Genomic DNA, 56,374 nt, shown 5'->3' with positions numbered 1-56,374 from the left:
TTTCAGTCCGGTCCGCAGCAAGCCTGTTCCGGTTCCCAGAATGGCTGTTTGTAGTTCGCGATACGTCCAGTCGATGGCGCCGTCCGTACCAAGTACCGACAACGCGGTCTTGGCTGCGCTCCGGTCTGCCCGTCGCAAGACATGTGCGGCCAGATTAAAGGGCGAAGGGCAGGGCGGCGGCGGTCCTTGATCGAAGATCGACAACATGACGACTGGCTATCGCGGTGCATGGCGCGTTGCAAGCACGGTTGGCTGGCCCTATAGAAAGGCATATGAGTACCCAAGATCCCAAATCCCTTATCCGTATTGCCCGTGACGCAGGCGATCATTCGGAACTCGAACCGCTGGACCTTGGCGCAAGAGTGCGAGAGCTGCGCAAAGCGCGGAAATGGACGTTGGAACAGGCGGCCAGTCAAGCAGGGCTTGCGCGGTCAACGCTCAGCAAGATCGAGAATGGGCAAATGTCGCCTACTTATGATGCGCTCAAAAAGCTGGCGATCGGGCTCGAGATTTCGGTGCCGCAGCTTTTCACGCCGCCTCAGCGGGATCAGGTGATCGGGCGTATGGCCGTTACCCGAATGGGCGAAGGCGCTGCCCATGCCACTGCGACATACGAGCATGAATTGCTGGCTGAAACTCTGACAAAAAAGCAGATGCTGCCATATCGGGCCCGAGTTCGTTCACGATCAATGGACGAATTCGAAGGCTGGGTACGCCATGACGGCGAAGAGTTCATGTATGTGTTGACCGGCGTTGTTCGCCTGTACACAGAATTCTATGAACCGGTAGAAATGCGCCGCGGGGACAGTGCCTACTACGATGGCAGTATGGGGCATAACGTGATTTCGGTCAGCGATGAGGATGCGACCATCCTTTGGGTGACATCACTGTCCTAAGATGCGTGCACCAGAAGTTCCCGGTTCAGGCGTTCAGTAAACAGAAAATCCTCGACCTCTTCGTGGGCCTCGTTGACCGTCAGATGGTGGCGTTCGGCAAGATAGGCTTCGAACCGTTTACGATCCTTGCAAACACGCATCATGTCCTGGTCGCGCAGGTTCGGAAAACGGCGTTTCGCGCGCTCATAGGTCGCGCCCCAGTCTTTTGTGATATCTGTCCAGTTCAGCATCGCGAGCTTTCAGTTGTTCGGGTTCAGAACTGCTCTCCCCGACTACAGGGTACGAACGGGTTTACGTCACGTGAGACATGACAAAATGTCGCAGGGCACGAGAGGTTCATGTTTGGAACCTTCGAACTGCGGCGCGTCGCGTTTAGGACGAGTGAACTTTATGTCCGACGGGTGATCGCTAGATTTATTCTGTTCCGGACGGCTTGGATGGATCAGGCTTATGTGTCAGAAACATATAGATATTTAGACCGTGATTGAAGCCATGTTCTTCGCGCGCTGCAATAGCTTGAAGCGCTTTGCATTGCGCATGTGTGTGTTTCTTTCCAACACACTAGATGCAGTCTCGATAGCTTTATGCAGTGGTCTCGTGAGGTGCTTTTCCACATCTCGTGTCGTCGAATGATGTGCCAGATTTTGCCGAAAAATAACCGATGGCAACTCGGTTGACTGATCAAAAGCCTATTAACGACAAAACTGCCCGGTTTTCATCCTCGAGTTCAATGAATCGGCACATTACCTTGCGAGCGTCACCCGAGTTCGTAAGCCTTGCTTAAACAATCTGGTTGGGGGCCGGGGGTGGCCGCACTACTCCTCGTACCACCACACTTCGGGCATGTATTGCGGTCCGTCGCCGTATATCGGCAGCGTGTCCGGGAATTTCAAAGTGCTGACATGGGCGATGCGCCCGATATCAAAGCTCCAGATTGGGATCACGTAGCGGCCCGCTGTCAGAACGCGGTCCAACGCCCGTGTGGCGGCCACGAAGTCCTCTCGTGACTCCGAGGCGAGCATGGCATCAATCATTCCGTCCACGGCCGGTGATGCGACGCCCATCAGGTTGCGTGTTCCTGGGGCGTCCGCATTCTCGCTACCCCAATACAGGCGCTGCTCGTTTCCTGGTGACAGGGACATTGCGCGTCGGAATGGCGTGATATCAAAGTCCAGCTCGGCGGTGCGGCCGGTGTATTGCGCGTTGTCGACCTGTTCCGTCAGAACCTGAATGCCCAAGCGTTCAAGTGCGCGGGCATAGATTTCGACCGCAGTCGCCATATCGGTGTCGCCTTGTTGCAGCAACACTGTCATCTTGAATGCTTCACCGTTCTGGTTGCGTAGAACACCGTCCTGTATGGTCCAACCAGCCTCGGCCAACAGCTTTGTGGCTTTGCGTATATTGGTCCGGTTTCGCGCCGATCCGTCCCCCGTAGGTGGGCCGTAGCCTTCCAACGTGCCTGGCAGCAGATCATCCGCGAAAGGCTGCAACAATTCTTCGACCCTGCCGGTTGCGGGACCGGGTTGCATGGCCAAGTCCGAGCCGGAAAAGTAAGATGTGATGCGCGGCTGCGCGCTGCCGGTAATCGTGTCGTTGATGAACTCAAAATTGAAGGCCAGAGTCAGGGCTTCGCGCACACGCCAGTCATCAAACGGTGCTTCGCGGGTGTTCATGACAAACCCGGTCATACCCGATGGTTTGCCATGGGGAATTTCCGTCTTGATCACATCCCCGCGTTGAATGGCCGGAAATCCGTATTGGTTGTCCCATTTATCTGCGTTGAATTCGCGTACTGCGGACAGTTCACCGGCTTTGAACGCTTCGAACAGAACGGTTGCGTCGCCATAGAATTCGATCCGCATTTCATCCAGATTCATGGTGCCGCGCCGGAATGGAATATCGGCCCCCCAATAGTCGGGGTTCCTGCGTAGGTTCACATAGCGACCGGCCTCGTAGCCATCGACAACATAGGGGCCGCTGCCGACCGGCACGTCTTGCAACTGACCGTCAGCGAAGTCTTTTCCGTCCCATTGCGCCTTTTGCAGTATTGGGCGCAGACCTGCGATCAGCGCAAGTTCCCGATCAGGTTCGTTGAACGTGATACGAACCGAATGCGGGCCGGTTTGTTCGATGCTGTCGATCTTGCCCCACAACCCGCGATATCGCAGGTGACCTTCGGTGCCCAAGGTTTCATAAGACCAGATGACATCGTCGACCGTGACTGGGCTGCCGTCGGAGAACCGGGCCTCTTCCCGGAGGGTGAATTCAACCCAGGATCGGTCTGGCGCCGTCTCAACTGATTCGGCTAACAGACCGTAAAGAGTGAAAGGTTCGTCCCAGGATCGGCCCATCAGGCTTTCATGGGTCCAAAATCGCAATTGCCACGGCGAGGTGCCTTTTTGCAAAAACGGGTTCAAACTGTTAAAGCCGCCGGTGTTTCCGAAAACTACCTTTCCACCTTTGGGCGCATCTGGATTCGCGTAAGGCAGGGACACAAAATCCGGTGGTAGGGCCGGGTCACCATACATAGCTATGCCATGAGACGAATCTGCAAGGGCGAAAGACGACGCGAAAATGCAGGCGATTCCCGCTGCGACGGGGCGAAGAGGGCGTAGAAAATCCGGGCTCATTTTGGAAACAATCCTGCTCTGGCCTTATTTTGTTGGGATTAACCGTACCGATGATTTTTCTTATTATCAAACTTTTAGCTTGGACGAAGGCGCAGAATTGCTTATAAAGGTCGCACTGCTCGATAGGTTTCTTGCCTGTATGAAACCTGCCTCAATAACTTAACGCCCGCTTCGTGCGGGCGTTTTTTTTGGCGCTAAGGATTTTGCAGTCGCGGCGTTGATCCCGGATGTTTCCCCGTTTTCTTTGCAGGTGCAGCATGGCATTGTGCGCATAGTCAAATGCTGTGGGAGAACGCTCATGACCCTGTCGGGCAAAACTGCAATCGTGACCGGATCGAATTCGGGGATCGGGCTTGGCGTCGCGCGCGAACTGGCCAAGGCCGGGGCGGATGTTGTCCTGAACTCGTTCACGGATCGCGATGAAGACCATGCGCTGGCCGCCGAGATCGCGGCGGAAACCAGCACCAATACGCGTTACATCAAAGCCGACATGTCCAAGGGCGACGAATGCCGGGCCCTGATTGAGACGGCCGGAGCTTGCGATATTCTGGTGAACAATGCGGGTATTCAGCATGTCTCGCCGATTGATCAGTTCCCGGTCGACAAATGGGACGCGATTATTGCGATCAACATGAGTTCGACCTTTCACACGACTGCTGCTGCATTGCCGATGATGCGCAGCGCAGGTTGGGGCCGGATTGTGAATATTGCCTCGGCGCACGGGCTGACAGCGTCCCCGTTTAAGTCAGCTTATGTGGCGGCCAAACACGGGGTGGTCGGGATGACCAAATCCGTGGCGCTGGAAACCGCTCGGGAACCGATCACATGCAACGCAATCTGCCCCGGCTATGTTCTGACGCCTTTGGTCGAGGCCCAGATTCCGGACACGATGAAAGAATACGACATGAGCCGCGAAGACGTGATCAAGAACGTCATGCTCGAGCGTCAGCCTTCAAAAGAGTTTGCGACCGTTGAGCAACTCGGTGGGACAGCCATTTTCCTGTGCTCAGATGCGGCGGCGCAGATCACGGGTACTACCATTTCTGTGGATGGTGGCTGGACGGCGCTTTAGGGTTTGTTTGGGCGTTGGGGTTTTCATGAAAGGGAAAACAACTGGATGAGAAAAACTGGATTTCGCTACTTCAAGTTGGTTGATGAGAATGCAGTTACTACACCATATTTGCAGTACTTCAGGATTTCTCATGAAGGTGCGATGTTAGAAGCCATTAATCACTATCCGTCTGCCTCACCGAAGAGAAGCTCCGGCCCTGAGGTCTTAAGTGTTGGCGAGGATAATCTTATAGGATCGTTGTCGATTGATCCCGAGCCTCCAGATGAGTTCGAAGAGGAATGGGATGGTGGATACTCGATAGAGATTTCACGAGATGAGTTTGATAAAGCTCTGGAAGCTGCTCTCGGTAATGAGTGACGGAGGCCGCAATTGAAAAAGATCAATCTGGCATTGCAGGGCGGCGGAGCACATGGGGCGTTCACTTGGGGTGTCCTGGATCGCCTTCTGGACGAAGAAGACATCGAGGTTGCGGCCATCACCGGAACCTCTGCCGGGGCGCTGAACGGCGCGGCGTTTAAGGCCGGTATGGTGCATGCGGGCCGTGACGGCGCCCGCGAGCAACTAGATGGGCTGTGGAAGCGCATGGGCGCGATTGGCGACATGCGCATGGCCAATTGGTTCCGCGGAATAGAGCCTGCGCAAATTGCACAAGCAATGGAATATTCAGTGCCGTATTCCATTGGGGATGCGTTGTCGCGCATGGTGTCGCCCTACGCCTACGGCCCGTTTTACAGCAATCCTTTGGAATCGGTAGTGGATCGGTTCAACTTCAACGAAGTTTGCGCGGATCAGGGGCCAAGCCTGTTTGTATGTGCCACATGCGTGCGCAGCGGCAAGATCCGGATATTCACCGGGGACGAGATTTCAACGGATGCCATTCTGGCCTCAGCCTGTTTGCCCAGCCTGTTCAAAGCCGTTGAGATTTATGATCCCGCAACCGACCGGGCCGAGGCCTATTGGGACGGCGGGTATACTGGCAATCCGGCGCTGTACCCGTTGTTCAACAAAGCGTTTCCCGAAGATGTGGTGATCGTCAACATCAACCCGCTTGAGCGGGACGAGATACCGGTTACCCCGCAGCAGATCCAGAACAGGATCAATGAGATCAGCTTTAACTCTTCACTGTTTCGCGAATTGCGGGCGATCAACTTTGTTCAGCGACTGCTCGAGGATGGCAAGCTGAAACCGGGTGAGATGAGCCGTGTTCTGGTTCACATGATCGCTGACAACGAGCTGATGAACAGCTTGTCCGTGGCGACGAAAACAGTTCCAAATCCGGTGATCCTGCACAAGTTGAAAAAAGCCGGGCGCGAGGCTGCAGATGGGTTTCTGTCTCGCCACAAGGACGATCTTGGTCAGACCAGCACGGTGGATTTACCCGCGATGTTCGGGTGATTCTTCCGGCGGTTGCGTCGGATCCGCGCCGTTGGGATAGACCAGCCCAGCCGAAATCACCAATTTGGCGGCGTCTTCGATCGACATATCCAGCAAAATCACGTCTTCGGCAGGAAAGAAGAGCAGGAATCCTGATGTTGGGTTGGGTGTTGTCGGCACAAAGACACTCAGCAAATCGCCACCGGTTTCCGTCTTCTGACTAACTTCACCTTTGGCTGTTGTCGAGACAAACCCAATCGCCCAAATCCCGCGCCGTGGGTACTGAATAAGGCAGGCCTTCTCGAATGACCGCTCGGTTTGGGCAAATACCGTTTCCGAGATCTGTTTGATGCCTGAATAGATGGATCGAACCACCGGCATCCGATTTACAACACGTTCACCAAAATGAATCAGTGACCGCCCCAGAATGCCCTTGGCCACCCAACCAACAAGCACTGTGAAGATCAGAAAGAAAACGACGCCAACGCCGCGCAGGTTGATGCCGACATATTGCTCGGGTCGGAACTGGTGTGGGATCAGCGGCAACACAGCGCTGTCGATCCAGCCGACGACAGACCAGATCAGCCAGATCGTCAGCCACACCGGCGCAATGACGACGATGCCCGTTAGAAAAGACGCACGGAACCGTGAGAATAGGCCAGGGCGGCGTTGGGGTTCTTCGTCGAAAGGTGTGTTCATTGCGGTTCCGAGTGGTTTGCAGATTTAGGTAGGCAATCCGCAGCCTTAGTGCAATAGGTCAGACTTACACGCCCTTCGTCAAAGCCTTGGCGATAGCGGCCGCCAGCCGGGCATTGTTGCGCACCAAAGCGATGTTAGCGGTCAATGAACGGCCTTCGGTTTTCTCGTAGATTCGCTGCAACAGGTAGGGCGTGACGGCCTTTCCGGTAATCCTGTGTGCGTCCGCATCAGCCTGAGCGGATGCAATGATCGGGGCTAATTCCTCGGCCGGAATTTGATCTGCGACCGGGATCGGGTTGGCCACCAACTGCCCGCCGGGCAGCCCAAGGGCGCGACGGGTGGCATGCGCCCGTGCAATGTCTTCTGCATTGTCCATGCGTAACGGGGCGCTATACGGTGATTTAGCGGACCAAAAGGCGGGAAACGCGTCTTGACCATGGGCAATAACTGGCACGCCCAATGTCTCCAGAACCTCTAGCGTTTTGGCAAGGTCAAGGATGGCTTTGGCGCCAGCAGCCACCACCGTGACCGGGGTTTGTCCCAATTCGTGCAGGTCAGCGGAAATATCAAATGACGTCTCCGCGCCCTGATGCACCCCACCGATGCCGCCAGTGGCAAATACCTCGATGCCTGCATAGTTGGCGGCAATCATAGTCGCCGCCACCGTGGTTGCGCCGGTGCCACCTGTAGACATGCAGGCCGCCATATCCGCGCGCGAAATTTTTGCCACGCCTTGCGCCTGTCCAAGGGCCTTCAGTTCGTCTGCCTCAAGCCCCACATGCAGTTTGCCTTCGATCACCGCCATTGTGGCCGGAACAGCACCTGCATCACGGATGTCCTGTTCAACCTGTGCCGCGACTTCGATGTTCTGCGGGTAGGGCATGCCATGGGTTATGATGGTGCTTTCAAGCGCGACGATGGGCTGGCCTGCCTCTTTGGCGTTGCGGACCTCGGCGGAGTATTGAATGTCGATCACAGTGGGGTTTCTCCAGAAACATAAGTTGCGGCTGCATGCAGAGCGCGTTTGAGAGCCGTGTCGTTGTCTGCGCCACTGGCTTCGGCAGCGATGTGGGCTGCCATGAAAGTATCGCCAGCACCTGTCACACGCGTGACAAGGACGGATGGCGGGGTTTGTGTCAGAACGCCCGCGGCGGTTCCCACAGAGGCTGAACAGCCGCCGTCAGTGACCAGCACACGCAGCGCGCCACGGTCCAGCAAACCTTTGGCAGCACTTTCGGAATCCTCGAATTCGCGCTGACACAACAGGCCGGCCTCTTCCAGGTTCACGTAGAGCGTGGCGCGGGCGTGTTTGAGGAACGGTTGCAGACGCTCGGCCTTGCCGGGTGAAGCAGGCGCAACACGCAGATCGGCGCGGGCAAAGGCCGGGCTTTGCGCAATCTCTTCCAGCAAGTCCAGTGTCAGGTTGCCGTCCAGTGCGATTGGGCCCTGGAAAGGCGTGTTCTCGTACCCCAAGGGCCCGTGCATCAATGGACGCAGGATCTTGGCGCCAGCAGCTTCCAATGAATGCGCGTCGGCAATTGCGGCGATCAGACCATTGGCGCCTTCGACGGCCATATAGCGGTCGGTAGGAAGGTCTTGGGATCGATAGATTTGGTTCGTGACCATGCCAAGTCGAGCGCACGAACGAACTAACTCGTCGCCTTCCGGGTCCCGGCCAATGGCGGTCAACAATGTCGGGGTCATGCCAAACCGGACCAATGTCATGGCGATGTTCATGGCCACGCCGCCGGGCAGGCGGGTAATCCGCCCAGGTACGTCTGATCCTTGCCGCATGGCGCTGGCAGATCGGCCGATTACGTCCCACAGGACCGAGCCGATACACAGGATTTCGCTGTTCTGAGTCATCATGCTGTCATGCCGCAGCCCTGATGCCCGTGCAAGTGCGAACGTCGCCGCCCTTCGAGAATCCCGGTGGAGACCCGCCTGCGCGGCGCTTTGGGCTTGCGATCACTTTGTTTCGGAAAGACACTCGGGCTAAATGTTTGATGATTTGATTTGTAGCCCGGAGCGTTTCTTATGAGAGATGGTTTGATACCTGCCATCCTCTGCCGTCTAAAAGTTCTGTCGTTTAGTTGTATGGCGGCGCTGACCCTGGCTCCAAGTTTTGTTTTCGCGCAATCTCCGGCACCGACTATTGTCGAGTTCTGGACCAAGTCAGACACCTTGTTTCTGGATATCAGCCTGAATGCCGAAGCGTTTCTGGCCGGAGTTGATCCGCAAAGCGCGACCGGTTTTGACGACAACCGTCACTACAAGGATTTGCGCCAATTGGTGTCGTCCGAATTGGAGCCAAAGGTGAAAGCCTTTGCCAAACCGTGGATGCAGACCTTGCAGGTTGATATCGCAGGCCCGGTTGTTTTGTCTTACGAAGGCGTGAGTATCCCGGTTGTAGGGGATCCCCAAACGGTGCGGACTTCAAAGCTGTTGCTGACGGCGCCTCTGCCAGACGGCGCATCCGGTTTTCGACTGACTTGGCCTGATGGTAGCGGGTCAGCGGTTATCAAGCAGCAGCGTGTCTCGGCGCCGTATACCGGGTACCTGACAGGCGGCCAAATGACACCAATGATTCCACTTCAGGGTGGCGCGGCCCTGACCACCGAACAAACCCTGCAGACATTCCTTCCGAAGGGTCTCTCTCAGGTTCTAACCAGCGGCCCCAAACCGATTTTGCTTGTGCTTACGCTGGTGTTTCTGTCGCTGAACTTGCGCCCGTTTTTGATGCAACTGCTGTTCTTCTCACTGGGTATCTTGCTTGGATTGAGTGCCGGAGCTTTCGACGCCGTGAGTATTCCTTCGACAGCTGCATCGCAATCATTGGCATTTGCAATCGTTGGTCTGGCGGTATGGAACCTGATCTCTCGGCGGCTGCAGATCCTGCGTGTGTTTGCCGTTTTTGCGGCCGGATTGCTTCAGGGTCTGGCGTGGACCTTTGCCCTGACCGAGATTGGCGTGCCACCCAACCATCTACCCCCGGCGATATTGGGGTTTGCGGGCGGGATCGTTTTGGCGCTGTGCGCTGTTGCCTTTGCCGCCTTTGCGGCGTCTGTGGTGATCACCGGTGGATTGCACAGGCTCCAGGGCCGGGTTTCGATCCTGGCCTCGATGGTAATTGCAGGTGCTGGCGTGTTTTTGACAGTCGAACCCTGGCTGTTTGGCTAGGGCATGTTTGCCAGCAAGGTGTTCAAAGCCCCCGAGGGATCATCGCTGGACCAGATCTCATCCCCGATGCCAAAGAAATCGGTGCACGGGCTAAGATCGCGGATCAATTCGGGGGTCAACCCGCCCTCGGCCACAACCGGAACTTCGATCATCTCGGACCACCACTGAAACAGGTCCTTTTCGGCCAGCGTACCATCACCCAGCGAAGACTTTCCCACCGGACCAAAAGCCACATGATCCACACCGGCTTCTCCTGCCGTCATGCCGTCATGGCTGGAGGTGCCACAAAAGCTGCCAACGATGGCATCTGGACCCAATTCCTTACGGGCAGCGCGGACAGATCGCGCCGCATCGTCCAAATGCACCCCATCCAGGCCAAGCTTTTGCGCCAGTAAGACATGGTTCGAGATCACCAATGCCACGTCGCGCGCATGGGCGACCTCACGACAGGCGTCGGCAGAACGGGAAATGGTGTCTTCGTCGTTGCCCGCCAAAGCCAACCGGATGCAGGCGATGTCAGCGCCATCCAGAACGCGCGCCAACTGGTCCGGAAACGTGCTGAGCGCAACGGTTGGCGGTGTAATCAGGTAAATCTGCGGCTGCTCGGGGGTGTCCATTGGCGCGTCCTTGGCTGTCAGTCTTTGGCGCGGTTTAGCGGATTGCGACGGGGAAGCAAACTTTTATGCCTGCGGCCGCGGGATTTGGCGGTCAGGATGGCTTGCCCTGTGGTGTTGACGGGATTAGAGCAGGCGGAACTTTTGGAGTGAACGATGCCCAGCGACAGATCCCAGCCAGCATTCGTGCTTGTACGCCCACAAATGGGCGAAAACATCGGCGCCGCGGCGCGGGCGATGTGGAACTTTGGTCTGGATCGGATGCGCATCGTGGCCCCGCGGGATGGATGGCCGAACCCCAAGGCGGTGGCCATGTCCAGCGGTGCGGGCCGTCTATTGGACGAAGCGCAGCTGTTTGATGATCTGTCTGGGGCACTGGGCGATCGCACTTATGTTTTCGCTACAACTGCCCGCCAGCGGGGGTTGACCAAACCGGTTTTCAGCCCGGAACGCGCCATGCAAATCGCCGCTGAAAAAGTTTCGGCGGGCGAGAAAGTGGCGGTCTTGTTTGGCCCCGAACGGGCCGGGTTGGAAAACGAGGATATCGCCAAGGCCAACGCCATCATCTCGGTTCCTGTGAATCCAGAATATGCCTCGCTGAACCTGGGGCAATGTGTGTTGCTGACCGCCTATGAATGGATGCGGCAGTCCGGCGATGTGGTGCACGAGGCCACTGATCTGGGCAAGGGCGACTGGGCCACCGGGATCGAGGTTGAAAAACTGCTCGAGCATTACGAGGATCGTTTGAACGAGGCCGGGTTCTTCTATCCCCCCGAAAAAGCCGAAGGCATGAAGGTCAACCTGCGCAATCTGTGGTCACGGATGCGGATGACTCGAGCCGATGTACAGATGCTGCACGGCGTGATGCGGCAGATGGTCCGCTGGAAGGACAGGGGCTGAGGCTGGACCTTGGTGCTCCATGGCCCTAGCTTGCGACAAAATCCAAGGCACATGAGAACGGCATGAGCAGTAAGCGCAGCATCTTCGAAGACGTCTCAGATACAGAAAAACAGCGGGCGGTTCAGCCTGGCATGATCGACAAAGGGCGCGGCGGTGCGCGTGGGGCCATTCGGACCTGGCTGATGATCCTGTTTGCCTTGGTTGTTGTGATGATCGCCGTGGGTGGCCTGACCCGTCTGACGGACAGCGGTCTGTCGATCACCGAATGGCGTCCAATCACCGGCGCCATCCCTCCGATGTCCGAGGCCACTTGGCAGTCTGAATTCGACAAATACAAAGAAATCGACCAGTGGCGCATTCAGAACCAGTGGATGGAGCTGGCAGATTTTAAAACCATCTATTGGTGGGAATGGGGTCATCGCCAATTGGGCCGTGTGATCGGTCTGGTTTGGGTTATCGGCTTCCTCGGCTTTCTGATCGCACGGAAAATTCCAACTGGATGGACCGGCAAACTGCTGATCCCCGGAGCTCTGGGTGGTGTGCAGGGTGCCGTCGGTTGGTGGATGGTCGCCTCGGGCGTGACGCAGGGCGAAGGGATGACGGCTGTGGCCAGCTATCGTCTGGCCACGCATCTGGGTCTGGCCTTTGTCATTCTTGGTTTTCTGGCATGGTATATCTTTGAGCTGGGTCGCGAAGAACGCGACCTGATGCAGGCCCGCCGCGCGAAAGAGGCCAAACTCTTCTCTCTGTCCACCGGTCTGATGCATTTCGCCTTTTTACAAATACTCATTGGCGCGCTCGTTGCCGGGATCGACGCCGGACGGTCTTACACCGATTGGCCGTTGATCGGGGGGCAAATCCTGCCACCCGATGCGACGATGCTGGAACCGATGTGGCGTAACTTTTTCGAAAGCCCTGGTCTGGTGCAGTTTATCCACCGTTGTGCCGGCTATTTGCTGTTTGCCTTTGGTGTTGTGGTCTGGCGGCGCGGTAGTTCAAGCGCCCATCCGCAGACACGTTTTGCCTTCAACGCGGCCTTTGCGGCCCTGTCGCTGCAAGTCGTGGTCGGGATTCTGACCGTTGTGTATGGCGCACCTTGGCAGATTGCCATTTTCCACCAATTCCTTGCGGTTGTCGTCTGGACGCTGATCCTGCGCGCACGTTTCCTGACCGCTTATCCCATCGCAACTTCGCTTCGTGGAGCATAACTTGATGACTGCATTTGATGACCTGATGGCGTATCAACGCGAAACCTCGGCGCTTGGGCAGATTGCCGGGCGGCTGGGCTGGGATCAGGAAACTGTGATGCCGCGCGGCGCAGCCCCTCAGCGCGCAGAAGAGATGGCCGCGATCGAGGCCGTGCTGCACGCGCGACGGTCCGACCCGCGCGTGGCAGAGTGGCTGGAACAGGCCGAACCGACATGCGAAGCCGGTCACGCGCAATTGCACGAAATCCGACGGTCCTATGAGCGTACGGTCAAAGTGCCCGCCGATCTGGCCAAGGCCATTGCGCGGGTCACATCGGCCGCGCAAGGCAAATGGGCGCAGGCGCGCTCAGACGAAGATGTCGCCGCTTTCTTGCCGGTGTTGGAAGAGGTTGTTGCACTCAAACGTGAAGAAGGCGCAGCGCTGGCGCAGGGCGGCAATATCTACGACGCAATGGTCGAGGATTATGAACCCTATACGACCGGCGGACAGATCGCGGATATCTTTGATCAGATGCGCCCTCGGCTGGTTGCGTTGCGGGCCGCTGTTCTGGACAAGCCAGCGCCCCAAGCGCTGCAAGGGTCGTTTGATGAACTGGATCAGATGCGTCTGTCTCAAAAGCTGGCAGTTGCCTTTGGCTATGATTTGGATCGGGGCCGGGTGGACAAGGCCGTGCACCCGTTCAGCTCGGGCAGTGGGTCCGATGTGCGGATCACCACAAGAACCAGTGCGACAGATCCATTCAACTGTTTCTATTCCACCATCCACGAGGTCGGCCACGCGGCCTATGAACAGGGTATCGACCCGACCTATGCGCTGACGCCGTTGGGCAGCGGCGTGTCGATGGGCGTCCATGAAAGCCAAAGCCGGATCTACGAAAATCAACTTGGCCGCTCGCGCGCCTTTACCGGCTGGCTATACGGACAAATGAATGAGGCATTCGGTGATTTCGGCATCGCCGACGCAGATGCCTTCTATGCAACCGTGAACCGGGTCCATAACGGCTATATCCGGACCGAGGCGGATGAGGTGCAATACAACCTGCACATCATGCTGCGCTTTGATCTGGAACGCGCCCTGATGGCGGGCGATCTGTCGGTCAGCGATCTGGAAACCGCCTGGAATGATCGGTTCGAGACTGATTTTGGCTATGCTGTCGACAAACCGTCGAACGGGTGCTTGCAGGATGTGCATTGGTCGGTCGGCTTGTTCGGCTATTTTCCAACCTATTCGCTGGGCAATGTCTACGCCGGGTGCTTATATCAGACCTTGTCTGATGCACTGCCACAGTTGAATGAACAGCTTGCCGCAGGCGACACCACGGGCGCAACAAGCTGGCTGCGTGAAAACGTACAGCGCTTTGGCGGGTTATACGCGCCGCGCGACGTCATCCAGCGCGCCAGTGGGGTTGAACCGGGACCAGAACCGTTGCTTGCCTACCTGGAACAGAAATTTGGGGGGCTTTACGGGCTGTAATGCTCGTCTCGTTGCGTCACATCCACGTGTTTTCAGCTTGGGTTCCAACTGAATGCGAATAGGGTGATCCCAAACGGAGGGATCACCTTGTCCTTTGATACACATGTGAAATCTCGGCTGGCTGTGGCGCTGACAAGTCGACAACTTCTGCGCATCCGAAGGATTTTCCATGAGGGAAGGCGGCAAGTTCTGCGCCAACCCCATGTAGTGCACTACTTTCACGATGCGGCAGACCCCTGTTGTCATTTGACCGCGCAGGTATTGCAGCGATTTCAGGACAGGTATCGGGTTTTTGTGCGCCCTTACTTGATCTCTGGACCGCCCGAAGATGCCGTGCCAGACCCTGTGGCACATCATAGAAATGCGCTGAACGATTCGAGGAACCTGGCCCGGAAACTCGGCCTGGCGGAACCTTCGGCGACCGGACCAGACCGTCATGCGGTGTCTCAGGCGGAACAAGCTCTGGCAGCAAAGCTTGAGGACGGAGAGTTCCTGCTCGGCGTTTCTGACATCAGCCGCAAGCTTTGGACAGGTGGAGAGTTTTCCAAAGGGAAAGGAACCGACCCGTCATCCGCCAAGGCAAGGGGGGATCATCAATTATCCTCGTTCGGGCACTATATAGGCGGCACGTTTTACTATGGTGGTGAATGGTACTGGGGGGGTGATCGACTCCACTATCTTGAAGACCGTTTGCAGAACGCCGGGCTTGGGGCTGACCTGCCGCCACTGATTCCGGTGCCAGACCTGCAGGATAACCATGCTGAAGGGCAGGCGATCGAATTCTTCTTTTCGTTTCGCAGCCCATATTCATATCTCGCATTTGATCGTGTTCGGGATCTGGCCCGGCGCAGTGGCGCGGATTTGGTTCTGCGCCCGGTTCTGCCAATGCTGATGCGTGGGTTGCCTGTTCCCAAGGCCAAGTCTTCCTACATTCTGCTTGATTGCGCTCGCGAAGCCGGACGATTGGGGGTGCCGTTTGGCCGTATTTGCGACCCGCTTGGGGTAGGGGTTGAGCGTGGGTATGCGCTGCTGGATCATGCCCATGCGCAAGGGCGAATGGCCGAATACTGCTCGGCGTTTTTGCGCGGGGTCTGGTCGCAGGGGTTGGATGCCTCGACGAACAATGGTTTGGCACAAATTGTTGGGCAGGCTGGACTAGATTGGAACATCGCCCGGCAAGAGTTAACCACACAGAACTGGCGCGCGCGTGTTGAGCAGAACCAGGACAGGTTGCAGGAGATCGGGTTGTGGGGCGTTCCCAGCTTTCACGTATCCGGACAAAGCATCTGGGGCCAAGACCGTCTTTGGGCCGTTGAGGATGCGCTTGTGAGTTGACCGGCAAAAGGCGCCGCATATGGGAACGCGACGCCATTGTTTCATGATTGCAAAGCTATTTAGACTTCAGGTTCGTCATCCTCACTCTGATCGGCGATCCAGGCTACGCTGACGACTTCTTCGCCCTTGCCGGTGTTGAAGACCTTTACGCCCCCCGCAGACCGAGACCGGAACGAGATTCCGTCGACCGGAACGCGGATCGATTGGCCTTTGGAGGTCGCCAACATGATCTGATCATCGATCTCAACCGGGAAGGAAGCAACCAGTTCGCCACCACGCATAGCTTTGTCCATCGCGGTGACACCCATGCCACCGCGACCGCGGACGGGGTAATCGTGGCTGGAACTCAGCTTGCCCGCACCGCCGGACGTAATGGTCAGGATCAAGTTTTCTACTGCTGACATTTCGGCGTATTTTTCCTGGCTGAAGTCGCTGCTTGCGGCGGCGTCTTCGTCCTCACCTGAGTCTTCGTCCGTCAATCCGGCAACGGCGCGACGCATCTTCAGATAGGCGGCTCGATCCTCGGGCGTGGCTTCGAAATGACGGATCACCGACATTGATACGACGCGATCGCCATTGGACAGCTTGATGCCACGAACGCCGGTGGATTCGCGCGAATTGAAGACCCGCACATCCGTGGTGCGGAAGCGGATCGCACGACCCGAATTTGTCACCAGCATCACATCTTCATCTTCCGAGCAGATGCGGGCGTTTACCAGCTCTACATCCTCGGGCAGTTTCATCGCGATTTTGCCGTTGCGGCGGACATTCGTGAAGTCTGACAGACGGTTGCGGCGGACATCGCCGGCGCTGGTGGCAAAGACGATCTGCAGGTTCTCCCATTCTTCATCCGGCACATCCACCGGCATGATTGCAGCGATGGAAACACCGGTTGGGATCGGCAGGATGTTGACGATCGCCTTGCCCTTGCCCGTCCGGCCGGACTGCGGCAAGCGCCACGTCTTAAGCTTGTAGACCATCCCATCCGTGGTGAAGAACAACAGCTGCGTATGGGTGTTGGCCACGAAGAGGTTCGTGACGACGTCCTCTTCTTTGGTCTGCATCCCGGACAAACCCTTGCCGCCCCGCTTTTGCGCGCGGAAATCGGCCAGTGGGGTACGTTTGATGTAGCCGCCTGAGGTGATGGTGACGACCATGTCTTCACGCTCGATCAGGTCCTCGTCGTCCATGTCGCCGGACCAATCGACGATTTCGGTGCGACGGGGCACGGCAAACTGTTCGCGAACCTCACGCAGTTCGTCCCCGATGATCGACATGATGCGTTCGCGAGATCCCAGAATTTCAAGGTATTCCTTGATTTTGCCCGCCAGTTCTTCCAACTCGTCGGTGACTTCCTTGACACCAATCTGAGTCAGGCGTTGCAGGCGCAGTTCCAGAATGGCGCGGGCCTGGGTTTCAGACAAGTTATAGGTACCGTCGTCATTCGCCGTATGGGTCGGATCATCAATCAGGGCGATGTATTCCAGGATCGGCTGGGCAGGCCAACGGCGCGTCATCAGTTTTTCGCGAGCTTCAGACGCGTCAGCCGATTGGCGGATTGTGGTAACGATTTCATCGATATTGGTGACGGCAACGGCCAGTCCACACAGAATATGGCTGCGTTCACGCGCCTTGCGCAGTAGATGCGCGGTACGACGGGCCACAACGTCTTCGCGAAAGTCGATAAACGAGGTCAGGAACCGGCGCAGAGTCAGTTGTTCCGGACGGCCACCATTCAGGGCAAGCATGTTGCAGCCGAAATAGGTTTGCATTGGTGAAAAGCGGAACAGCTGGTTCAGAACTACTTCGGGCGTCGCATCACGCTTTAGTTCCACAACGACGCGCACGCCGTTACGGTCAGATTCGTCCTGAACATGGGCCACGCCTTCGATCCGCTTTTCACGTACCGCTTCGGCGATTTTTTCGATCATCGCAGCTTTGTTGACCTGATACGGGATCTCATCGACAACAATCGCGTACCGATCCTTGCGGATCTCTTCGACGCGCGTTTTTGAACGGATGATGACGCTGCCGCGGCCTTCCAGATAAGCCTTCCGCGCGCCCGAGCGGCCGAGCATCACACCACCGGTTGGGAAGTCGGGGCCGGGGACGTAGTCGATGAGCTGTTCGGATGTCAGATCCGGATCGTCGATCAAGGCCAGTGTTGCATCAACCACTTCGCCCAGATTGTGCGGCGGGATGTTCGTCGCCATACCGACGGCGATACCACCGGCGCCATTGACCAGCATGTTCGGGAAGCGCGCGGGCAGGACCGTCGGCTCTTTGTCCTTGCCGTCATAATTGTCCTGAAAATCGACCGTCTCTTTTTCGATATCGGCCAACAGAGCGGCTGCCGGTTTGTCCATGCGCACTTCGGTATAGCGCATCGCCGCCGGATTATCGCCGTCCATCGAGCCAAAGTTGCCCTGACCATCCAAGAGCGGCAGCGACATCGAGAAATCCTGCGCCATCCGCACCAGCGCGTCATAGATCGCGCCATCACCATGTGGATGATATTTACCCATCACATCGCCAACCGGCCGGGCCGATTTGCGGTACGACTTGTCATGCGTATTCCCCGTCTCATGCATCGCGTAAAGAATACGGCGATGCACTGGCTTCAAACCGTCCCGCAAGTCGGGAATCGCACGCGACACGATGACTGACATCGCGTAGTCCAGATACGACGTGCGCATTTCGGATTCGATTGAAACCGTCGGGCCATCGTATACGGGGCGCTCGGGTGGGGTTTCGTCCATGTTTTCAGGGATTTCTGGCGTATCGCTCACGTAAACTGCCCGCTTATTGTTCTGGGACTATATCTTGTGGATGCACCTTATCAGACCCGGCACATAAGGTGCAAGCAAGCAACCGGTTTGAACCGATATTGCGCACCTCACGCGTAAGTAACATATTGTTATTATACGAATTAGAAAGAATTCGTGGTACGCTGAAGAGACCTTGCAAGAAATGAGAGGTCTGAATGGAGCAAAGCGAAACAGAATTGATGCTAAAGGGATATGGGCTGACGACAGCGGAATTCTTCTACCATATGCCCGACTACATCCACGTCTTGAACACGTTCATCTGGCAGGATTATGATCTTGCCCCGGACCATCCCAAGCTTTTTGAATTCATCGAATACTGGCAGCGCGAAATCGATGGGCCGCTGCATTCGGTGAAGTTTTCGCATCGAAAGATGATTGCGCCGGGTGAATGGCGCAATGTGGTGGGCGAATTCAGAGTTAACTGACGGTCAGCCCGAACAACTGGCCCCGCCCAAAACACAGAACTTGGCGCAATGCGGATGGTTCAGGTGCACATCCGCCTCGGCTTCGGCCAGGGTGGTGCCCAGTTCGAATTCCGGTGAGTACGGCAACAAAGTGCAGGCAAGAACTGCGGGGCGGTCTGCGCCTTTGCGTTTAGCGACCATTCTGGCGCTTGCGCACATGATGGAGGTCGGAGATTTGTTGAGAATGCCCCAGCAGGCAGTTGTAATCTCAGGTACTTCGACCGTCTCATCCATTTCCGGGAACAAAACCGTCTGACCCGGGTTGTGCGCGTCGATGTCGAAGCCATTTTCGGCAAAGAAAGCAGCGTAGCCTTTGCGGCTTTCAATGTCCGTATCACCCCATACTGTCCGTCCGGCCACAGCCATTTTGAACCCGTTGTCGCGCAGCCATTCCATACCGGTCAGCGTCTTTGAAAAACTGCCTTTTCCGCGTTCTTCGTCATGCAGTTCGGGGCGGTAATGATCGACGGAAATGCGCAGTGTTAACTTGTCGTTATAGTCCTTTTGCAGGTCCAATAATCCATCGCGCATCTTTCGGCGCATCATGGGCAGCATTGCGTTTGTCAGAATCAGAACCTCGTGCCCGCGTTCCAGCGCGGCGCGTGTGATTTCGATCATCTCGGGGTTCATGAAGGGCTCGCCACCTGTAAACCCGATTTCGCGGATCGGCCAGTTCCGGTCTTCGATTTGATCGAGGTAGTCGGCGACTTCCTGCGTGGTGATGTAAACCAAAGCATCGTTGGTCGGGCTGCTTTCGATATAGCAGTTTACACATTCAATGTTGCACAGGGTGCCGGTGTTGAACCAAAGCGTCTCGGGGTTTGTCAGTGCAACCGATGCTCGGGTCTGACCATCCGCCGTCACCAATTTGTTCTGAAACTTGCCGATATTCGCAAGTTGAGGTGCGTTGTCTTTCATTCCCGGATCCGGTTCTTGTAAGTGGTTGAACAGACTTAGCTGTTTGTTTCGGATTAAGTAAGGGCAGCGTACCGGTTCTGACAGAGTTTTGATGAGCAAAAGAAATACATAGATGGTGGCGCTAACATTGGACATGCGGATAGGGGCAAGGTAAGGACAACACATGGTTTCTCGCGTCATACCTGTTGACCCATTTGATCTGGTCATTTTCGGCGGCACCGGTGATCTGGCGCAACGCAAAATTCTGCCTGCGTTGTTTCGCAGGTACTGTGCAGGCCAATGGCCCGCCGATGTGCAAATCATTGGGGCCGCACGAGGCGATCACAGCTCGGATAAGTTCCGCGAGATCGTCGCGAAGTCGTTGCACCAACATGTGCCAAACCGATCGAAAGACACTGAGACACTCAGTGAGTTTCTGAAGCGCATCGATTACGTTCCGCTGGATGCAAAGTCGGATAATGGATGGACGAGCCTGGCAGGGCGTTTGAAAGACAACCGCATCCGGGCCTTCTATTTCTCGGTTGGTCCCAGTTTGTTTGGCCCTTTGGCAGAACGGATCAGAACGCATGACATGGTCACAAGACACACCAGAATTGTAGTCGAAAAACCATTTGGGCATGACCTGGACAGCGCACGCGCCCTGAATGCGACTTTGGCTGCTCATTTCGAAGAAGGGCAGATCTATCGCATTGATCACTACCTTGGGAAAGAAACCGTCCAGAACCTGATGGCCGTGCGATTTGGCAACATGCTGTTCGAGCCACTGTGGAACAGCCAATACGTTGACCACATCCAGATTACGGTAGCAGAAACCGTCGGAATCGATGGGCGCGAAGAGTACTATGAACGTTCGGGCGCGATGCGGGACATGGTGCAGAACCACCTGATGCAATTGCTGTGTCTGATCGCGATGGAGCCGCCAGCGAAATTCGATCCCGATGCAGTTCGGGACGAAAAATTGAAAGTGATCCGTGCGCTCGACCCGGTTGAGCCGCATCACATTGTGCGTGGACAATTTGCCGCCGGGCTGGATGGGCTTGGCTATCGTGAGGTTGTCGGCAATCCGCGCTCAACCACCGAAAGCTATGTGGCGCTAAAAACCCATATCAGCAATTGGCGGTGGGCCGGTACACCGTTTTACTTGCGCACGGGCAAGCGGTTGGTGGCCCGATCTTCGGTCATAAACGTGATGTTCAAGGACGCGCCGCACTCGATCTTTGGGGAAGAGGCGGGCCGCCACGCCAATGCGTTGTCCATCCGCTTGCAGCCAAATGAGGGGATCACCCTCAAAGTGACGATCAAAGAGCCGGGGCCGGGCGGCATGCGCCTGATCGACGTACCGCTGGACATGAGCTTTGCCGAAGCTTTGGGCCCCGAAAACCAGGACCCACCAGACGCGTATGAACGCCTTGTCATGGATGTGATCCGCGGCAACCAAACCTTATTCATGCGCGGTGATGAGGTCGAGGCCGCCTGGGCCTGGACCGATCCTGTCATTGCTGGCTGGCAAGCGCGTGGTGATGTGCCCAAACCTTATGAAAGCGGCAGCACAGGCCCCGGCGACGCCGAGCTGCTGATGAAACGTGACGGTCGCCTCTGGCAAGGAATAAAGCCATGAAAATCAAAGATTATGCTGACCGGGACATGCTTGCCATCAATGTGGCAAACCAACTGGCAGGAGAGCTTGAGGCCGCGCTGCTGCATGATGAAACGGTTGCGTTGGCGGTTCCGGGCGGGACGACGCCAGGCCCCGTGTTTGACGTTTTGTGTGCGGCGGATCTGGAGTGGGACCGGGTGCGTGTTTTACCTACAGACGAGCGTTGTGTTCCAGCCAATCATGAGCGGTCGAACGAGCGATTGATCCGCGATCGTCTGCTGACAAACCGTGCCTCGGTCGCGCAATATGTGCCGCTTTATGTACCCGGTACCAATCCCGATGCGGCCTTGCCCGAAATCGAATCCCTGATTGCCCCGATCCTGCCGCTCTCGGTGCTGGTGCTGGGTATGGGAGAGGACATGCATACGGCGTCTCTGTTCCCGGGAATGGACGGGCTGGAAGCCGCGTTGGACAGCCACGCGCCGACCCTGGCCGTAGCCCGGACCGAGGTGCAGCCCGAACCCCGCATTACGCTGTCCGCGCCTGTGTTGGACGGGGCGCTATCCAAGCATCTGATCATCTTTGGGGCTGCAAAGCGCGAGTCACTGGAACGGGCGATGTCTCTGCCACCTGAAGAGGCGCCGATCGCTGCGGTGACAAGCGGTCTGACAGTGCACTGGGCGGAGTGAGAATATGGAATTGAACACGTTGAAATCGCTGGCTTCGTCACAGAAAGACCGCCGCATTCTGGATCTGTTCGGTGCCGATCCGGACCGCGCTCAAGGTTTCTCGGCCTCCACGGGCGATCTGTTGTTCGACTATTCGAAAACCCAGATTGATCAGGATGTCCGTTCGGGCCTTGTGCAGTTGTGCGACGAAGCCGATCTGGCGGGTCGACGTGCCGCGATGTTTGCCGGTGAAAAGATCAACGAAACCGAAGGTCGTGCGGTATTGCATACCGCGCTGCGCAATCTCGACGGAGGGTCGGTCACAGCTGATGGGCAAGATGTCATGCCCGACGTCCTCGAGACACTTCAGCGCATGCGCGTGTTTGCCGAACAAGTGCGCGGCGGAACACTAGCCGGGGCAGGGGGCAGCTTTACCGACGTTGTGAACATTGGCATCGGCGGCTCTGATCTTGGGCCGGTCATGGCGACCCACGCGCTAGCGCCATATCACGATGGCCCGCGGCTGCACTATGTCTCTAACGTTGATGGGGCACATATTGCGGACACGTTGCGCCAGTTGGACCCGACACGCACGCTGGTGATTGTGGCGTCCAAAACCTTCACAACCATTGAAACCATGACCAATGCGCGCACGGCCCGCGCCTGGATGACCGATGGCGGAGGGGATTCGGCCAAGCAGTTCGCAGCCGTTTCCAGCTCATTGGATAAAACGCAGGCCTTTGGCATCCCGGAAGACCGCGTCTTTGGTTTTGCCGACTGGGTCGGCGGGCGGTATTCGGTTTGGGGCCCTGTGGGTCTGCCGGTGATGATAGCCATTGGGTCCAACGCGTTCGATGCCTTTTTGCGCGGCGGACAGGCGATGGATTTGCATTTTCGATCTGCCGAGTGGGCGGAGAACCTGCCAGTAATGCTCGCACTGGTCGGCATCTGGCACCGTCAGGTTCTGGGCCACGCCAGCCGAGCAGTTTTGCCATATGATCAGCGTTTGCTGCGGCTGCCGGCCTATTTTCAACAGCTGGAAATGGAATCAAATGGCAAATCCGTTGCCATGGACGGTAGTTCTTTGACCGTTCCGTCCGGCCCGGTTGTTTGGGGAGAGCCCGGTACGAACGGGCAACACGCTTTCTATCAGCTGATCCATCAAGGAACCGATGTGATTCCCTGTGAATTCATGGTCGCTGCGGAAGGTCACGAGCCAGAGCTGACCCATCACCACCGACTTTTGCTGGCCAATTGCCTGGCACAATCTGAGGCCCTGATGCGGGGCCGTTCGCTGGACGAAGCTCGCGCGCGTATGGCCAAGACTGGCCTGGAAGGCGATGAATTGGAAAGACAATCCCGCCATCGCGTCTTCCCCGGAAACCGTCCCTCGACCACATTGATCTATCCGAAACTTACTCCTTTTGTTCTTGGTCAGATCATCGCGCTGTATGAACACCGGGTATTCGTCGAAGGTGTTTTGTTGGGGATCAACTCGTTTGACCAATGGGGCGTCGAGCTGGGCAAGGAATTGGCAACCTCACTTGGTCCGATTGTTGAGGGGGACGAGGGCCCCAACGGCAAAGACGGGTCCACCGCTGCTTTGGTCGGCTATGCCCTGAAACACCGTGATTAGTAGCCAAAATCGCAACCTATCGTGACAGCAAGCTGCATTCTTTTATTGTCAGACAATTAAATGATTGGCAGGGTTCTTCCCGAGGAAACGTGTTGATTGACGCGTAGGACAACGCCCCTACGTGTCGATGACAGACATAAAAGGTCGCGGCCACAAAAGGTCGCCCCGACAAAATGGGGAGGATGTCCATGCTGGGACAGATGATGACGCAGCCCTTGCTGATCTCGTCGCTAATCGATCATGCCGAACGCTACCATCGCGAGGCCGAAATCATTTCGGTTGAAACAGACGGCACGGTTACGCAAACCAATTGGTCCGAGATTGCAAAAAACGCGCGGCGATTGGCATCTGCACTGACCAACCTCGGTTTGGAGCCGCAGGACAGAATCGGCACCTTAGCCTGGAACAACAGGCGCCATCTTGAGATCTACTATGCCACGTCGGGTGCAGGATATGTGTGCCACACGGTCAACCCGCGTCTTTTCCCCGAGCAACTGACCTACATCATCAATCACGCGCAGGACCGTGTGCTATTTTTTGATGCAACGTTTATCCCGCTGGTCGCTGCGCTGCATGAGAAACTGACCGAAGTTCGACATTTTGTGCTGATGGGTCCTCGGAACGAGGATGTTGCGGCGCAAATCCCCGGCGTTAAATTCTATGATGAACTTATCGAAGCCGGCGATGCGGGGTTTGAATGGCCCAGCTTTGATGAAAACACTGCGTCCAGCCTATGTTACACGTCGGGCACAACGGGCAATCCTAAGGGCGTGTTGTATTCTCACCGATCGACTGTTTTGCACAGCTTCGGGTCGAACACACGCGATGTCATAGGGTATTCGGCAATGGACGTGGTCATGCCGGTTGTGCCGATGTTCCATGTGAATGCGTGGGGCTCTCCCTACGCCTGTGCGATGTCGGGCTCTCGGATGGTGTTGCCGGGGCCGGACCTGCATGGCGAAGCGTTGGTCAATCTGATCGACACCTACGGTGTTACGTTGGCCATGGGCGTGCCAACGATCTGGCAGGGCCTGCTGGCGCATGCGGCGAAATCAGGCAGCACTCTGACCAGCCTTGAACGCACGGTGATCGGAGGTGCGGCCTGTCCGCCGTCAATGATCGAGACTTTCCGTGAAACCTATGGGGTCGACACGGTTCATGCCTGGGGCATGAGTGAGATGAGCCCCTTGGGCACCACCAACAACCCGTTGGCCAAGCACCGGAATCTGTCGGTTGAGGCTCAGCACAAACAGCGAGAAAATCAGGGACGTCCACCATATGGGGTCGAGCTGAAGATCGTTGATGACGATGGAAACGACCTGCCTCATGACGGTGAAACACAGGGAGATCTGATGGTGCGCGGCCATTGGGTGCTGGACAGCTATTTCCAGCTTCAGGATCAGGGACTGCTGCAGGATGGCTGGTTCGCCACGGGGGATGTGGCCACATTGGATCCGGACGGCTACATGACGATCCGCGATCGCTCCAAGGACATCATCAAATCGGGGGGTGAGTGGATCAGTTCGGTCGAGCTGGAAAACATCGCCGTCGCGAATCCCAAACTGGCGACAGCAGCCGTTGTTGGTGTGCCGCATCCAAAATGGGATGAACGCCCGTTGCTGGTGGCTGTCAAAGCCGAAGGCGAAAACCCCACCGAAAAAGAGCTGCTGGCCTTCTTCGACGGTAAGATCGCCAAATGGCAAATCCCCGACAAAGTGGTGTTCGTCGATGCATTGCCGCTCAATGCCACTGGAAAAGTGCTGAAACGCAACCTGCGTGCAGATTTCGAAAGCACCCTGACGGGCGAAGCTTGAAACAAGGGGAAAAATGGCTCCGGCGGTAGGGATCGAACCTACGACCAATTGATTAACAGTCAACTGCTCTACCGCTGAGCTACGCCGGAACGGTTCGCGCCGTATAGCAATCAGATTTCACGACGTCCAGAGGGCGGTGTTAAGTTTTTTCAACGAAAGAACCTGACCGTGCCGAAGACGCAGAAATACGGCCGAATGCAGGTACGTGTCTGAGGGAAAAATGGCTCCGGCGGTAGGGATCGAACCTACGACCAATTGATTAACAGTCAACTGCTCTACCGCTGAGCTACGCCGGAACGGTTCGCGCCGTATAACAATCCGGATTCTACGCGTCCAGAGGGGAAGCGTGTGAATTTCAAAAAAATCGTAACGGCTAGGAGCTGCGGCTAAAGACTGCCTCTGCTGACAGGCGACCCGTGAAGGAAACCTGAGATTTACTTTCTAGATCAACGAGATGGGCAAAGACGTTACGTTCCGCGGCAGGAAGCAGCGCAGGCGGCGTGTCCGTATAGATGCGTTCAGCCAATTGGCGCGCAGTTCCGGGCGCGTCTTCAAGTGCGGATAGGATCTGAGCCTCGCGCCCCAATCGGTGGTGAATCAGCCAATCCAACCGGCCGGCCGGGTCGGTGATCGGTGCGCCGTGCCCCGCGTGAAACACCGCCCAGTCACGCGCCCGCAGCCGGTGACAGGCCGCCATGAAATCGGTCAAGTCACCGTCGGGTGGTGACACCAACGAACTGGCCCAACCCATAACATGATCGGCGGTAAAACAGACATCGCCCCAGGCCAGCGCAATATGATTGCCCAGGTGGCCCGGCGTATGGATCACTTCAAGATCCCAGCCATCGCCACGGATCACCTCGCCATCGCCGATTTCGACATCGGGGCGAAATCGGGTGTCGATGCCTTCGCCACCCCCGGCCAGGCCATGTCCTGCTAAGTGAGTCATTACCGCGCTGCGACCAGCTTCCGGGCCACCAAAGGCAATAATCGGCGCGCCCACTCGGGCCGCCAAAGATGCGGCCAGCGGGGAGTGGTCCAGATGGCTGTGCGTGACAATGATGTGGCTGATCCGCTGGTTGGGCTGCAGTGCCTCCAGGATCGCGGATAGATGCGCGTCACTCAGCGGGCCGGGGTCGATGACGGCAATGTCATACGTTCCCAGCAGATATGTATTGGTGCCGCGATAGGTCATCGGCGATGGATTCGGGGCCAGAATGCGCCTGAGCCCGGGTTGCATTTCGACGGCAATACCGGGACGCGGGTTGAAATCATCAGGTGCCTGCATTCTGCGCTCTTCCTCTTGTCGGGGCAGCCCGCTAGGTTTAGCGCATGTCCACACAATGGCTCAAACCCTATATGCCTCGCAGCCTGTATGTCAGGGCCGCATTAATTCTGGTTTTGCCGGTCATTGTGCTGTTGCTGGTCGTGGGAATTGCCTTCCTGCAGAGGCATTTGGAGGATGTCACGTCGCAAATGACCCGCGCCGCTTCGCGCGAAGTCAACCTTGTTACAGGCGCTATGGCTGAGGCCGAGACACAGCAGCAGGCATTGGCGGCCATTCGGCCTGATTTGGCCGCGCTTGAGATGCAAGTCCGTTTTCTGGGCATAAATGAAGAACCGGATATCGGGCGGCGTCGCTGGTACGATTTCATTGCTCCGCAGGTCGAGACTGATCTGCGGGCAAACTTGCCGGATCTGATTGCGGTTGCATTGCCCAGCAGTCAGGAGGCACGGCTATACTTACCGACGCATCTTGGGACGTTGCAGCTGACCTTTGATCGAAGGCGACTGTCGCCAGCGGCACCGCATCAGTTGATTGTAACGATGGTGTTCTTTGCCATCATCATGACCTCAATCTCGTTTCTTTATATGCGCAATCAACTGCGCCCAATAACACGCCTGGCCAACGCGGCGCAGGCATTTGGCCGCGGTCGGATAGAGCCATACTCGCCAAGTGGTGCAATCGAGGTACGGGCCGCAGGTAACGCGTTTCTGGACATGCGGGCGCGGATCGAGCGGCAAATGGAGCAGCGAACCCTGATGTTATCCGGTGTCAGCCACGATCTGCGCACGCCGCTGACGCGATTGAAGCTTGGCCTTTCAATGTTGCCTGAGGAAGAGGCCGCACCGCTGCAGCAGGACGTCACTGAGATGCAGGCTCTGCTGGATGCCTTTCTGGATTTCTCTCGCGGAGCAGCCGATGGCGCCACCGAAGAGGTTCATCCCGAGGCTTTTGTGCGTCAGATTGTCGATGATGCCAGACGGGCAGGGTACGAAGCTGATTTGGTGAGTGTTGAGGGGCAAGGCACAGTTATGTTGCGTCCTACGGCGATCCGCAGGGCGGTGGAAAACCTGATCGGGAATGCGGTTCGATATGGCACCAAGGCCGATGTCAGCCTGAGCCTTAATCCCAAGTCTTTACGCATCCGCGTCGAAGATGATGGTCCAGGAATTCCAGCCGATCAGCGTACTGAGGCTGTCAAACCGTTCACCCGCCTTGATCCGGCTCGCAATCAGAATCAGGGCAGCGGAGTGGGGCTTGGCTTGGCCATCGTTGCCGACATCGCCCGTGCGCATGGCGGCACTTTACGCCTTGCCAAAAGCGAACGATTGGGTGGCTTGTGCGCGGATATTATTATCGGACGCTAGCGAGGCAAAATTTTGAGGGAAGTGTGCCAACTTTTTTGGTCTGGCGGTGATTCTGGTAGGCCCGGAGGGACTTGAACCCCCAACCAAAGCGTTATGAGCGCTCTGCTCTAACCAATTGAGCTACAGGCCCGCCTGAGGGCCTTGGGTATCACGGTGAACGCCCGCGTCAAGCCTGACCGTTGCATGCGCGCGCACAATCGAATAACTCGCGCTGCAAAGCACTCATGAGGGACTGACCATGACAGCGGGCAAGAACGGAATCACCTATGCCGATGCAGGTGTGGACATTGATGCGGGCAACGCGCTGGTCGATCGGATCAAGCCCGCGGCCAAGCGGACCAACCGTCCCGGTGTCATGAGCGGCTTAGGTGGCTTTGGCGCTTTGTTTGATCTGAAGGCTGCCGGTTATACCGACCCAATTCTTGTCGGCGCCACGGACGGCGTCGGAACAAAGCTGCGCATTGCGATCGACACAGGTGTCGTGGATGGCGTTGGCATCGATCTGGTCGCGATGTGCGTTAATGACCTGATTTGCCAAGGTGCCGAGCCGCTGTTTTTTCTGGACTACTTTGCGACCGGCAAACTGGATACAGATACTGCTGCCCGGATCATTGAAGGCATTGCAGAAGGCTGCGCAAAATCAGGCTGTGCTCTGATCGGTGGCGAAACAGCCGAAATGCCAGGGATGTACCCTGACGGGGATTTCGATCTGGCCGGATTCTCGGTTGGTGCGATGGAACGGGGCACGGATTTGCCAGACGGCGTTCAGGCAGGTGATGTGCTGTTGGGGCTGGCCTCGAACGGGGTGCATTCCAACGGCTATTCGCTGGTTCGCAAACTGGTTGAATTGTCCGGGTTGGGCTGGGATTCGGCATCTCCCTTTGGTGACGGTTCGTTGGGCGAAGCTCTGCTGACGCCAACTCGGCTTTATGTGAAGCCAGCGCTGGCGGCAATCAGGGCAGGGGGCGTGCATGCCTTGGCGCATATCACAGGCGGCGGCTTGACCGAGAACCTTCCGCGCGTTCTGCCCGAAGGCATGGGCGCGCAGGTTGATCTAAACGCCTGGGACCTGCCGCCCGTGTTTGGGTGGATGGCACAGACAGGGGGCATCGCCGAAGCTGAAATGCTGAAGACGTTCAACTGCGGCATCGGAATGATCCTTATCTGCGCTGAAGATCGTGCAGCAGATTTGGCTCAACTGCTGCAGGATGCAGGTGAAACCGTTTCACGGCTTGGAGAAATCACAGAAACATCTGGCGTTGCCTATTCGGGCAAGCTGTTGTGAGCCACAAGCGCGTCGCCATTCTGATTTCTGGCGGTGGGTCAAACATGATGTCCCTGGTGGACAGCATGGTTGATGATCATCCCGCACGCCCTTGTCTGGTCTTGTCAAATGATGCGACGGCGGGTGGGCTGAAAAAAGCTGCTGACCGGGGCATTCCAACGGCGGTCGTAGATCATCGCCCGTTCAAAGGCGATCGGGTGGCATTCGAGGACGAATTGGCAAAACCGCTCCTGGACGCGAAACCTGACATCGTTTGCTTGGCAGGTTTCATGCGCGTTTTGACCGGCGGTTTTGTGTCGCAATTTCAGGGGCGGATGCTGAATATTCACCCGTCACTGCTGCCGAAATACAAAGGCCTGCACACACACGCCCGCGCGATCGAGGCAGGTGATGCGGAACATGGTTGTACAGTGCACGAGGTCACCGCTGCGCTGGATGATGGCCCCATTCTGGGTCAGGCACGCCTAGGGATCGCGCGGGATGACACGCCCGACACGTTGGCCGCGCGCGTGTTGGTGTGGGAACACAAATTGTACCCGGCTGTTTTGCGTCGTTATGCTGAAGGCAACAGGTCACCCCTTCTGTTGCCTTGATATTTCGTGGGTGATTTACACACGCACGGAATTCGTCCTATGGTCGCCTCTATCGCTCGGGACTAGGCAAAATCGGGCAATTTCAAATAACAAGAGCAAGAATAGTACGGCGCATGAAAACCCTGAAGACGACGCAAGAGCTGGCCGAATTTTGCAAGGCCGCTGCGGACTACCCCTATATCACAGTGGATACCGAATTTCTGCGCGAACGGACTTACTATTCCAAACTCTGCCTTGTGCAGTTGGCGGTTCCCTCAGAAGATGAAGATAGCGCAGTTCTGGTCGACCCTTTGGCCGATGGTTTGTCGCTGGACCCTCTTTATACGCTGTTTCGGGATGAAAACGTGGTCAAAGTGTTCCACGCCGCCCGGCAGGACCTGGAGATCTTCTGGGTCGAGGCCGACGTGTTTCCGAAACCGTTGTTCGACACTCAGGTGGCGGCCATGGTCTGCGGATTTGGCGAGCAGGTTGGGTATGAAACGCTGGTGCGCAAGATCTGCAAGCAGGGTGTCGACAAAACCTCTCGGTTCACCGATTGGTCACGACGCCCTTTGACCGAAGCGCAGAAAACCTATGCCTTGGCGGATGTTACCCATCTGCGCCGAATCTATGAACATCTTGCGGCCGAGCTTGAAAAAACCAGCCGCAGCCATTGGGTGGCGGAAGAATTGCGCACCCTGACCCAGCCTGCGACATACGATATCCAGCCCGTAGATGCGTGGAAGCGTGTCAAAACACGAATGAATTCGGCCAAGTTTCTGGCCGTGGTGCGCGAACTGGCGCAATTCCGCGAAGCACATGCGCAGCAAAACAACGTGCCCCGCAACCGGGTGTTTAAAGATGATGCTTTGATCGAACTGGCGTCGACCAAACCAAAATCTCCTGCTGATCTGGGGGCGTCGCGTCTTTTGCTGCGCGAAGCGCGCAAAGGCGCGATTGCGGACGGTATTCTTGCTGCGGTAAAGCGCGGGGTGAACTGCCCGCCGGAACAATTGCCTAAAATCGACAACAGCCGCGACAAACTGAAAGTCAATCCAGCCCTGTCTGACCTGCTGCGGGTTTTGCTGAAATCAAAAACCGAAAGCTCGGGTGTGGCGGCCAAGCTGATCGCGACCAGTTCCGAGCTTGATCAGATCGCAGCAGGCGAACGCGAAGTTCCTGCCATGTCTGGCTGGCGTTTTGAAGTATTCGGGGAAGATGCCCTTAAGCTGTGCGAAGGTAAAATCGCATTGGCAGCGAAAGGGCAAACGGTTCAGGTTGTTTCGCTATAGCGGAACCTAGCGCCGCCGCGATTCCAACGCGTTCTGCTGACCCACCACACGAACCAGACGAACGGCCTGCAAGTCCTGGCTAGAAATGTTGATGGCGTCCGATACCATCCGGGACCGTTCCGAACCTTGCCGGGTCTGGTAAGTCGGGTAGGTTACCCGAAAGGTGAACTCCATAACGCCGTTTTTGTCATTCTCTTCAGATGTCACGGGCACCAGACGGGCATCAAAAGCCCCTTGGCGCAAGGCAGTGCCAGATGCGTAAATGATCGCACCCGTGGGTGTTGCATCGATCCTAAGCTCATCTATCTTGGCGATTGCGACGCTTCGGTCTTCTTCTTCGGGGCGCGAAAACAGTCCCCTGTTACCGCTTTGCTGCGGGATCAGTGCGTCAGCGTCATCCGGCGATGTTTCAACAGGGGCAGGCGTACTGGACCCAAACCAGTTGGAAGGGTTCACCCGCGAGTAGCGCCAGCTGTTGCAGGCAGACAAGGTCAATACGGCGACGAACAGAACAGATAGAGTTTTTTGCATAGACCCACAGCTTTTGGCACCAATTCAAGCAATGGGTTAGCGCAATTTCCGCGCCTTGAAAAGCCACGCCGGGGGCTGGACAGGCGCCTATCGTCGGCATAGGTGACAAATGTGACCGCAACGGAAGGATCGTCGCACCATGGCAACGCCCGCCTTTGAAGACATTGTAGAGGATTTCGAGTTTCTGGAGGACTGGGAAGACCGATACCGCCACGTCATCGAGCAGGGCAAAGCGATGGAGCCGCTGAACGACGCGTTCAAGGTGCCGGCGACGAAAGTGAACGGATGCGCAAGCCAGGTGTGGTTGCATCCGATGATCGAAGGCGGTGTGTTCAAGTTTGACGGAGACAGCGACGCCCTGATCGTGCGCGGACTGATAGCCGTTCTGCGATCACTCTATAATGGTTTGCCCGTTGCCGAGGTTCCAAAAGTTGATGCCGGCGGTGAACTCGCGCGTTTGGGGTTGAACGACCACCTGTCGGCACAACGGTCAAATGGGCTGCGATCCATGATCGAACGCATCCGGGACGTTGCTCAGGAAAACGTGTGATTTTATGTTTTAGACCGGCGATTGGCCCAATCTGACATCGTTGTCTCCAGATCACCGTAGCCCGTCAAACGTCGCTCGAACGCCAAGCCCATCTTGTCAGCACACGCGCGCGCACGCTCTGTCAAGTTCGGATCATCGGTTTGTGCCTGATAAACCAGTTTGGTGTAGTTGCCAAAATACATGTCTCGCAGCTCTGGGTGCCGGTCTAACCCCAAGGGTTTCCAGACAAAGGCATCAAATTGACGGGCAAGAAAATCCGTTAGATAAAAGGCGGTAGTCTCATCCTCTCCGCGCTCTGCGAAGATTTGATTGCCTTCGAAAAAAGAATAGCAGTGTGGACCTTTGATCATTTCAACACCCAATCGGTCACACGCTTTTTCCAACAGACCGCCCGTGCCGCAATCGGCGTATACAACGAAGATCTGGTCGTATTGGTCTTTGTGTTTGAGGACCGAATCCTCGACCGCCTGCGTGATCCGTTCGGGATGGACGTGCAGAATGGCGGGCAGGCAGGTCAAAGCCAGATGATCCCAGCCGTTGCGCCTTTTGATATCCAGAATCTCACGCGCCAACGCACCGCAGGCAATCAACAAGATGCTGCCATTGCCTTGGCTTGAATAGCCTTGAGTTGTCAGTCCCGCGTCGTCCGGCAGGTTTTCTTTCTGCATGGCTCAGGTTCCTAGTCGGCTGTAAGCAGAAAAGAACGAAAGCGAGGTCAAGGCAAGCCTTGGACCGACATCTGATGTCAGGCCGCCGACGCCCGTGCCTCATACGAGGCCAGCATTGGGCGTGCGGTAGGCCCATATGTGCTGATGCCGTCGGCTGCAAGCTCAGGGAACAGCGAGAGAATTTCCTGACGTGCCGCGTCATCCAAGCTGTTCCATCCCTGAATCCCCGGATGAAAGCTCTCACTCAGGCAGCCTTCGGCCCAGACCAGTTCGTGCTGATCAAACATCAAGTGGAAATATGTGACGGCCCCGCCGGGGAGAATCCTGATATCTCGGCCATTTACCAGTTGTTTTGCCGGAAGCAGAGCTTCGGCGTGGCCGGTATGCAGTTCGATACGCCAATCTTCCAAGAGCATCCGGTGTTGTTGCGAGACCAACAGGTCCCGCTGATTGCCCAATGCGCCTGCTTGAATTAACACAGGTGAAAAAGGTCCCTGCGCTTGCACCGTGCGCTGACCAATCCATCGCAGGGTTTGCAGGCCGTGGTCTAGCGTTTGAATTTCGTCACCAACGCTCAGCTGCTCCACAGCTCTCTCGCCGCAGTCCGTTCTGATCAATGTGCCGGATGTAAAACATGTCACCAAATCCCAGCTTTGCCGGTTTGCCGTTAGACCCGAGAAATTGTTCCCGTTCAGGCTGTTGAGGGTGATGGAGCGGATGGCCCCGGCTTCAAGCGCAACTTGGTCTGTGTTTGCCGTAAACTCGGGCATCAGGTAGGCATTGCCATTGACGTCCTGCGCGACTACGGCGGTAATGTTTGCTGTGGTCCCATCAATGTAAGTGATGGTCGCATTGAAAATGGACGTGCCATCGAAGGTCTGTGTCGGTCCGCCGTCGATTGAAAATTGATCGTTTCCGACAGTATTGTTCATTTCGAACACCGAGCCGGGGTTGCCAACGGGGGACCAGGTTACAGCGTTATTGAGTAGGGCGTTGCCCGAAGCGCCAAAAGTCTGGCCCACAAGCGCAGATGCGTTTTCGGCGATATTGTTGCCTTCGAAACTGTCGATATCGGCAATGTTGCCAAGAGAAATGGCAGTAAAAGTAGTGGGCACTGGAACCTCGGAACTCTGGTAACATATTCTAACTGGGCACTAGTTAGAACACGTCGATCCAAATCTCAATTTAGAATTCCGGTCAGGCAAACAGTTGAACAAAAAAAGCCGCCCAAAAGCGGGCGGCCCTTATTGAACTATTGGGTTTGTGGTCAGCCAGCCAGTTGATTGTGCTTACGAGACACGAATTCCTTTGCGGTTTCCACGGCCACGGCAGCATCGCGGCAATAGGCATCAGCTCCGATGGCTTTGCCGAATTCCTCGTTCAACGGCGCGCCGCCGACAAGAACAATATAGTCGTCGCGCACGCCTTGTTCGACCAGCGTATCAATGACGACTTTCATGTAAGGCATGGTCGTGGTCAGCAGGGCAGACATGCCCAGAATATCGGGCTGCTCGGTCTCCAGCGCTTCCAGGTAGTTTTCGACCGGGTTGTTGATGCCCAGATCAACCACTTCGAAGCCTGCTCCTTCCATCATCATCGACACAAGGTTTTTGCCGATGTCGTGAATGTCGCCTTTGACGGTGCCGATTACCATCTTACCCACACGCGGTGCGCCGGTTTCGGCCAGCAGCGGCTTCAGGATTGTCATGCCGCCCTTCATGGCGTTGGCGGCCAACAGAACCTCAGGCACGAACAAGATGCCGTCACGGAAGTCGTGGCCAACAATCGTCATGCCGCCAACCAGCGCTTTGGTCAGAATGTCGTAAGGGGTCCATCCGCGTTCCAGCAGGATGTTCACGCCTTCCTCAATCTCTTCCTTCAGGCCATCATAAAGATCGTCGAACATCTGTTCGACAAGTTCGTCGTCGTTCAGTTCGGACAGGACAATGTCTTCTTCGTCGGACATGGGGATTCCCTGAGCTGTTCGGGCGCGCAGCCCGTGGTGGCATTTGTCCCGTTTTGGCCAAAACGTCGCAGCCTGACTGTGACGATTGCGACCTCGGCGGTTTCGTGACCGACCTATACGTTAAAATCTTGGACCACTCGACAGAATTTTCTGCAAGATCATCCTGCATTTGGTTCAGGTTATGACGAACGATACCTTTCACCGGATTTTCCTCCATCGTGTTCCGATGCCGTCGTTTTTCAAATGCACTGCCTTGCGAATTATGCCGCCGCCGCCTATCTTGAATAAGAACAAAAGGCGAACAAAAATGAGTCATCTGTCTAATATCCGTGGTCGCGGTGCAGCATCGAATGCTGTTGGCCATTTTGAACGCTATACAACGGTTGCAACAGATGATGGGTGGTGTGTGGAAGAAGACTTGCCACCGCTACGGACAGAAGTTCGGGACGAAGTGGCGCGCAGCCTGATCACTTACAACCGCTCACCAGATCTGCCATTCGATCGGTCGATAAATCCCTATCGCGGGTGCGAGCATGGTTGTGTGTATTGTTTTGCCCGTCCAAGCCACGCCTATCTGGGGATGTCGCCGGGGCTGGACTTTGAAACACGCCTGATCGCCCGGCCCAACGCGCCCGAGGTGTTGCGAAAGGAACTATCATCCAAGGGTTATCGAGTTGCACCAATTGCGTTGGGAACCAACACAGACCCCTACCAACCGGTCGAAAAAATGCGTTTGATCACTAGGGCCTGCCTGGAAGTGCTAAGCGAGTTCAACCACCCGATAGCGATTGTGACCAAGGGCGCGTTGATTGAGAGAGATCTAGATATTCTGGCAGATATGGCGCACCGAAGTCTAGTGCGCGTTGGAATATCGCTGACTACACTCGACAGCGGTTTGTCGCGGCGGATGGAACCGCGCGCGCCATCACCGCAGCGACGTTTGCAGATAATAAGACGATTGACCGAAACGGGTGTGCCAGTGCGCGTCATGACGTCTCCGGTGGTGCCCGGCCTGACGGATTATGAGTTGGAGCACTTGTTAGAGGCGGGCAAAGAGGCAGGCGCGGACGTGGCCAGCTGGATCATGCTGCGCTTGCCACGGGAAGTGTCCGAGCTTTGGCAGGACTGGTTGGCAGAGCATGAGCCAGCGCGGGCTGACAAGGTGATGACCCATCTGCGCGACATGCATGGCGGGCGCGAATACGATCCGCGTTGGGGTCACAGAATGCGGGGCGAGGGCGAGTATGCCCAGATGATCGCCAAGCGTTTCAAGCTGGCAATCAAACGTTTGGGGCTGGCAACGCAGTCCGAGCCGCTAAGATGTGATTTGTTTTCGAAACCACCCCAGGCAGGTGATCAACTTAGCCTGTTTGAATAGTAAACGCCCCGGAAGACCGGGGCGCTTTTTCGTTCTGTGCGTTTTAATCAGCGCTTTTCGATGTCGACGTAATCGCGGCTTGTCTCGCCCAGGTACAGCTGGCGCGGTCGGCCGATCTTGTTCTGTGGATCCGCAATCATCTCTTTCCACTGGCTGACCCAACCGACGGTGCGCGACAGCGCAAAGATCGGTGTGAACATCGAGGTTGGGAAACCCATCGCTTCGAGGATGATGCCTGAATAGAAGTCCACATTCGGGAACAGCTTCTTCTCCGCGAAGTAAGGGTCTTCCAGGGCTTGTTTCTCAAGCGCTTTGGCGACCTGCAGTTTCGGGTTGTTCTCGATACCCAGCAGATCGAGAACCTCATCCGCCGATTGCTTCATCACTGTCGCGCGCGGGTCGAAGTTCTTATAGACACGGTGGCCAAAGCCCATCAGGCGGAATGGATCACTCTTGTCCTTGGCACGATCAATGTATTCCGGAATGCGATCGACGCTGCCGATTTCTTCCAGCATCTCCAGGCACGCCTGATTGGCGCCACCATGGGCTGGCCCCCAAAGACAGGCGATCCCAGCGGCCACACAAGCAAACGGATTTGCCCCAGATGACGAAGCAAGGCGCACAGTCGAAGTCGATGCGTTCTGTTCATGATCTGCATGCAGGGTAAAAATCCGGTCCATCGCACGGCTCAGGATCGGGTTGACCTCATATTCTTCGGCGGGAACGCTAAAGCACATGCGCAGGAAGTTTGACGCATAATCAAGATCGTTGCGCGGATAAACGAAAGGCTGACCGTTGTGGTATTTGTAAGCCCAGGCCGCGATGGTTGGCATCTTGGCGATCAGGCGGTGCGATGCCACCTCTCGTTGATGCGGATCCGAGATATCGGTTGAATCGTGATAGAAAGCTGACATCGCGCCAACAACGCCGACCATGATCGCCATTGGATGCGCGTCCCGACGGAACCCGCGATAGAAATACTGCATCTGCTCGTGCAGCATTGTGTGGCGCGTAATGGTGGTTTCAAACGTCTCGAGCACTTTTGCATCCGGCAGCTCTCCGTATAGCAGCAGGTAGCAAACCTCGAGGAAATGGGATTTCGCAGCAAGCTGTTCAATCGGGTAGCCGCGGTGCAGCAGCTCGCCTTTGTCGCCGTCAATATAGGTTATGGTGCTGTCACAGCTGGCGGTCGAGGTGAATCCGGGGTCATACGTGAATACCCCTGCCTGGCCGTACAGCTTGCGGATGTCGACAACATCAGGCCCGGCGGTCGGCGAATGAACCGGCAACTCATACTCTTTACCATGAACGGTCAAAGTGGCTGTTTTATTGCTTTCAGTCATGGTTGTCCCTTCTTCATTCATGCGCAGGTCAAGACGCCGTCTGACCTTGCGGGCAACGGCTGCGCGCAGGGGCGCAGTCCGGGTGTTAGCAGTGCAGCGTTACCCGATTATGAAGCTTGGGTTACTTCGCTGCTTCTGAAAGTCGCGCCAGGGTTTCATCTCGTCCCAGCACAAGCATCATGTCAAAGACCGAAGGTGTTACCGCCCGGCCTGCCAATGCAGCCCGAAGTGGGCCCGCCAGCTTACCGAACTTGAGCTCCCTTGCCTCGGCAAAGGAATTCAGAGCCTCCTCCAGCTCGTTCCGGCTCCAGCTAGCATTTTGCAGATGCGGCGTCAATTCTTCCAGTATACCATCGGATACAGAATTCAGAGCCTTTGCCGCTTTTTCATCCGGAGTGATAGGACGTTCGGTCAGTACAAAATGCGCTTTTTCAAGGAGTTCCGGGAAAGTTCTGGCCCGATCTTTGAGGCAATACATCGCACGTTCCAGATCACCGGATTGTGTCTGCGTGAGCGAAGGAAGGTCGGCTGCGGCCAGGTAATCTTCTATCTCATGCCGCAATGCAGCATCGTCGGACAATGCGATATGCTGTCCACACAGGTTTTCCAGCTTTTTCAGGTCGAAACGAGCAGGGCTTTTGCCGATTCCATTCAGATCGAACCAGTCTTTGGCCTGTTCATCGGTGAAAAATTCATCGTCCCCGTGGCTCCAGCCCAGACGAGCTAGATAGTTGCGCATACCGGCAGAGGGGTAGCCCATGGCCTGGTATTCCTGCGCCCCTAGCGCGCCGTGACGTTTGCTGAGCTTTTTGCCGTCTGGGCCGTGAATGAGCGGAATATGGGCCCAGACCGGCACATTCCACCCCATGGCCTCGTAGATCATCATCTGGCGCGCGGCATTGTTCAGGTGATCGTCACCGCGGATCACATGGGTCACACCCATATCGTGGTCGTCCACGACCACAGCCAACATGTAAACGGGCGTGCCGTCAGATCGCAGCAGGATCATGTCGTCCAACTGATCATTTCCGATGGTGACATCACCCTGAACCTGATCCCTGATCACCGTCGCACCGACCTGAGGTGCTTTGATGCGAATGGCGAACGGCGCATCCGGATGCGTTTTGGGATCGGCATCTCGCCAGGGGCTGCGGAACAGTGTTGACTTCCCCTCGGCCCGGGCCTGTTCACGGAATACGGCAATCTCTTCCTGGGTCGAGAAACACTTATACGCTTTGCCTGCGGCCAGCAGTTGATGCGCGACTTCGGCATGGCGGGATGCGCCATCGAATTGAGAGATAACATCGCCATCGTGATCCAACCCGAGCCACGCCATACCTTGCAGAATGGCCGCCGTGGCTTCGGGGGTCGAACGCTCGCGGTCAGTGTCCTCAATCCGCAGCAGGAATTGACCGCCGCGGCCGCGCGCATAAAGCCAGTTGAACAGCGCCGTGCGCGCGCCACCGATGTGCAAAAATCCGGTGGGCGAGGGGGCAAAACGGGTGACGACCTGATCGGACATTTTGTTGATTAACCTTTTGGTAACCGCGAAGGGCATAGTTTGGCGACTGTCTAACGAGCCCGAAGGACGGGGGCAACCATGCGTGTTCTTGCACGGGCTGAGGCTGCGCTGCTGAACCAGACCGGGTATTTGTTTCCCTGGTCTCCGGTATGCCTGGCCATCGGTATCGGCCTCTACTTCGGATTACGGTTCGAGCCTGAGTGGCCGATCTATGTCGGTCTGGGCGGCGCGGTTTTGGCTCTGCTTGGCCTAAGCCGTGCGCCGTTGCCCGGTTGGGGGCCGTTAGCAATCGGGGGGGCGCTGGTCGCCGTTGGTTTCATACTGGCGGGCGCGCGCGCCCACATGGTGGCAGAACCGGTTCTGTCGTGGCGGTACTATGGCCCGGTCGAGGGGCGGGTCATTGCCATGGACCGTTCTGCCTCGGATGCGCTGCGTCTGACGCTGGACCAGGTGCGCGTAGGGGACGTACCAGCGGGCCGCCGTCCGCAGCGCATCCGAATTTCCGTCCACGGTGACGCGGTCCCCATCGCGCCCGGGCAACGGATTATGACAGCGGCACACTTGTCGCCCCCGCAGGGCCCGGTTGAGCCCGGCGGTTTCGACTTTCGGCGTCACGCGTGGTTTAAACGCCTTGGTGCGGTTGGGTATACGCGTGTACCGATCTTGACAATTGCGCCTGCTGCCGACGGGGTTGGTGGAGTTCAGATCACCGCCTGGCGCATGGCGATTTCTCAGCGCGTTCGCACGGTTCTTCCGGGTGAAGTCGGGGGCTTCGCAGCCGCTGTCACCACAGGCGATCGCAGCGGCATGGGGCAGGCGACGCTGGATGGTCTAAGGGCATCGAACCTTGCGCATTTGTTGGCGATTTCTGGTCTGCATATGGGGTTGCTGACTGGGTTTGTCTTTGTGTCCTGCCGAATCGGCCTGTCGGCTGTCCCATCGCTGGCCTTGCGGATGCCGGTTCGCAAAGTGGCAGCAGCTTGTGCGATGGTTGCGGCGGTCATCTATTTGATGTTGTCAGGCGGCAACGTTGCGACAGAGCGTGCCTTTGTCATGGTCAGCGTCATGTTTGGTGCGGTGTTGATCGACCGGCGCGCCATTTCACTGCGCGCAGTGGCTGTCGCCGCCCTGATCGTGTTGGTTCTGCGCCCCGAGTCTTTGCTTAGCCCCGGATTCCAGATGTCTTTCGCGGCCACCACTGCATTAGTGGCCGTGTTTGGTGCGCTGCGCGACTTTAGGTCTGTATCCATTCCAAACTGGCTGAAACCGGTGATCGGGGTACTGTTGTCCTCGGCCATTGCAGGCCTGGCCACAGCCCCGATCGGTGCCGCACATTTCAATACGATGTCCCACTATGGGCTACCGGCGAACCTTTTGTCGGTTCCCGTAATGGGCATGATCGTAGTTCCGTCGGCGGTTATTGCCGCGTTGCTGGCACCCATTGGTTTGGAAGCGGTCGCATTGAACGTCATGGGTATCGGCTTGCATTGGATTCTCAGCGTTTCCGAGTGGGTTTCGGAATTGGATGGCGCGCAAGGACATGTTGTTAGCCCGCCAGCGTTTGTACTGCCTCTCATCGCATTGGGAGCGTTGTGGCTGGCCTTGTGGCAAGGACGGGCAAGATGGGGCGGCATTGCGCCAATAGCGATCGCCTTTCTGTTATGGAACCCAGGGCACCGGCCAGACATTCTGATTGCTGAATCCGGAGGTCTGGTGGGGGTAATGACAGAACACGGCCGGGCCTTGAGCAAAGAACAAGGCAGCGGTTTTGTGGCAGGGGTCTGGTTGGAAAACGATGGCGACGGGGTGGACCAGATCCAGGCGGCGCTGAGGTGGCCCGAAGAAGCAGGCAAAATCCGACGTTTCACATTGCACGACAAAGAGGTCGTTCACCTAACCGGCAAACGGGCTGCTCAGGGCTTTGATGAATGCCACGACAACCAGATCATCATCTCAGCAGTCGCGCTTGATCTTAATGGGAACTGCGGCCTTTATGATCCGGACCGATTGCTCAGAACTGGTAGCCTGTCATTCTCGGATGGGAAACTGACCACCAGTGCTGCTAAGACAGGTCATCGGTTGTGGTCCCCGAAAAGTCCCGGGAACCGTCTGTCGCAAAAGGATCAATAGGTCCGGATCAGACCGACCAAACGCCCCTGAACCTTCACCTTGTCTTCGGGAAGAACACGGGTCTCATAGGCCGGGTTCGCAGCTTCCAGTGCGATAGCCTGACCGCGGCGGAAAAAGCGTTTCAGCGTGGCTTCCTGATCTTCGACCAAAGCCACGACGATATCGCCGTTATCCGCAACCGCAGATTCTCGGATGACAACCACATCTCCGTCGTTGATTCCGGCGTCGATCATCGAGTCGCCGCGAACCTCTAGGGCATAGTGGTGACCCTGACCCGAAACCATTGGCCCGGGAACGGCGACCTTGTGCGACACATGACTGATCGCCTCAATGGGAACACCGGCGGCGATCCGGCCCATGACGGGCAATTCCAGCGCATCAACCGAGACGGGCTCGAAATTGGCCGGACGTGGGCTGGATGGCTTGTCACCTTCAATCACGCGCGGGTTAAACCCGACTGTAGGTTCGCCGCCGAGGCTTTCGGGCAGCTTCACAATCTCGATGGCCCGCGCGCGGTGGGCAAGGCGCCGGATAAAGCCGCGTTCTTCCAGCGCAGTGATCAACCGGTGGATGCCGGATTTCGATCGCAAGTCCAGAGCGGCTTTCATTTCGTCAAAACTGGGCGGAACACCGTCCGCCTGCACGCGTTTGTGGATGAATTCCAACAAATCCAATTGCTTCTTGGTCAGCATCGCTCACACCTCGTCGCTCATGCGTTTTCTTTTGTTCTACGCATGTTCACGTTTTGTGTCAACTGGATTGCGGCAATACTAGATTGGCAGATATCGCACCGTATCGCCAATTTGCAGCGCCGGATCCTGCGGAGGGCGAACCAAAAGAGCGTTGGCCTGCGCCAAAACACTCAGCAGGGAACTGTCCTGATCTGCGCAGGCGCGAATGCCGTTTTGATCCACAATCGCCCTCATGTAATGCTCTCGCGGACCATTGGCGTCGAGGCGCTCCAACAGGGTTGTATGCTGAAATGGGGGGACGGTCTGTTCCAGGCCCAGCATGCGCCGCACCATCGGGGCCAGGAACAAATAGCCGCATACCATGGCGCTGACAGGGTTTCCGGGCAAGCCAACCATTGCTGCATCCCCCATACGCCCGGCCATCAAAGGTTTGCCAGGGCGCATTCGGATTTTGTAGAATGATCGCTCCATCCCCAGGGATTGAGAGACGTCGGACACCAGATCGTAGTCTCCGACGGAAGCGCCGCCGATCGTGACGACCAGATCCGCGCCCTTTGCCATATCAAAGGCAATCTCAAGCGAAGACACCGTGTCCTGCGCTATGGGTAAGACCCGAACATGGGCGCCAAGCCCTTCAAGCATCGCCTTGAGGCCAAATGTATTCGACGCGATGATCTGATCGGGGCCGGGCGTTTCACCCGGCATGACAAGTTCATTTCCGGTTGAGATCAGGGCAATTTCAGGCTTTCGCGCGACAGGAACCTTGTGGACGTTCATCGCTGCCATCAACGCGACATCTTCTGCGCGGAGCAAACGCGGGGCCGTGATGGTGGTCCCTTTGGTGAAATCTACACCTGCTGGACGAATATTGGTCTTTGACCCGGGCGTGTCGCTGACGGTAATCAAGTCGCCGCGCCGGTCCACATCTTCTTGAATAATAACGAAATCTGCGCCTTCGGGAACCGGCGCGCCAGTAAATATGCGAACGGCCTGACCGGGCCCAACCGCACCTTCAAATCGTTGCCCTGCTGCCGCTTCGCCAATGACTTTGAACATGGCGTGCCGTTCAACTTCGGTTGCCTGAACCGCGTAGCCATCCATGGACGAGGCTGCAAATGGTGGCTGATCCCGGGTCGCAGCTACGTCCTGTGCCAGAACGCGCCCCGCAGATTGAGCCAGAGGAACCTGTTCCACAGGTAGGGGCGCGACCAGATCAAACAGCAGCGCGCGGGCGTCTTCGACGGTAATCATTTTGCCTCGTAACGCCCTGACTTCCCACCATCTTTCAGGAGTACACGAATACCGCCGATCTCCATCGCCTTGTCGACAGCCTTCGTCATATCATAAACGGTCAGAGCCGCGGTCGACACAGCGGTCAGGGCTTCCATTTCGACACCAGTTTGCCCGGAGGTCTTGACGGTGGCTTCGATCTGCACACCGGGAAGGTCCGGATCCAATGTCAGTTCCACGGCAACTTTGGTGACGGGCAAGGGATGGCAAAGCGGGATCAGATCGGGCGTTTTTTTGGCCCCCATGATTCCGGCCAGACGTGCGATCCCTAGAACATCGCCCTTCTTGGCGCGACCTTCTGAAATGATATCAAAAGTTTCCATGGCCATCTTGATGTACCCGGCAGCGATTGCGACCCGATCTGTGACGGCTTTGTCCGAGACATCCACCATATGCGCCTGACCTTGCGCGTCGAAATGGGTAAGTGGCATCACATCACTCCGGGGATCAGCGGGTTAGCCAACAAATGACGTGTGGCCGTCGCCACATCGTCCTGCCGCATCAGGCTCTCTCCGATAAGGAAGCACCGCGCACCGTAACGGGCGATATCGGATAGATCCTCGGGTGTGTTCAACCCGCTTTCGCAGACAATTGTCCGGTCTGCTGGCACCAGTTTCGACAACCGCCGTGTTGTATCAAGGCTGGTTTCGAAGGTCTTGAGATTGCGGTTATTTATTCCAATCAGCGGACTTTTCAGATTTGCAGCGCGTTCCAATTCTGCTTCATCATGGACCTCGATCAGAACGTCCATTTCCCAGTCGAACGCGGTCTGTTCCAACTCGGCGGCTTGTTCATCTTCAACCGAGGCCATGATGATCAGGATACAATCCGCCTCCAAAGCGCGGGCTTCGACGACCTGATAGGGGTCGTACATGAAATCCTTGCGCAACGCAGGCAAGGACGTCGCCGCACGCGCTTGAGTCAGATAATGCTTGGCGCCTTGGAAACTAGGCGTGTCGGTCAGCACAGACAGGCAAGTCGCGCCGCCATCTTCATAGGCTTTGGCCAAAGCCGGAGGATCAAAGTCAGGGCGGATCAACCCTTTGGATGGGCTGGCCTTTTTGACCTCGGCGATCAGTCCATAGCCTTGGCGGGAGGCGGATTGTAAAGCTTCCGCAAAACCGCGCACTTCGGATGCGTTTTTTGCTTCGCTTTCAAGTTGTTCTAGGGACTTGCTTGCCTTATCCGCAGCTACTTCTTCCAGTTTATACGCTTTGATTTTGTCCAATACGGTTTCGGTCATGCGGCTTCCTGTGTCATGCGGGCCAAGGCGGTGATTTTGTCTTTGGCTCTTCCGCTGTCGATGCTTGCAGCGGCCACTTCGACGCCTTCACGTAGGTCGCTTACCGCTTCAGCCACAACCAGTGCTGCAGCTGCATTTAGCAAAACAGCGTCACGATAGGCCGAAGGGGTACCGTCCACCAATGCGCGGAAGGCATCGGCGTTCTCTTCCGGAGATCCGCCAAGAATGTCCTCGAAAGGGTGTACCGGAAGGCCAGCATCTTCGGGATGCAATTCAACCTCTTTGACGGTTCCATCTTCCAAAGCCGCCACCCAGCTGATGCCAGTAATAGTCAATTCGTCTGTTCCGTCGGATCCATGCACTAGCCAGGCATGCTCAGATCCCAAAAGGCCCAGCGTTTCTGCCATTGGGCGGATCAGGTCCCGGCTAAAGGCGCCGGTCAGCTGGCGCTTTACGCCTGCGGGGTTGGTCAGTGGCCCAAGGATGTTGAAAATCGTGCGCGTGCCAAGTTCTTGCCGCGAGGGCATGACATGGGCAATGGCTGGATGATGCATCGGCGCCATCATGAAGCCAATTCCGACCTCTTCTAGCGCGTTTTCAACGGTTTGCGGGCCGACCATAACGTTGATACCCATCTGACCCAACGCGTCTGCAGCGCCTGATTTGGAACTGAGATTTCTATTGCCGTGCTTCGCCACAGTAACCCCAGCGCCAGCAACCACAAAGGCCGTCGCGGTTGAGATGTTCAGAGTGCCTTTGCCATCTCCACCGGTCCCAACAATATCCATTGCACCAGCCGGCGCTGTTACGGCGTTACACTTGGCACGCATGACTGCAGCGGCAGCCGCATATTCCTCGACCGTTTCGCCCCGTGTCCGCATTGCCATCAACAGCCCGCCAATCTGGCTGGGCGTTGCTTGACCATCAAATAGAATCCCAAAGGCCTGTTCAGCTTCGGCACGGCTCAGGGGACGATCGGCGGCTGCTCCGATCAGTGGCTTTAACGCGTCGCTCATGCCGGGACTTTCAATTCTTGCAGGAAGTTCTTGAGCAAGGCATGGCCGTGCTCGGATGCGATGGATTCCGGGTGGAATTGGACACCGTGCATCGGTAGCTGTTTATGTTGCAGCCCCATGATCGTGCCGTCTTCCAGTTCAGCCGTGATTTCCAGGCAATCGGGCAGGGTGTCTCGGTCGACGATCAGGGAATGGTAGCGTGTCGCCTCGAACGGTGATGGAAGGCCGGCAAAAACGCCTTTGCCTTTGTGATGCATCATGCCCATCTTGCCGTGAACGATTTCATGGCATCGCACAACCTTGCCGCCAAAGACCTGCCCGATGGTCTGATGCCCAAGACAGACACCCAAAAGCGGGGTTTTCGTTTCGGCAGCAGCTTGCGTCAGTGCAAGGCAAATCCCGGCTTGATCGGGGTCGCAAGGCCCGGGGCTGAGCAAAATGCCAGCCGGATTCATGGCCATTGCCTCCTGCACATCAAGCGCATCATTGCGGCGAATAACCATTTCGGCGCCAAGTTCGCCCAAATAATGTACCAAATTGTAGGTAAACGAGTCGTAGTTGTCGATGAGCAGCAGCATGTGGGCACTTATCTCGGCTTGGGCATTTCAGGCTGGCGATGCAGCCCCTGGCCACGGTATAATGTCGGGACATACATGCTCAGGCTTGTGCGGCAGCGTCAAGGGGACATCCCGTTCCCGGCGCGACAACAGGTCGAGCGTCGCAAAAGATGGCGCAACAGTGAGCGGGCAGGATAGAGGCGAGAGGCAGCAGTAATGGGCGGATTTTTCGGAGGAATGATCGTCGGGACGGTCGTTGTTTTGATCATTGGCGCGGTTTTGTCACTGAACACGCCGTTGGCCAACAAACCGGTTGTGGCATCGCAGGCACCCGACGCAACCGAAGTCGAGACACCCGAGGCTTCGGTCGAAGCTGTCGAGGCTGGGGCCGACGCAGATCTGGTCGAACTGGCCCCGCGTGCGCCAAAAGCCGCCGGGGATGGGTCGGATGATCTGGCTGATCTGACGGGACTTGAGGAAGCACCTGATACACAGCCTTCAATTGGTGGAGCAACACAGGGATTGGAGCAGCCTGAACCGTCGGCTTCGACCGAGGTTTCTGTTGTGACAGACGCTCCGGCGGCGCCACCGACGCCGAGTACTGCACCGACCCTTCCGCAGGAAGACGAGCAACCCTTGGTGATCGACGATACACCTGCGCCCCTTGTCGAGCCGGAGGGTGAAGAAGTTGCCGTGCTTCAGCCGGAACCCACGCCTGAAACGCCATCTGTTAGTGACGAGGCTGAGGAAGACAACCCGTTCGAAAACAGCCCAATTGCGGTTGAAGGTGACGAGGATACGATGCCTCGCGAACTGCCCCGGATCGCCGCATTGCCGCAGATCGGGGGCGAGCAACCAGTTGAAGACAGCTCAATAGTGGGTAAACGAGTGGTCCCTCTGACCGAGCGGGACACTGCCCCCGCGGAAGAAGCGAGCGCTGAAAGTGAAGTAGCACCGGGCCCGCCGATCGACGCCTATGCAATCCCGTTTGAAAACCCAGACTCCAAACCGTTGATGTCGATCATTTTGATCGATGATGAAGGCGCCTTTGGGGCCGAAGCGCTGCAGGATTTTCCTTATCCGATCAGCTTTGCTATCAGCCCCTCGGACCCGAATGCGGCAGAAAAGATGGCACGCCACCGTGCCGCCGGGTTCGAAGTACTGGCGCTGGCGGACATGCCCGAAGCGGCGAGTGCGCAAGATGCCGAAGTCTCGATGGCCGTCTGGCTTGATACGCTACCCGAGACTGTTGGGATTCTTGAAGGTGTTGGGACCGGCATTCAGGGCAACCGAAAGCTGGCCGATCAGGTTGCGGCCATTGCGGGGGGAACGGGTCGCGGTCTGATCACACAAGACAATGGTTTGAACACCGTCCAAAAGCTGGCCGCGCGCAATGGCATCCCGTCGGGCGTGGTGTTTCGCGACATAGACGGGGCTCGGCAGGATCCCAAGATCATGCGCCGGTTCCTAGATCAGGCGGCATTCCGTGCTGGTCAGGAAGGGACAGTTGTCATGTTGGGACGTGTGCGCCCAGAAACGATCTCGGCTTTGCTGCTATGGGGGCTTGAAGATCGCGGAAACCGGGTCACCATGGCGCCGATTTCGGCCGTCATGATGCGTGAAGTTCAGTAGAACTTGTACGTTTTGAATGAAGGGGTGGTGATCTGAGGATCTACCGTCCTTTGTTAGCTGTTTCCTGACCCAGTAAACCGTGCCGCATCCGCTGCTGCGCGGCGGATGGCGTTGGATTTATGCACGGTCTCCATATACTCCGCCTCGGGGTCACTGTCATAGACGACACCGCCACCGGCTTGAATGTACAGCTTGTGATCCTTCACAATGGCCGTCCGCAGGGCGATACACATGTCCATGTCACCACCGGCACTGAAATAGCCCACACCGCCGCCATAGACGCCGCGTTTTTCGGGTTCAAGCTCGTCGATGATCTCCATCGCCCGCACCTTAGGCGCACCTGAAACAGTGCCGGCAGGCATCCCGGCAAAGAAAGCGTCCAGCGCGTCTTTGTCTTCGGCCAGTTCGCCGACAACGTTCGAAACGATATGCATAACGTGGCTGTAGCGTTCGATGATAAATTCTTCAGTCGGGCGCACTGTACCGATCTTGGCGACACGACCGGTGTCGTTGCGGCCCAGATCCAGCAACATCAGATGCTCTGCCAGCTCCTTTTTGTCGGCCAGCAGATCAAGCTCGTTCGCCTTGTCTTCTTCGGGCGTTGCACCGCGTGGGCGTGTTCCTGCGATCGGACGGATCGTGACTTCGTCGCCAAAGACGCGCACCAGAATTTCGGGGCTTGCACCCACGACCTGAAAGCCGCCGAAGTTGAAATAGAACATGAACGGCGATGGGTTGGTGCGTCGCAATGATCGATAAAGCGCAAAAGGCGGTTGTGGAAAATCCTGGGTCCAGCGTTGCGCCGGGACAACTTGAAAGATGTCGCCTGCGCGGATGTATTCCTTGGCCTTCTCGACCGCATCCATATAGCCGGACTTGGTGAAGTTCGACACCGGAGGCGCCACCTCGGACGCGTCGCCCAGATCACGGGTTTCGGCGGGCATTGCGCGTTCCAGGTCACGTACCGCATCCATCACGCGTTCAGCAGCCTGGGCATAGGCGGCCTTGGCCGATTGCCCGTCACTGGCCCACGCTGGAGAGACAACAGTCACTTCGCCTTTCACGCCATCCAGAACTGCAATGACCGACGGGCGCATCATGATCGCATCGGGCAAACCCAGCGCGTCCGGGTTCACATCAGGCAGATATTCCACCAACCGCACCATGTCATAGCCCAGATAGCCAAACAGGCCTGCCGCTGCCTGAGGCAGATCATCGGGCAGGGCGATGCGGCTTTCTGCCAGCAACGCCCGCAAATTGTCCATTGGGTTGCCGTCTTGCGGCGAAAACGCCTCGGCATCGAAGCGGGCCGAGCGGTTCAGTGACGAAATCTCTCCATCGCATCTCCAGATCAGGTCGGGCTTCATGCCGATAATCGAATAGCGCCCGCGCACCTCTCCTCCGGTGACGGATTCCAGCATGAAGGCGTCTTTCTGCGCGCCCGTCAGCTTGAGCATCAGCGAAACCGGTGTATCAAGATCCGCCGCAAGGCGCGTGTAAACGACCTGGTTTTCGCCCGCTTCATAGGCGCGCGCGAACGTGTCGAAATCGGGTGTCAGGGCCATCTCGGTCTCGTTTAATAGCTCGACTGCACAGCGTTCAGCGCCTGCTGGTCGATAACCGGGCGGGCCCGGGTCTGCGCGTCGCGCACATAGGCATCAAAAATGTTCTGGGCCAGCGCCTGATCCATCTGAGCGGACAAAGCCTGTTGCACCTGACGCAATTCATCTGTTTCCGCTGGCGGCAGAACTTCGTCCAAACGCACGATCAATGCAGTGCCGCTGCCTCCAATGACGCGCAGTTCACCGGGGTCCATGGCAAAGACGTCAGCCATGAAACTGGCCGGAACGTCTTCCAGAAACGCGGTACGGGTCAGGCCGTTTTCGACACGGAAAGGCAGCCCAGTCGCGGCGAAATCCCCATCTGTGGCCAGTTGTGTCACAGCGGTGTTGGCCAGCGCTTGCAGTGCTTTGTTCGTCTCGGCCTGACGCCAGGCTTCGGCAACGCGGTCGCGGGCGCTTTCAAACGGTTCGGGGCGCTGCGGCAATTCTTCGTTCAGGCGCAGGGCAAAAATCGATCCGTCTTCCAAAAAAGCAACCTCAGGGAAGTCGCCCTCGCGGACGGCTTCGGCTGCGGTTCTGAAACCATCATAGGCTGCGACACGCTCGGCGCTGTCGCGGGTCCAGTCGATTTGGCCCAACTCCATTTCGGTCTCGCCAGCCAGTTCTTCAAGAGTCGCACCCCCAGCCAACATGTCGTTGATGTCTTCGGACTGCGCCTCGATCAGACGACGGGCCCGATCCGAGGCCAATTCCTCGCGCAGGGCGGGTTCGGCTTCTTCAAAGGGTACGTTGTTTGCTGCCAGAGTTCCGTTGATCCGGAACAGGGCAGGGCCAAATACGGATGGCAACGGGCCCACAACCGCATCAACTTCGGCAGCGAACACAGCGTCGGCGGCGTCGCCCAGATCGTCACGGGTGACATCGCCAAGGTCGATATCGCTTAGCTCAAGCTCACGATCCTGAACAAGTCTTTCGAACGTGGTGCCGCCCACCTCCAATTGTGCTTTGGCATCATTTGCGGCGTCTTCGTTTGGAAAGTTCAGACGCTCGACCAGACGACGCTCGGGCTGCTGGAATTCTGCGGATCTCTGGTCATATAAACGACGCAGGGAATCCTCGTCGACCTCAACCGTGTCCAACAGCATCTCGGGCGACAGAATCGCATAAGTCAGGCGCTTGGTGCGGGGTAGGGTGAACTGATCGGTGTTCTCGTCGTAAAAGGTTTGGACCTGAGCATCCGTTGGTTCCGCAACTGGCTCTGACAGCGCATCAACCCCGACAGTTGCGACAGTGAAGCTGCGCCGCGCGCCAATGTAGTCGGTCAGTATGGAAGTCATCGTTTCCGGCATCCTTACGCCGCTGATCACCGCGCCTTGCACAAGCGTTCTGGACGATTCCTTGCGCAGATCGGATTCGAATTCAGAGTCGGTCATGCCGACTTGTTCCAGTTGGAAACGGTAAGCTTCGCGATCAAAGGTTCCGTTCACGCCCTGAAAGGCCGGAATCGAAACAATGTCTTCCTGCAGGTTCTCATCACCGATCGAGATTCCAAGCAGGGCAACTTCGTTGTCCAATGCAGCCAGCGCCGTCAACCGCGAAAGTGCGAGCTGTTCCAGCCCAAGCTCGCGGGCCTGCGACATCTGTAGTGGTTGACCTGTCTGCGCTTCGATTGCGCGAATTTCACGCTGCAGCTCCCGCACATAGGTGTCGACCGAGACGCTTTCATTGCCAACCTGCGCCACAGTGCGGACCGTACCGCTGAGGTTCACGGCACCGAAACCGGCCAGACCCAGCATCAAAAGGCCCATCAGAATCCAGACAAAGGTTTTCGAAAGACTTTTTGTGCCTGCGGCCATAGCGCCCTCTTCTTACTTACATCGGCAGGTATCTGCCCCGTTGGTTGCGGCCCTGAATACGATGCGTGTGGCCGGGGGGCAAGCTTAGAAGGACAGTCGCTGCAAACGGTCGAACAACAGGCCAATTCCCTCCCGGTCGAGATTGGCAAATGCGATGCGCACCTGACGTTTTCCAGCTGGATCGTGATCAGGCATGAACATGGTGCCGGGCAACAGTAGAATCCCTGCATCAGATACCAATCGGCGGGCCAATTCGTCTGATGGCATGTCAAACGGATGTTCTAGGTAAGCGAAATAGGCCCCAAGCCCCAGCAATCGCCACCCTTGGGCGGTCAGTTTTGGCATGCCGTCCGAGATTGCTGCACGGCGGTCGAGAATTTCATCCCGCTCACCCGCCAGCCACTGGGACAGGTTTTGCATTCCCCAAAGGGCAGCGAACTGGCCGATCTGACCGGGGCAGATGGCCACCGTATCCAGGAACTTCTCGACTTCGGACAACAATTCCATGCTTGTGGCGATGGCCCCAACACGGTGCCCCGTCAATCGGTAGGCTTTTGAGAAAGAGTAGAGATGAACAAGTGTTTCGTCCCAATCAGGGTTATGGAACAGGTCATGAGGCGGACCATTCCGGCTGTCGAAATCACGGTAGGTCTCGTCCACTAAAAGCCGAATCCCAGCCTCGCGCGCCAGGTCGAAAAAGGCACGGACCAGTTCGCTTGGATACTCAACACCACCTGGATTGTTGGGGGTCACCAACGCAATAGCCCGTGTTCTGTCCGTGATCAGGGCACGTGCCTTGTCCGGGTCTGGTAGCAAATCATCGCCAGTTGGCAGGTCGACGGCGGTGACACCCGTCATGTCCAGCCACATTTTATGATTGAAATACCAGGGGGTTGGCAGGATAATCTCATCCCCTTGATCCGTGATTGCAGAAATCACGGCCGAGAAAGCCTGATTGCATCCTGATGTTATTGCAACCCGTTCCGGAGCGATTTTTGCGTCATAGTGCGCGCCAATCTGCGCTGACAGCTCTGCCCGCAGCGCGTCATTCCCCAACACCGGACCATAGAGATGCGCGCTGTCTTCATTGACGGCAAACTCAGCGATAGCCTGACGCATTGCCAAAGGTGGAGGATCAACAGGTGCGGCCTGACTCACGTTGATTAAGGGGCGGTCAGCAGGGAAGGTAACCCCGTCCAACCAACGCCGCGCCTCCATAACCGGGGGGGCAAAAGTGGCGGCTGTGCGGGTTTGTGTCATGCGGCATCCCTGAGCATTTCAGCGCGGGCCTGCCGCACGCTTTTTTCTTGTTGGAAACGGTCAGTCCGTTCCGCGATAAGGCTGAACATACTGAAGGGCCATATCCCACGGGAAAAAGATCCATGTATCCTGGCTGACCTCGGTGATGAACGAGTCGACCATCGGGCGGCCTTTGGGTTTGGCATAAACCGTGGCGAAATGGGCTTTGGGGTACATGTCCCGCACCAGTTCCAGTGTTTTGCCGCTGTCGACAAGATCGTCAATGATCAGGATGCCTTCGCCATCGCCCATCAGATCCGCATCGGGCGCCTTGAGAACTTCGGCCTGACCTTGATCCTGATGGTGATAAGACCGAACACTGATCGTATCGACGGTACGAATGTCCAGCTCGCGACTGACGATCATGGCCGGGGCCATGCCACCACGGGTGATCGCAACTACGGCGCGCCAGGCACCACTATTGGGGCCTTGCCCGTCAAGGCGCCAGGCCAAAGCTCGAGAATCGCGGTGAATTTGATCCCAACTGATATGAAAGCCTTTTTCATGGGGCAGGCGGTCCTTGGCGCTCATGGTCTTAACCCTTTTCAACGTCCGGCGCGTCGACAGCTTTCATGCCGACGATGTGATAACCCGAATCCACGTGCAGGTTCTCACCGGTCACGCCGCTGCTGAGGTCAGACAGCAGGTAGAGCGCAGACTTGCCCACATCATCTATGGTCACGTTGCGGCGCAGGGGTGAGTTGTATTCGTTCCACTTCATAATATACCGAAAATCGCCGATGCCGCTGGCGGCCAGAGTTTTGATCGGACCGGCAGAAATCGAGTTCACGCGGATACCATCTTTGCCCAGATCTTCGGCCAGGTATTTCACCGACGCCTCAAGCGCCGCCTTGGCAACTCCCATGACATTATAATGTGGCATGACTTGTTCTGCGCCATAATAGGTCAGGGTTATTGCGCTGCCGCCTTCAGACATCATCTTTTCCGCTCGCTGCATCACCGCAGTGAAGGAATAGACCGACACATCCATAGTCAGATTAAAGTTGGCGCGGCTGGTGTCGACATAGCGACCGCGAAGTTCGTTCTTGTCGGAAAACCCGATCGCATGAACAACGAAATCCAGCTTGCCCCACTTTTCCTCAAGAGAGGTGAACAGCGCATTTACAGACTCTTCGTCGCTGACATCGCAGGGCAGGACGATTTCGCTGCCCAATTGCGCTGCTAGTGGGTCGACTCGTTTCTTGAGTGCGTCGCCTTGGTAAGAAAAGGCCATTTCAGCCCCAGCATCGGACAAGGCGCGGGCAATACCCCATGCGATTGATTTATCATTGGCCAGTCCCATGATGAGGCCGCGCTTGCCAGCCATCAACTGATTTGCCATGTTCGGTTCTCCGCCTGTCTTCGCGTTATGTTGAGTTGGTTTATGCCATTGGTAGCGCTGCATCAAGGCCGCGTGCTCTTGCCCGTAGCGAGTTCTCGCCTTAGGGTCCTTAGCAATACGTTCCAGGGGATGGAAATGAGCGAGCGCGATGGCATTTTTGCCGGCACCGATCCGTTTGAAATAGCGGCCCGATGGTTGGCCGAGGCCGAAGAGACTGAATCGAACGATCCCAACGCAATCGCGTTGGCGACCGTAGATTCTGAAGGCATGCCCAATTCCCGCATGGTTTTGCTGAAAGAAATCGAACCGGAAGCGTTCGTTTTTTACACCAACTACGAAAGCACCAAGGCAACCGAACTAGATTCTGCCGGGAAGGCTGCATTTGTCATGCATTGGAAATCTTTGCGGCGCCAGCTTCGTGTTCGTGGTATAGTAGAGCGTGAAAGCGGGCCTCAAGCCGACGAGTATTATGCGTCACGATCGCTAAAAAGCCGATTAGGGGCTTGGGCGTCTCGTCAGTCGCAGCCCCTGAGCAGCCGCGCCGCTTTGATGGCAGAGGTTGCAAAAGTGACGGCAAAACTTGGACCGAATCCGCCCCGTCCTCCATTTTGGGGGGGGTACCGATTGGTCCCAACGGAAATCGAATTCTGGGCCGATGGAGCGTTCCGTCTTCATGATCGGTTCAGATGGGAAAGAAAGGAGCCGGGTTCGGCATGGCAGGTGCAGAGGTTAAATCCATGACTTTCACGTGTCGCGAAATGCAACAGACAGAAATCAAACGGTTTTTTCAGCTTGAATTTGCCTGCCATTCCCATAAACAACAAACCCTTAACGAAGTGCAAAAATTCGCGATGGGAAAACCGTGCCAGAAGATCTGAACAACATGTATCGCGTCCATGGACACGTTAAATGGTTCGATCCCGCAAAGGGGTACGGATTTGTTGTATCTGACGATGGCGGTCCGGATATTTTGTTGCACGTGAACGTGCTGCGAAACTTCGGCCAAAGCTCGGTTGCCGACGGTGCCGGCATTGACATCATGACTCACCGCACGGATCGCGGTGTTCAGGCCGTCGAAGTAATTGCGGTTGATCCTCCGGCACAGGCCGACACCATGATGTTGGCCGATTTTGCCGAGCTTGACCCAGACGCTATTTCGGATGCGCCGCTTGAGGCTGCGCGGGTCAAATGGTTCGACAAGGGCAAGGGGTTTGGGTTCGCCAATGTCTTTGGTCGCGGCGAAGATGTGTTTCTGCATATCGAAGTTTTGCGTCGCTCTGGTCTGGCGGATCTGCAGCCTGGCGAAGCGCTGGCGATGCGTGTGATCAACGGCAAGCGGGGGCGCATGGCGGCCCAAGTGCTGGCCTGGGAATCTGCGCTGGACGACTGATTCCCCATGGCGCGACATCTGACACTTCTGGCTCTGCTTTCAATTCTGTGGGCCGGGGATGTCTTGGCCGAATGTCGGGCAGATCGGGTCGAACTTCGAAATGAAGCAACCCTTGTGCGATTTGACGTAGAAATTGCGGTAACACCGCAAGAACGCTCCCGTGGTTTGATGTTTCGGGAATCCTTGCCAAACCGCTCTGGCATGTTGTTTGTGTTCAGCCCGCCGCAGCCGGTCGCGTTCTGGATGAAAAATACACTGATTCCTCTGGATATCATTTTCCTGGATCAGACAGGTACCGTGACCCACGTGCACGAAGGTGCAATTCCCGGAGATTTAACGCCAATTGATGGCGGTGATTCCGTTTTTGTAGTGTTGGAAATCAACGCCGGATTGGCTGCTCGGTATTCAATTGAGCCGGGAACGCAGATGCGACATGAAGTTTTTTCGCAAGGCCCCGCAATTTGGCCCTGTTAGGGCTTTTCAAATCAGATCGGCCTCGTTAGGAAGGCGCACGGTCCGGGGCGTGGCGCAGTCTGGTAGCGCACCTGTTTTGGGTACAGGGGGTCGTAGGTTCGAATCCTGCCGCCCCGACCACTTTCTCAAAGTTATTTGGGTGAACCGCCAGCAGCCTGATACAGGTTGCTGATGGCTTCATCCAATGTCTTGCTTTCTATTGGTATGTTGATGGTTTGGCCGGTTTTCTGAGGCACCTCAAAAAACAGGTTAGCATCTACAAGGTAGCCTGCGTCGTTTCTCGTCGACGTCAATCGCATCACGCTTTGCGGTAGTTCCTTGGGATAGCCGTCATATGTCAGAATCAGATAAGCTGTGGCGTCCGGCGGCAGCGACTCTCTGCATTCGTAAGCGCGGCTTCCGATCTTTTTAAAGGTTTCGCCGGGTCCCGAGCAGCTGATCTCGAACGTGTCGAACAGCCTTTGGGGGTAGCTTTCAAACTGTGCGCTGCGTGACGCGATGGGCACATCTTGTGGTGTACATGCCACGATCATGGCCATAGCGGGTAAAATGCGAAACAACTGCATCCTCTTGTAAGCCCTCAATCATTTGCGCATCTTCGGACGCGGTTTAGGTGTCGCAGCATCCATTCCAGGATGATTCTTGCCCAGCCTAGCCAGTCAGGCGCCGGTTGATCAAATGCTGATAACTATGCTGGTAAAAACGGCAATTCCCGTTGCAGCTTTGGGTCAGTGGCGAAAAATCGCCACGCGCGACCCTGTGGAGGAATCGGGTTCCAAAAACTGGCATCTCACTCAGACAATTTGGTCAACAAAAAAGATTTCA

General features: G+C 56.7%; 53 protein-coding genes and 4 tRNA genes (1 of these 57 only partly in view). 26 read left to right on the top strand and 31 right to left on the bottom strand.

Annotated elements, in window-relative coordinates; all coding sequences use genetic code 11:
* Positions 1–207 carry the beginning of a class I adenylate-forming enzyme family protein gene (locus ACR0BU_RS07170; protein WP_299892658.1) on the bottom strand. 1,311 nt of this gene lie to the left of the window's left edge, so the window shows 207 of its 1,518 coding nt (coding positions 1–207); its start codon is at positions 205–207; the stop codon falls past the left edge of the window.
* Positions 208–272: 65 nt separating this feature from the next.
* Here ACR0BU_RS07170 and ACR0BU_RS07165 point away from each other — a divergent pair, with 65 nt between their 5' ends.
* Positions 273–896, top strand: coding sequence for a helix-turn-helix domain-containing protein (locus tag ACR0BU_RS07165; protein WP_298934880.1), 624 nt, complete (start codon positions 273–275; stop codon positions 894–896).
* Here the strand turns inward: ACR0BU_RS07165 and ACR0BU_RS07160 are convergent.
* Positions 893–1,126: a hypothetical protein gene (locus ACR0BU_RS07160; RefSeq protein WP_298934882.1), complete on the bottom strand. Its 234-nt coding sequence runs from the start codon at positions 1,124–1,126 to the stop codon at positions 893–895. The two genes, ACR0BU_RS07165 and ACR0BU_RS07160, sit on opposite strands and share 4 nt — an antisense overlap.
* 585 nt (positions 1,127–1,711) lie before the next feature.
* Positions 1,712–3,526 carry an extracellular solute-binding protein gene (locus ACR0BU_RS07155; RefSeq protein ID WP_480735695.1) on the bottom strand — a complete coding sequence of 605 codons (1,815 nt, stop codon included), beginning with the start codon at positions 3,524–3,526 and terminating at the stop codon, positions 1,712–1,714.
* Between the two features lie 298 nt (positions 3,527–3,824).
* Between ACR0BU_RS07155 and ACR0BU_RS07150 the strand changes: the two genes are divergently transcribed.
* Genes ACR0BU_RS07150 through ACR0BU_RS07140 form a run of 3 tightly spaced genes read left to right on the top strand, consistent with a single transcriptional unit; the run spans position 3,825 to position 5,993 of the window.
* The gene (locus ACR0BU_RS07150) at positions 3,825–4,598 is read left to right on the top strand and encodes a 3-hydroxybutyrate dehydrogenase (RefSeq protein WP_299075660.1); all 774 of its coding nucleotides are present in this window, start codon (positions 3,825–3,827) and stop codon (positions 4,596–4,598) included.
* A 45-nt stretch (positions 4,599–4,643) separates the two neighbouring features.
* Positions 4,644–4,955 carry a hypothetical protein gene (locus ACR0BU_RS07145; RefSeq protein ID WP_299075657.1) on the top strand — a complete coding sequence of 104 codons (312 nt, stop codon included), beginning with the start codon at positions 4,644–4,646 and terminating at the stop codon, positions 4,953–4,955.
* Positions 4,956–4,967: 12 nt separating this feature from the next.
* Positions 4,968–5,993 carry a patatin-like phospholipase family protein gene (locus tag ACR0BU_RS07140; protein ID WP_480735694.1) on the top strand — a complete coding sequence of 342 codons (1,026 nt, stop codon included), beginning with the start codon at positions 4,968–4,970 and terminating at the stop codon, positions 5,991–5,993.
* Here ACR0BU_RS07140 and ACR0BU_RS07135 read toward each other — a convergent pair.
* The 3 genes from ACR0BU_RS07135 to ACR0BU_RS07125 form a co-directional block, all read right to left on the bottom strand.
* Entirely contained in the window at positions 5,973–6,671 is a 699-nt protein-coding gene (locus ACR0BU_RS07135; protein ID WP_299075652.1) for a DUF502 domain-containing protein, read from the bottom strand. The genes ACR0BU_RS07140 and ACR0BU_RS07135 overlap by 21 nt on opposite strands.
* Before the next feature lie 64 nt (positions 6,672–6,735).
* Positions 6,736–7,647 (bottom strand): pseudouridine-5'-phosphate glycosidase, encoded by a 912-nt coding sequence (locus ACR0BU_RS07130; RefSeq protein ID WP_480735692.1) that lies wholly within the window; start codon positions 7,645–7,647, stop codon positions 6,736–6,738.
* Positions 7,644–8,537, bottom strand: a complete 894-nt coding sequence (locus ACR0BU_RS07125) for a PfkB family carbohydrate kinase (protein WP_480735690.1) — start codon at positions 8,535–8,537, stop codon at positions 7,644–7,646. The genes ACR0BU_RS07130 and ACR0BU_RS07125 overlap by 4 nt, the downstream gene beginning before the upstream one ends.
* A gap of 171 nt (positions 8,538–8,708) precedes the next feature.
* On the opposite strand from ACR0BU_RS07125, the gene ACR0BU_RS07120 reads away from it, so the two are divergent.
* Positions 8,709–9,851, top strand: a complete 1,143-nt coding sequence (locus tag ACR0BU_RS07120) for a HupE/UreJ family protein (protein WP_480735689.1) — start codon at positions 8,709–8,711, stop codon at positions 9,849–9,851.
* Here ACR0BU_RS07120 and ACR0BU_RS07115 read toward each other — a convergent pair.
* Positions 9,848–10,468 (bottom strand): thiamine phosphate synthase, encoded by a 621-nt coding sequence (locus tag ACR0BU_RS07115; protein ID WP_480735688.1) that lies wholly within the window; start codon positions 10,466–10,468, stop codon positions 9,848–9,850. The two genes, ACR0BU_RS07120 and ACR0BU_RS07115, sit on opposite strands and share 4 nt — an antisense overlap.
* Before the next feature lie 153 nt (positions 10,469–10,621).
* Between ACR0BU_RS07115 and ACR0BU_RS07110 the strand changes: the two genes are divergently transcribed.
* From ACR0BU_RS07110 to ACR0BU_RS07095, 4 genes are all read left to right on the top strand, one after another.
* Positions 10,622–11,365, top strand: coding sequence for an RNA methyltransferase (locus tag ACR0BU_RS07110; protein ID WP_480735686.1), 744 nt, complete (start codon positions 10,622–10,624; stop codon positions 11,363–11,365).
* Positions 11,366–11,427: 62 nt separating this feature from the next.
* Positions 11,428–12,573, top strand: coding sequence for a heme A synthase (gene ctaA / locus ACR0BU_RS07105; RefSeq protein ID WP_480735684.1), 1,146 nt, complete (start codon positions 11,428–11,430; stop codon positions 12,571–12,573).
* Between the two features lie 4 nt (positions 12,574–12,577).
* Entirely contained in the window at positions 12,578–14,047 is a 1,470-nt protein-coding gene (locus tag ACR0BU_RS07100; protein WP_480735682.1) for a carboxypeptidase M32, read from the top strand.
* 87 nt (positions 14,048–14,134) lie between these two features.
* A complete protein-coding gene (locus ACR0BU_RS07095; protein ID WP_480735680.1) occupies positions 14,135–15,382 on the top strand; it encodes a 2-hydroxychromene-2-carboxylate isomerase in 1,248 nt (415 codons plus the stop codon).
* 59 nt (positions 15,383–15,441) lie between these two features.
* Here the strand turns inward: ACR0BU_RS07095 and gyrA are convergent, their stop codons facing one another.
* The gene (gene gyrA, locus ACR0BU_RS07090) at positions 15,442–18,171 is read right to left on the bottom strand and encodes a DNA gyrase subunit A (RefSeq protein WP_480735678.1); all 2,730 of its coding nucleotides are present in this window, start codon (positions 18,169–18,171) and stop codon (positions 15,442–15,444) included.
* 194 nt (positions 18,172–18,365) lie between these two features.
* On the opposite strand from gyrA, the gene ACR0BU_RS07085 reads away from it, so the two are divergent.
* Positions 18,366–18,635 carry an usg protein gene (locus ACR0BU_RS07085; RefSeq protein ID WP_298934899.1) on the top strand — a complete coding sequence of 90 codons (270 nt, stop codon included), beginning with the start codon at positions 18,366–18,368 and terminating at the stop codon, positions 18,633–18,635.
* Between the two features lie 3 nt (positions 18,636–18,638).
* On the opposite strand, the gene ACR0BU_RS07080 is transcribed toward ACR0BU_RS07085, so the two are convergent.
* Complete coding sequence (locus ACR0BU_RS07080; RefSeq protein ID WP_480735676.1) at positions 18,639–19,592, bottom strand: radical SAM protein; 954 nt, start codon at positions 19,590–19,592, stop codon at positions 18,639–18,641.
* Positions 19,593–19,755: 163 nt separating this feature from the next.
* On the opposite strand from ACR0BU_RS07080, the gene zwf reads away from it, so the two are divergent.
* From zwf to ACR0BU_RS07060, 4 genes are all read left to right on the top strand, one after another.
* Positions 19,756–21,210 carry a glucose-6-phosphate dehydrogenase gene (gene zwf / locus ACR0BU_RS07075; protein ID WP_480735674.1) on the top strand — a complete coding sequence of 485 codons (1,455 nt, stop codon included), beginning with the start codon at positions 19,756–19,758 and terminating at the stop codon, positions 21,208–21,210.
* On the top strand, positions 21,207–21,878 hold the full coding sequence (gene pgl, locus ACR0BU_RS07070) for a 6-phosphogluconolactonase (protein WP_298934902.1): 672 nt from the start codon (positions 21,207–21,209) through the stop codon (positions 21,876–21,878). Before zwf ends, pgl begins: the two co-directional genes overlap by 4 nt.
* A gap of 4 nt (positions 21,879–21,882) precedes the next feature.
* Positions 21,883–23,493, top strand: coding sequence for a glucose-6-phosphate isomerase (gene pgi / locus ACR0BU_RS07065; RefSeq protein WP_480735672.1), 1,611 nt, complete (start codon positions 21,883–21,885; stop codon positions 23,491–23,493).
* Positions 23,494–23,681: 188 nt separating this feature from the next.
* Complete coding sequence (locus ACR0BU_RS07060; protein ID WP_480735671.1) at positions 23,682–25,307, top strand: long-chain-fatty-acid--CoA ligase; 1,626 nt, start codon at positions 23,682–23,684, stop codon at positions 25,305–25,307.
* Positions 25,308–25,321: 14 nt separating this feature from the next.
* Here ACR0BU_RS07060 and ACR0BU_RS07055 read toward each other — a convergent pair.
* The 3 genes from ACR0BU_RS07055 to ACR0BU_RS07045 all read right to left on the bottom strand — a co-directional run bounded on the left by ACR0BU_RS07055 (position 25,322) and on the right by ACR0BU_RS07045 (position 26,595).
* A tRNA-Asn gene (locus tag ACR0BU_RS07055) sits at positions 25,322–25,396 on the bottom strand.
* Between the two features lie 132 nt (positions 25,397–25,528).
* Positions 25,529–25,603: transfer RNA gene (locus ACR0BU_RS07050), tRNA-Asn, on the bottom strand.
* 77 nt (positions 25,604–25,680) lie between these two features.
* Positions 25,681–26,595 carry an MBL fold metallo-hydrolase gene (locus tag ACR0BU_RS07045; RefSeq protein WP_480735670.1) on the bottom strand — a complete coding sequence of 305 codons (915 nt, stop codon included), beginning with the start codon at positions 26,593–26,595 and terminating at the stop codon, positions 25,681–25,683.
* A gap of 44 nt (positions 26,596–26,639) precedes the next feature.
* Here ACR0BU_RS07045 and ACR0BU_RS07040 point away from each other — a divergent pair, with 44 nt between their 5' ends.
* The gene (locus ACR0BU_RS07040) at positions 26,640–27,959 is read left to right on the top strand and encodes an ATP-binding protein (protein ID WP_298934906.1); all 1,320 of its coding nucleotides are present in this window, start codon (positions 26,640–26,642) and stop codon (positions 27,957–27,959) included.
* A gap of 53 nt (positions 27,960–28,012) precedes the next feature.
* Here the strand turns inward: ACR0BU_RS07040 and ACR0BU_RS07035 are convergent.
* Positions 28,013–28,089, bottom strand: a tRNA-Ile gene (locus ACR0BU_RS07035).
* A 108-nt stretch (positions 28,090–28,197) separates the two neighbouring features.
* On the opposite strand from ACR0BU_RS07035, the gene purM reads away from it, so the two are divergent.
* The 3 genes from purM (at position 28,198) to rnd (ending at position 31,108) form a co-directional block, all read left to right on the top strand.
* Positions 28,198–29,244: a phosphoribosylformylglycinamidine cyclo-ligase gene (gene purM / locus ACR0BU_RS07030; protein WP_480735668.1), complete on the top strand. Its 1,047-nt coding sequence runs from the start codon at positions 28,198–28,200 to the stop codon at positions 29,242–29,244.
* Positions 29,241–29,837: a phosphoribosylglycinamide formyltransferase gene (gene purN, locus ACR0BU_RS07025; protein WP_480735666.1), complete on the top strand. Its 597-nt coding sequence runs from the start codon at positions 29,241–29,243 to the stop codon at positions 29,835–29,837. Before purM ends, purN begins: the two co-directional genes overlap by 4 nt.
* A gap of 113 nt (positions 29,838–29,950) precedes the next feature.
* On the top strand, positions 29,951–31,108 hold the full coding sequence (gene rnd, locus ACR0BU_RS07020) for a ribonuclease D (RefSeq protein ID WP_480735664.1): 1,158 nt from the start codon (positions 29,951–29,953) through the stop codon (positions 31,106–31,108).
* A 6-nt stretch (positions 31,109–31,114) separates the two neighbouring features.
* Here rnd and ACR0BU_RS07015 read toward each other — a convergent pair whose 3' ends face one another.
* A complete protein-coding gene (locus ACR0BU_RS07015; protein ID WP_480735663.1) occupies positions 31,115–31,639 on the bottom strand; it encodes a hypothetical protein in 525 nt (174 codons plus the stop codon).
* A gap of 139 nt (positions 31,640–31,778) precedes the next feature.
* On the opposite strand from ACR0BU_RS07015, the gene ACR0BU_RS07010 reads away from it, so the two are divergent.
* Positions 31,779–32,189, top strand: coding sequence for a SufE family protein (locus ACR0BU_RS07010; protein WP_480735662.1), 411 nt, complete (start codon positions 31,779–31,781; stop codon positions 32,187–32,189).
* A gap of 2 nt (positions 32,190–32,191) precedes the next feature.
* Here the strand turns inward: ACR0BU_RS07010 and ACR0BU_RS07005 are convergent, their stop codons facing one another.
* From ACR0BU_RS07005 to ACR0BU_RS06995, 3 genes are all read right to left on the bottom strand, one after another.
* Positions 32,192–32,857, bottom strand: a complete 666-nt coding sequence (locus ACR0BU_RS07005; RefSeq protein ID WP_480735661.1) for a DUF1638 domain-containing protein — start codon at positions 32,855–32,857, stop codon at positions 32,192–32,194.
* 77 nt (positions 32,858–32,934) lie between these two features.
* Positions 32,935–33,972, bottom strand: coding sequence for a Hint domain-containing protein (locus tag ACR0BU_RS07000; protein WP_300066346.1), 1,038 nt, complete (start codon positions 33,970–33,972; stop codon positions 32,935–32,937).
* A gap of 152 nt (positions 33,973–34,124) precedes the next feature.
* Positions 34,125–34,823 (bottom strand): corrinoid protein, encoded by a 699-nt coding sequence (locus ACR0BU_RS06995; protein WP_298934914.1) that lies wholly within the window; start codon positions 34,821–34,823, stop codon positions 34,125–34,127.
* Positions 34,824–35,130: 307 nt separating this feature from the next.
* Between ACR0BU_RS06995 and ACR0BU_RS06990 the strand changes: the two genes are divergently transcribed.
* Positions 35,131–36,201 (top strand): PA0069 family radical SAM protein, encoded by a 1,071-nt coding sequence (locus tag ACR0BU_RS06990; protein WP_480735658.1) that lies wholly within the window; start codon positions 35,131–35,133, stop codon positions 36,199–36,201.
* A 47-nt stretch (positions 36,202–36,248) separates the two neighbouring features.
* Here ACR0BU_RS06990 and gltA read toward each other — a convergent pair whose 3' ends face one another.
* Both gltA and gltX read right to left on the bottom strand, forming a co-directional pair.
* Positions 36,249–37,544 (bottom strand): citrate synthase, encoded by a 1,296-nt coding sequence (gene gltA / locus ACR0BU_RS06985; RefSeq protein WP_298934916.1) that lies wholly within the window; start codon positions 37,542–37,544, stop codon positions 36,249–36,251.
* Positions 37,545–37,665: 121 nt separating this feature from the next.
* Positions 37,666–39,066 (bottom strand): glutamate--tRNA ligase, encoded by a 1,401-nt coding sequence (gene gltX / locus ACR0BU_RS06980; RefSeq protein WP_480735656.1) that lies wholly within the window; start codon positions 39,064–39,066, stop codon positions 37,666–37,668.
* Between the two features lie 78 nt (positions 39,067–39,144).
* On the opposite strand from gltX, the gene ACR0BU_RS06975 reads away from it, so the two are divergent.
* On the top strand, positions 39,145–41,196 hold the full coding sequence (locus ACR0BU_RS06975; RefSeq protein ID WP_480735655.1) for a ComEC/Rec2 family competence protein: 2,052 nt from the start codon (positions 39,145–39,147) through the stop codon (positions 41,194–41,196).
* Here the strand turns inward: ACR0BU_RS06975 and lexA are convergent.
* The 6 genes from lexA to ACR0BU_RS06945 all read right to left on the bottom strand — a co-directional run bounded on the left by lexA (position 41,190) and on the right by ACR0BU_RS06945 (position 46,015).
* Entirely contained in the window at positions 41,190–41,888 is a 699-nt protein-coding gene (lexA, locus tag ACR0BU_RS06970) for a transcriptional repressor LexA (protein ID WP_298934919.1), read from the bottom strand. The genes ACR0BU_RS06975 and lexA overlap by 7 nt on opposite strands.
* Positions 41,889–41,966: 78 nt before the next feature.
* Positions 41,967–43,139, bottom strand: a complete 1,173-nt coding sequence (locus ACR0BU_RS06965; RefSeq protein ID WP_480735654.1) for a molybdopterin molybdotransferase MoeA — start codon at positions 43,137–43,139, stop codon at positions 41,967–41,969.
* The gene (moaC, locus tag ACR0BU_RS06960) at positions 43,136–43,609 is read right to left on the bottom strand and encodes a cyclic pyranopterin monophosphate synthase MoaC (protein WP_480735652.1); all 474 of its coding nucleotides are present in this window, start codon (positions 43,607–43,609) and stop codon (positions 43,136–43,138) included. Before moaC ends, ACR0BU_RS06965 begins: the two co-directional genes overlap by 4 nt.
* Entirely contained in the window at positions 43,609–44,421 is an 813-nt protein-coding gene (gene trpC, locus ACR0BU_RS06955; protein WP_480735651.1) for an indole-3-glycerol phosphate synthase TrpC, read from the bottom strand. The genes moaC and trpC overlap by 1 nt, the downstream gene beginning before the upstream one ends.
* Positions 44,418–45,437, bottom strand: a complete 1,020-nt coding sequence (trpD, locus tag ACR0BU_RS06950; protein ID WP_480735650.1) for an anthranilate phosphoribosyltransferase — start codon at positions 45,435–45,437, stop codon at positions 44,418–44,420. Before trpD ends, trpC begins: the two co-directional genes overlap by 4 nt.
* Positions 45,434–46,015, bottom strand: coding sequence for an anthranilate synthase component II (locus ACR0BU_RS06945; RefSeq protein ID WP_298934924.1), 582 nt, complete (start codon positions 46,013–46,015; stop codon positions 45,434–45,436). The genes trpD and ACR0BU_RS06945 overlap by 4 nt, the downstream gene beginning before the upstream one ends.
* Before the next feature lie 195 nt (positions 46,016–46,210).
* Here ACR0BU_RS06945 and ACR0BU_RS06940 point away from each other — a divergent pair, with 195 nt between their 5' ends.
* A complete protein-coding gene (locus ACR0BU_RS06940) occupies positions 46,211–47,626 on the top strand; it encodes a divergent polysaccharide deacetylase family protein (RefSeq protein ID WP_480735649.1) in 1,416 nt (471 codons plus the stop codon).
* Positions 47,627–47,679: 53 nt separating this feature from the next.
* Here the strand turns inward: ACR0BU_RS06940 and trpE are convergent, their stop codons facing one another.
* The 5 genes from trpE to fabI form a co-directional block, all read right to left on the bottom strand.
* Positions 47,680–49,191 (bottom strand): anthranilate synthase component I, encoded by a 1,512-nt coding sequence (gene trpE / locus ACR0BU_RS06935; RefSeq protein ID WP_480735648.1) that lies wholly within the window; start codon positions 49,189–49,191, stop codon positions 47,680–47,682.
* 11 nt (positions 49,192–49,202) lie between these two features.
* Positions 49,203–51,044, bottom strand: coding sequence for a peptidyl-prolyl cis-trans isomerase (locus ACR0BU_RS06930; RefSeq protein ID WP_480735646.1), 1,842 nt, complete (start codon positions 51,042–51,044; stop codon positions 49,203–49,205).
* Between the two features lie 84 nt (positions 51,045–51,128).
* Entirely contained in the window at positions 51,129–52,304 is a 1,176-nt protein-coding gene (locus ACR0BU_RS06925) for an aminotransferase (RefSeq protein WP_480735645.1), read from the bottom strand.
* 60 nt (positions 52,305–52,364) lie between these two features.
* Positions 52,365–52,874, bottom strand: coding sequence for a xanthine phosphoribosyltransferase (gpt, locus tag ACR0BU_RS06920; RefSeq protein ID WP_298934929.1), 510 nt, complete (start codon positions 52,872–52,874; stop codon positions 52,365–52,367).
* Between the two features lie 4 nt (positions 52,875–52,878).
* Positions 52,879–53,685 carry an enoyl-ACP reductase FabI gene (fabI, locus tag ACR0BU_RS06915; RefSeq protein ID WP_298934930.1) on the bottom strand — a complete coding sequence of 269 codons (807 nt, stop codon included), beginning with the start codon at positions 53,683–53,685 and terminating at the stop codon, positions 52,879–52,881.
* A gap of 135 nt (positions 53,686–53,820) precedes the next feature.
* Here fabI and pdxH point away from each other — a divergent pair, with 135 nt between their 5' ends.
* The 4 genes from pdxH (at position 53,821) to ACR0BU_RS06895 (ending at position 55,669) form a co-directional block, all read left to right on the top strand.
* Positions 53,821–54,426, top strand: coding sequence for a pyridoxamine 5'-phosphate oxidase (gene pdxH / locus ACR0BU_RS06910; protein ID WP_299075564.1), 606 nt, complete (start codon positions 53,821–53,823; stop codon positions 54,424–54,426).
* A 121-nt stretch (positions 54,427–54,547) separates the two neighbouring features.
* On the top strand, positions 54,548–55,075 hold the full coding sequence (locus ACR0BU_RS06905) for a cold-shock protein (RefSeq protein WP_298934932.1): 528 nt from the start codon (positions 54,548–54,550) through the stop codon (positions 55,073–55,075).
* 6 nt (positions 55,076–55,081) lie between these two features.
* On the top strand, positions 55,082–55,549 hold the full coding sequence (locus ACR0BU_RS06900) for a DUF192 domain-containing protein (RefSeq protein ID WP_480735643.1): 468 nt from the start codon (positions 55,082–55,084) through the stop codon (positions 55,547–55,549).
* A gap of 43 nt (positions 55,550–55,592) precedes the next feature.
* Positions 55,593–55,669, top strand: a tRNA-Pro gene (locus tag ACR0BU_RS06895).
* 11 nt (positions 55,670–55,680) lie between these two features.
* On the opposite strand, the gene ACR0BU_RS06890 is transcribed toward ACR0BU_RS06895, so the two are convergent.
* Positions 55,681–56,115, bottom strand: coding sequence for a hypothetical protein (locus ACR0BU_RS06890; protein WP_299075558.1), 435 nt, complete (start codon positions 56,113–56,115; stop codon positions 55,681–55,683).
* Positions 56,116–56,374 lie beyond the last annotated feature (259 nt).

The organism is Ruegeria sp. CK2 (assembly GCF_056536585.1).
This window is presented reverse-complemented; position numbering and strand designations above follow the sequence as displayed.

Excerpts from the sequence above, each read along its gene's own strand:
- ACR0BU_RS07165 (WP_298934880.1), top strand. The coding sequence starts at position 273 with ATGAGTACCCAAGATCCCAAATCCCTTATCCGTATTGCCCGTGACGCA.
- ACR0BU_RS07160 (WP_298934882.1), bottom strand. The coding sequence starts at position 1,126 with ATGCTGAACTGGACAGATATCACAAAAGACTGGGGCGCGACCTATGAG.
- ACR0BU_RS07155 (WP_480735695.1), bottom strand. The coding sequence starts at position 3,526 with ATGAGCCCGGATTTTCTACGCCCTCTTCGCCCCGTCGCAGCGGGAATC.
- ACR0BU_RS07150 (WP_299075660.1), top strand. The coding sequence starts at position 3,825 with ATGACCCTGTCGGGCAAAACTGCAATCGTGACCGGATCGAATTCGGGG.
- ACR0BU_RS07145 (WP_299075657.1), top strand. The coding sequence starts at position 4,644 with ATGAGAAAAACTGGATTTCGCTACTTCAAGTTGGTTGATGAGAATGCA.
- ACR0BU_RS07135 (WP_299075652.1), bottom strand. The coding sequence starts at position 6,671 with ATGAACACACCTTTCGACGAAGAACCCCAACGCCGCCCTGGCCTATTC.
- ACR0BU_RS07125 (WP_480735690.1), bottom strand. The coding sequence starts at position 8,537 with ATGACTCAGAACAGCGAAATCCTGTGTATCGGCTCGGTCCTGTGGGAC.
- ACR0BU_RS07120 (WP_480735689.1), top strand. The coding sequence starts at position 8,709 with ATGAGAGATGGTTTGATACCTGCCATCCTCTGCCGTCTAAAAGTTCTG.
- ACR0BU_RS07115 (WP_480735688.1), bottom strand. The coding sequence starts at position 10,468 with ATGGACACCCCCGAGCAGCCGCAGATTTACCTGATTACACCGCCAACC.
- ACR0BU_RS07110 (WP_480735686.1), top strand. The coding sequence starts at position 10,622 with ATGCCCAGCGACAGATCCCAGCCAGCATTCGTGCTTGTACGCCCACAA.
- ctaA (WP_480735684.1), top strand. The coding sequence starts at position 11,428 with ATGAGCAGTAAGCGCAGCATCTTCGAAGACGTCTCAGATACAGAAAAA.
- ACR0BU_RS07100 (WP_480735682.1), top strand. The coding sequence starts at position 12,578 with ATGACTGCATTTGATGACCTGATGGCGTATCAACGCGAAACCTCGGCG.
- ACR0BU_RS07085 (WP_298934899.1), top strand. The coding sequence starts at position 18,366 with ATGGAGCAAAGCGAAACAGAATTGATGCTAAAGGGATATGGGCTGACG.
- ACR0BU_RS07080 (WP_480735676.1), bottom strand. The coding sequence starts at position 19,592 with ATGAAAGACAACGCACCTCAACTTGCGAATATCGGCAAGTTTCAGAAC.
- zwf (WP_480735674.1), top strand. The coding sequence starts at position 19,756 with ATGGTTTCTCGCGTCATACCTGTTGACCCATTTGATCTGGTCATTTTC.
- pgl (WP_298934902.1), top strand. The coding sequence starts at position 21,207 with ATGAAAATCAAAGATTATGCTGACCGGGACATGCTTGCCATCAATGTG.
- pgi (WP_480735672.1), top strand. The coding sequence starts at position 21,883 with ATGGAATTGAACACGTTGAAATCGCTGGCTTCGTCACAGAAAGACCGC.
- ACR0BU_RS07060 (WP_480735671.1), top strand. The coding sequence starts at position 23,682 with ATGCTGGGACAGATGATGACGCAGCCCTTGCTGATCTCGTCGCTAATC.
- ACR0BU_RS07045 (WP_480735670.1), bottom strand. The coding sequence starts at position 26,595 with ATGCAGGCACCTGATGATTTCAACCCGCGTCCCGGTATTGCCGTCGAA.
- ACR0BU_RS07040 (WP_298934906.1), top strand. The coding sequence starts at position 26,640 with ATGTCCACACAATGGCTCAAACCCTATATGCCTCGCAGCCTGTATGTC.
- purM (WP_480735668.1), top strand. The coding sequence starts at position 28,198 with ATGACAGCGGGCAAGAACGGAATCACCTATGCCGATGCAGGTGTGGAC.
- rnd (WP_480735664.1), top strand. The coding sequence starts at position 29,951 with ATGAAAACCCTGAAGACGACGCAAGAGCTGGCCGAATTTTGCAAGGCC.
- ACR0BU_RS07015 (WP_480735663.1), bottom strand. The coding sequence starts at position 31,639 with ATGCAAAAAACTCTATCTGTTCTGTTCGTCGCCGTATTGACCTTGTCT.
- ACR0BU_RS07010 (WP_480735662.1), top strand. The coding sequence starts at position 31,779 with ATGGCAACGCCCGCCTTTGAAGACATTGTAGAGGATTTCGAGTTTCTG.
- ACR0BU_RS07005 (WP_480735661.1), bottom strand. The coding sequence starts at position 32,857 with ATGCAGAAAGAAAACCTGCCGGACGACGCGGGACTGACAACTCAAGGC.
- ACR0BU_RS06995 (WP_298934914.1), bottom strand. The coding sequence starts at position 34,823 with ATGTCCGACGAAGAAGACATTGTCCTGTCCGAACTGAACGACGACGAA.
- ACR0BU_RS06990 (WP_480735658.1), top strand. The coding sequence starts at position 35,131 with ATGAGTCATCTGTCTAATATCCGTGGTCGCGGTGCAGCATCGAATGCT.
- gltA (WP_298934916.1), bottom strand. The coding sequence starts at position 37,544 with ATGACTGAAAGCAATAAAACAGCCACTTTGACCGTTCATGGTAAAGAG.
- gltX (WP_480735656.1), bottom strand. The coding sequence starts at position 39,066 with ATGTCCGATCAGGTCGTCACCCGTTTTGCCCCCTCGCCCACCGGATTT.
- ACR0BU_RS06975 (WP_480735655.1), top strand. The coding sequence starts at position 39,145 with ATGCGTGTTCTTGCACGGGCTGAGGCTGCGCTGCTGAACCAGACCGGG.
- lexA (WP_298934919.1), bottom strand. The coding sequence starts at position 41,888 with ATGCTGACCAAGAAGCAATTGGATTTGTTGGAATTCATCCACAAACGC.
- ACR0BU_RS06965 (WP_480735654.1), bottom strand. The coding sequence starts at position 43,139 with ATGATTACCGTCGAAGACGCCCGCGCGCTGCTGTTTGATCTGGTCGCG.
- moaC (WP_480735652.1), bottom strand. The coding sequence starts at position 43,609 with ATGCCACTTACCCATTTCGACGCGCAAGGTCAGGCGCATATGGTGGAT.
- trpC (WP_480735651.1), bottom strand. The coding sequence starts at position 44,421 with ATGACCGAAACCGTATTGGACAAAATCAAAGCGTATAAACTGGAAGAA.
- trpD (WP_480735650.1), bottom strand. The coding sequence starts at position 45,437 with ATGAGCGACGCGTTAAAGCCACTGATCGGAGCAGCCGCCGATCGTCCC.
- ACR0BU_RS06945 (WP_298934924.1), bottom strand. The coding sequence starts at position 46,015 with ATGCTGCTGCTCATCGACAACTACGACTCGTTTACCTACAATTTGGTA.
- ACR0BU_RS06940 (WP_480735649.1), top strand. The coding sequence starts at position 46,211 with ATGGGCGGATTTTTCGGAGGAATGATCGTCGGGACGGTCGTTGTTTTG.
- trpE (WP_480735648.1), bottom strand. The coding sequence starts at position 49,191 with ATGGCCCTGACACCCGATTTCGACACGTTCGCGCGCGCCTATGAAGCG.
- ACR0BU_RS06930 (WP_480735646.1), bottom strand. The coding sequence starts at position 51,044 with ATGGCCGCAGGCACAAAAAGTCTTTCGAAAACCTTTGTCTGGATTCTG.
- ACR0BU_RS06925 (WP_480735645.1), bottom strand. The coding sequence starts at position 52,304 with ATGACACAAACCCGCACAGCCGCCACTTTTGCCCCCCCGGTTATGGAG.
- gpt (WP_298934929.1), bottom strand. The coding sequence starts at position 52,874 with ATGAGCGCCAAGGACCGCCTGCCCCATGAAAAAGGCTTTCATATCAGT.
- fabI (WP_298934930.1), bottom strand. The coding sequence starts at position 53,685 with ATGGCAAATCAGTTGATGGCTGGCAAGCGCGGCCTCATCATGGGACTG.
- pdxH (WP_299075564.1), top strand. The coding sequence starts at position 53,821 with ATGAGCGAGCGCGATGGCATTTTTGCCGGCACCGATCCGTTTGAAATA.
- ACR0BU_RS06900 (WP_480735643.1), top strand. The coding sequence starts at position 55,082 with ATGGCGCGACATCTGACACTTCTGGCTCTGCTTTCAATTCTGTGGGCC.
- ACR0BU_RS06890 (WP_299075558.1), bottom strand. The coding sequence starts at position 56,115 with ATGCAGTTGTTTCGCATTTTACCCGCTATGGCCATGATCGTGGCATGT.